We start from the raw sequence: 55,643 nt of genomic DNA, 5'->3' as shown, positions 1-55,643 counted from the left end.
CACCTCCTATACCGCCAAGGCGGTGAAAAACCTACAGGCGCGCACCCTCGGCGAGATGGTTGCCAGCGACCCTTCGGTACGCATCACCAACCCGGCCGGTGGGCGTTTCGAGCAGTTCTCGGTGCGCGGGTTCAGCCTGTTCAACAGCGACGTGTCCTACGGCGGCCTGTATGGCGTGTTGCCGACCTACGCCATCGACATGGAAATGGTCGAGCGCGTCGATATCCTCAAGGGCCCCGGCGCCTTGCTCGGCGGCATCGCGCCTCGGGGCAGCATCGGTGGCGGGATCAATATCGAGCCCAAGCGCGCCGCCGACACACCGCTCAGCGAGTTCACCGGCAGCTATGCCTCGGCCGGGCAGTTCGGCGGTGCGGTGGATATTGGCCGGCGGTTTGGCGATGAGCAGCAGTTTGGCGTGCGCTTCAATGGCGTGAAGCAAGCCGGCGATACCGAGTGGGATCACCAGGAGGTGGACCGCGAAATGACCGTGATCGGCCTCGATTATCGCCAGGAGCGGCTGCGTCTGTCCCTCGACCTTGGGCGCCAGGAGCGCACTGCCGATGCACCCCAGGAGCGCGTGGAAGTCGCCAAGGGCAGCGTGATGCCCAAGGCCCGCGACATCCGCGACAACTTCGCCCAGTCCTGGACCTACTCCCATACCAAGGACACCTTTGGTGCGGTGCGTGGTGAGTTCGATGTCAGCGATTCACTGATGGTCTATGCCGCCGCCGGCGCACGCAAAGGCAACTACGACTTCCTGCGTCATGGCGTGCAGGCAACCCAGAGCAATGGCGACTTCACCGTGGTGCCGCGCAGTTTCCGCCGTGACGAAGACGTCAAGACCGTCACCGTCGGCGCGCGCAGTTGGTTCGAGACCGGCCCCGTAGGGCATACCCTCAATGTCAGCCTCAATCAGTTCAATATGGATTTCGACAATGCCGGCGAACGTTACACCCCCGGCAAGAGCAACCTCTACAACCCGGTAGTCTTGCCCCACCCAGGCCAGGCCGTGCGCTGGGACACCAGCACCCACACCGAAAACCGCTTCACCAGCCTGGCCCTGGCCGACACCCTGGCGTTCTTCGATGAACAGGTGCTGCTGACCCTTGGCGCGCGCCTGCAAAAGGTCCAGGTCACCTCCTGGAGCAATGGCATCAAGGATCAGCCGGAGTACGACGAACAAGCGACCTCGCCAGCCCTGGGCCTGGTGGTGAAAGTCACCGACCAGTTGTCGCTGTACACCAACTACATGGAAGGCCTGAGCCAGGGCGAGACCGCGCCGTCGAGTGGGGTGCGCAATGAAAACGCGATCTTCCCGCCGACCAAGAGCAAGCAGGTGGAAGTCGGCGCCAAGTACGACATGGGCAGTTTTGGCCTGACTGCCAGTGTGTTCCAGATCAAGCAGCCGGCCTATGGCATCGACAGCCAGGGATTCTTCAAACCCAATGGCCAACTGCGCAACCAGGGCGTTGAGCTGAACATGTTTGGCGAGCCGCTGGCCGGCGTGCGCCTGCTGGGCGGGGTGATGCTGCTCGACAGCGAGCAGACCAAGACTGCCCAGGGGCTCACGGATGGCAAGCGCGGCACCGGCGCGCCGATCGCCAATGTCAACCTGGGTGCCGAATGGGATGTGCCACGCCTGCAAGGCCTGACCCTGACCGCCCGCGCGATCCACACCGGCGCGCAGTACCTGGATGCGGCCAACCAGCAGAAAATCGACAACTGGGAACGCTATGACCTGGGCGCGCGCTACACCTTCAAGGTCAAGGAAAACCCGGTGACCCTGCGGGCCACTGTGGAGAACGTGCTGGATACCACGTATTGGGCCTCGGCCGCGACCTCCAGCGACAGTGCGCCAGGCCTGACCCTGTCTACGCCGCGTACGTGGCTGGTATCGGCTACCGTCGGCTTCTGAAAGCTTCCCAGGGCGCCGGCTTACAGCACTGAGGGTGGTATCTGTTGCTGGCTGTCGAGCCAGCGCAGAACCTCGGCGGTGGTTTGAATCAGGTCGGCGGGAATGTACTGGTCGACATGGCCATCCTGATACAACGCCCGAGCCAAGGGGACACGCTGCAACACCGGGATGCCTTCTTCCTCGGCAATACGACGCACTTGCAGGGCCAGGGCCTCGGTGTGTTTCAAGGTGACGACGGGCAAGGGCGTCTCGCCCTTCACGTAGCGAAGGCCAATTGCAATGTGGGTGGGGTTGGCGACAATCACCGAGGAGCGTTTGACGTCTGCGCGCAGGTTGCTTGACTGCAACTCCTGATGAAACTGACGTCGTTTGCTTTTGATCTCTGGGCTGCCTTCCATCTCTTTGTATTCGCGTTTGATTTCGTCCTTGCTCATGCGCAACTGCTTGTTGTGCTCGTAGCGCTCGAAGGCATAGTCGAGCGCCGAGATCACCACAAACCCCACGCCGCAAATCAGCATCAACTGGCCAAGCAATAAACCGATCACCGGTGCAATGCAACTCAGTCCGCAGGCGGGCAGCCTGATCAGGGTGTCCAGGTTGCCGGCCAGGGTTGTCCAGACCAGCACCGACAACAGGGTCACCTTGATGAGCGACTTGAGGAAGTCGACAAGGCTGCGGATCGAGAAGATCTTCTTGGCGCCCTCTATCGGATTGATCTTTTTCAGGTCGGGCATGATCGACTCGCCGCTGAGCAGAAAGCCGTACTGCAACAGGTGGGCGGCGATGACGGCCAATGCGGCAACGACCAAGAATGGCAGGCAGAGGTAGACCATTTCCTGGAACAGGTTTTCCACCATTAACTGCAGGGCCAGCCCGAACGGCAGGTTGAGATACGACTCGGGCATCAGCATCAGTTGCCCGAGGTGCTCCATGTAGTAATCGCTGAAGCTGGCGAGCGTGGCAATCAGAGCCAGAATCAGCACCGTGGACACCACTTCCTTGCTTTTGACCACCTGGCCTTTGGCTCGCGCATCGCGGAGCTTCTTCGGCGTGGGCTGTTCACTTTTTTCGGCGCTCATGGCGTTTCCAGCACTGGGCGTAGATGACGGAGCGGGTCGATGGCGATCAGCAAGCTGTCATAGGCGTGCGCCATCAACACGTTCAGGTAAATCACCAACAACAGACTGGCGACGATACTTTTGATCGGCATGGCGAGGATGAACACATTCAAGGACGGGGCAAAGCGACTGATCAGGGCCAGGCCGAACTCGGCCAGGAACATGGCGATCAGCAGCGGAGCCGCCAACAACAGGCACAGGCGTAGCAGTTGCGAAAACTGGGCGTAGAAAAAGTCCACCCACTGGCTGCCGATATAGGGAAAGAAGGTTGCGACCGGCCAACTGACGTAGCTCTGGAACAGTGCCCCGATCAACGTCAGAAACGCGCCACCGGTAAAAAACAGGGTGATCATGGTTTGTGTCAGCAACAAGCCGGTAGGGCTGGTCTGGCTGCCCAATGTGGGGTTGAGCGTAGAGGCGATGGAGGCGCCGCGCTGGTTGTCAATGATGAACCCGGTGGCCTCGATGGCCCAGAACGGGATCGTGGCGACAAACCCGATCAGCAGGCCGAGCAAGACTTCCTTGCCGATCAGCATGGCCAGGTCTATGCCGTTAAGTGTCATTGGCAGCGTGCCGGCGACTGTCGGGTAGGCAAACAAGGCGAGCGAACAGGCCACGCCGTTACGAACCAGGCCACCCCCGAGCATTTGTTTGCTCAGAATTGGCATGACCACAAAACAACTGATGATTCTGGGCAGCAGTAGGGTGTATGCCAACAGGAGTTGTTGCAGATCCTGAATGCTCATCGCACGAGAGGAATCTTGAGCAGGGTCAATTCGGCAAATGCGTAGAGTTCGTTACCCATCCATCCCGCCGTGGCAAACAGGGTAATGACAACGGCGATCAGCTTGGCGACAAAGCCCAGGGTCTGCTCCTGAATTTGGGTCAGTGCTTGTACCAGTGACACCAGCGTGCCGACGGCGGCCGCCATGAGCACGGTGGGCATGGACAGAATCAGGACCAGCCACAGGCTCTGGCTGGTGAAATGGAGGATTTCGGCGTTATTCACTCTCAGCCTCCGTAACTGATGACAAGGCCGTGGGTCAACCGCGCCCAGCCGTCCAGCAGGACAAACAACAACAGTTTGAACGGCAAGGAAATGGTCATCGGTGAAACCATCATCATCCCCATGGCCAGCAGGATGTTGGAAATGATCAGGTCAATGGCAATGAAGGGCAGGTAAATCAGAAAGCCGATTTCAAAGGCGCGGGTCAGTTCACTGACCGTGAAGGCGGGCAGCAAGATGAGCAAACTGTCGGGTTCGAGTCGATCGGCATACTCGCTGGGCCAGACCTGGCGGGTACTGTCGACGAAGAACGCATGTTCACGGGCCTGGATCTGTCTCTTCAGAAAGGACCGATAAGGCTCCATGCCTTCATCGAGGAACTGTTCCACCGACTGGCTGTTGTTCAGGCTGACATCGTGGGTGCGCAGATAGTCGCGGGTCGCGAAACCGACAGGAGCCATCACGTACAGGCTCAAGATGATTGCCAGGCCATACATGGCCATGTTCGGTGGAATCTGTTGTACGCCCAGCGCGTTGCGAAGCAGTGAGAAGACCACCGTCATCTTGATAAATGAGGTGGCCATGACCGCAATGAAAGGTAGCAATGCCAGCAGCGCCAAGCCAAAGATCAGACTGAGTTCGTCAGGCAATTGAATCATGCGGGCAGATCCTGCAGCAGGCGGTTGACCCGTACACCAAGGCGATCCTGAATACTCACCAGCTCACCCGTTCCCACGCAGCGATGGTTGACCAGGATCCGCACTTCGCCGTCGAGCGGCGAGGCGAGGTCAATCAGTGACCCCGGTTGCAGGGTCGCGAGACTGTGCAGATCGAGCGTCTGACGACCGACTTCGAAGCTGACCTGAACGGGCAGTTGATCAAGGTGGGTCAGCTCATTGGGGGTTTCGAGGGGGGCATCATTGTGCATGGCAAGCAGTTCCAGTTGAGATTCATGGTGGCGAAAGTGCGCCCAGGGGCGATCTTCGACGACACCGAGCAAAGGGCTCGTAGCGTCGTGGCGTGCAGGCAGCAAGAGCAGGTCCCCGGTAGCCAATGAGTGCAGTTGCGCGGGGAGTAGACTGATCGGCCCCCATTGCAACGAAAGCCGCAACAGAACCGCGTTCAGCTCTGCGAGCGGGCGGGCGGGCACGCAGGCAAGTACCGCGCTTGGGTCACTCTCCAGCCATACAACCAGGTGTTGTGTACCGCGTGTCAGGGTTAATGCCAGTGTGGGCGTGCCGAGATCGGGGTCGTCGGTGCACGGCTGTATGCTCTTCCAGGTGAGCCCTGGCAAAACGACGCTTTCCAACTCCAGCAACGCCAATTGCAGTGGCAATGGCAGGCTGCTGAGCGCCGCTTCTTGCAGGTGGGGTTCAAGCCACGCGGCCAGGGGGACGCTATGGCATCGCCAATGCAACAGCAAACCTTGCCAGTGGAGGCTCAGTCGTACATCCAGCGAGTCGGGCGGCACAAGGATCGCCAGGCGGGCCTCCCCCTGCGCGAGTGGATAGCGGCGGCGGCAACGACTGAGTTTTTGTTGCAGGGCCAGTTCCCGGGCGGCGGCCCGAGGAAGCCTCAGGCTGCTCATGAATCCTGCTCCCACTCGTCATACACATGCCGGCGTTGTCGTGAGCCCTGATCACCGCCATGTTGCTGTTGAGCAAAAGTCAACTGGATCGGTTGGCCCGGGTGCAGGCGTTGCAAGCGTTCCATCAGGTCGCCACGGGCAAGTTGGAGTTGCAGCAGGCTACCGGGGCTGGCCTGTATTTCGACATGCAATTGCCCGCGTGAGTGGTTGAGCTGAACATCGACCTGGCCCAGTTGTGCCAGATTTACCTGAAGCCGCGTACTGCTGCCATTACGGGACTCGCCAGCCTGGATGTGCACCTGCAGGGTTTGCGCCAGTTTGTCGAGGTCCCTGCTGAACGACGGTTGCTCAGTGGTCTTCAGCAAGCGTGCCAGCAGTTTGTCGCCCGGGGTCTGGTGGGGGCCTGAGGCGAGCTTGGGGTCTTCGTCCGCCACATCGAAATGCGCCTGTTCATCTTGCTCGCCAGAGGAGTTTTGTTGATCAGCAGGTGCTTGGACGGGGGCTCTAGTGGCAGGAGCGTTTGGTGCTATGGACAGATTTTGCTCCGGGCTCTTTAGAGGCGCTGTGGTGTTGTCACGCTGGTTCGTAGTCGTCAAAGGTCGGTCGGTCGCTGGTACAGGCGCGGTGGTCGCCGCTGTGGGAGACGGCCTGGTAGTTTCTGTGGAAGACGGTGTGGTCGCCGCTGTGGACAACGGTGGGGTAGTCGTCGTGTGAGACGGTTTGGTAGTGACTGTGGAAAACGGTGTGGCAATGGCTATGGGAGACTGCAGCATGCAGGCCTGGTCAGGCTCACGGTGTTCGCCGCTTTCCTCATTCGTGGCCTGCCCGCCCGGCGTGTCGGGTTTCGGTGGCAGATCAGGGATGGTCTCGCGCCCCTTGGGATTGGCCGGTTCAGCTGTTCTGGCGTCCTCATCCTGCGGGCTGCAATTGTCCTGAAGCGTTTTTTCGGGTGCGCGGTTACCGAACTTACGCGATGCGTCGATCAGGCGTCGTTCTATCACATCGGGTCTGCTGCCCAGCGCCCGCTCGAATTCGGCCTGGCAATTTTTGTCCGAGGCTACGAGTGCCGGGAGCGATGACGGTGTAAAGACATCTTGTGGCCTATCTGGTGGGGAAATTCTGCTCATGAGGCGGCCTCGGTGCGACGGAACTCTTCGAGTTCTTGTTCTTCTTTGAACTCAAGCAGCATCAACTCCTCAGCGAGGGCGTGGGCGTTCAGCTCGTTGAATTTTGCGACTTGCTGCTGAGCCTCCTGCAACTGGCGCCTGCTCAGGCGCAGGCGTTCGCGCTCCTGGGCCAGGGTTTGCGCCTGTTCGGCGATGGTCTGTTCCAGTGCTGCTTCCTTTTCTCGCAAGCGGGCAACCTGCTGCTGCCATTGCTCCAGTGTTTTGCGGTTTATGGGTTGTGCCTTGCATTGCTCGAACAAACGGGTTTCTTGCGCCTGGCGCCACTGCCGGTATTGTTTGTGATCAGCCAGTGTCGTTTGATGGAGGCGCTGCGCCTCGCCGACCCGCAACTCCTGGCGCTGCAATGCCTGTTCCGCACGCTCGACGCGCAAGCGCTTGATGCGCAACAAAGTAGGGAGTGTCATCGGGTCAGGCTCGCCAGTTGTTCAAGGCAATCGGGCAGGTCACTGGGTTCATGGGTGCCTTGGCGCAGCCAGGCACGAATGGCGTCCATTTTTTCGATGGCCCGATCGGCGACCGGATCCTGACCTTTCTGGTACTCGCCGATCTTGAGCAACAACTCGACTTCTTCGTATCGGGCCAGCCACTCGCGCAACTGGTTGGCGGCATTGCGATGCTCAGGGGTCACTATCTGGTTCATGACTCGGCTCACCGAGCGCAGTACATCGATGGCCGGGTAATGGTTGGATGCCGCCAGCTTGCGCGACAGGATGATGTGCCCATCGAGAATCGAGCGGGTTTCATCCGCTACCGGCTCAGTCATGTCGTCACCTTCGACCAGCACGGTATACAGCGCAGTGATGGAGCCTTTATCAGATTGGCCGGCGCGCTCCATCAGCCGCGGCAAGGCGGCGAATACCGACGGGGGAAAGCCGCGCCGAGTCGGCGGCTCGCCAGCGGCCAGGCCGATTTCGCGTTGGGCCCTGGCAAACCGGGTGACGGAGTCCATCAGCAGCAGCACACGTTTACCCTGGTCGCGAAAGTACTCGGCAATCGTGGTGGCAACAAAGCCGGCCTTGGCGCGCTCCATTGCCGGTCGGTCAGAGGTGGCGACTACCAGTACCGAGCGTTTGAGGCCTTGCTCGCCCAGATCAGACTCGATGAATTCACGCACCTCACGCCCGCGCTCACCAACCAGCGCCAGCACAATGACGTCGACGTCCGCGCTGCGCATCAAGGTCGCCAGCAGAGTGCTTTTACCGCCGCCGGCCGCGGCGAAAATCCCCATGCGTTGTCCTTCGCCGCAAGTCAGCAGGCCGTCGATGGTGCGAACACCAAGGGAAATGGGGCGCTCGATCAGATTGCGGCTCATGGGGTCGGGCGCATCGCGGTAAACCGGGTACCACGCAGCGGGCTCACCCAGGCTGCTGCCATTGAGCGGCTGGCCCAGGCCATCAAGCACCTGGCCCAGCAAGTGATCGCCGACGCCTACCTGGTGCATGGTGCCGGTCGGGCTGACCTCGGTGTTCGAGGAGACACCAAGCATTTCGCCCAGAGGGGTCAGGAGGGCCTGATGTTGCTGGAAACCAATGACTTCAGCCATCAGTGACAGCGAGTGGTCGGGGTTGCGCAATTGGCAAAGCTCACCGATGCGCGCACCGGGCACCACTGCTTTGAGCAGTGTGCCGGTGACTTGCGTGACCCGGCCGCGGATTTGAATCAGCCGACATTTATCGATGGCCTGCAGCATCTGGCCGGTGATGTGTTCGAGTGAGAGGTGCATGGTCGACTTGGGTATGGGGCTAGCGGCCACTATAGATAAAGGCCCGCTTCGGTAATTTCAGTCCCGGTCGCAAGTTTTTAGAAATTGGTTGGTGTAATGCCTAAAAAAAAGCGACCGATTTTGGCAGAGGCAACCGTAGTCCCATTCCTACAATGCCTGTCATGCGTATGTTGTCGGCAAGTGAGTACCCTGTATGGCCATTATTCAGAGCGTTATCCCCGCAGTGTCAGTGCCGGATCGACAGGCTGAGCCGGTCATTGCACGCGACAGTCGACTGACCGGGAATTTCCAGGGGGAGCGCGTGCAATACATCTCCACCAGTCAGGCGATGGCCGACGCGGCGGAAGAGCTGACCTTCGTATTCTCCGAACGAGTAGAAAAATCTCTGGCCAAGCGCAGCGTCAGTGATGGTCAGGCGCGCCTGAGCGAAATCCTCGAAATGCTTGAGGAGTACCTCAAGAAAGTGCCTGATCTTGAGGCCCGACAAAAGCTCGAAGCGTTGGTTGCGCACCTCGGCAGTGGCCAGTTAAGCAACCTCGCGCAGCTCAAGGCTTATCTCAAGGGATTCTCGCGCGAGGTCAGCCACCAGTTTGTTGCACTGACCTATGCACGCCAGGAACTGGCCGGTAAAACCGCTGCCCGGGCGATGGTCGAGCTTATCGACCAGGCGTTACTGGAAATGGCCCAGGAGCATGGCCAGGCCATCGAGCTGGGCTTGCAGATCGGGCCGTTGGCAAAGGCGGCGGCGGAGCAGGGCGTGGGCGATATCCAGTCACTGCGTGACACCTATCGCGATGCCGTCATGGACTATCGCGGTCTGAGCGCGGCGTGGAACGACATTAATGCGCGGTTCGGCAGTTCGATGCTCGAAGGTGTGGCGGGATTCTTGATGAAAGCCTTGAGTGCCGACCTCGATAGCCAGCAGACCCGGCTCGACCCGGTCAAGCTCGAACGGGTGATGAGCGACATGCACAAGCTGCGGGTGCTGACGAGCATGTCGGATCAGGTCAATGCATTGTGGCAGGCGCTGGTGACGGGGGAGCGAGGTCATGGCATACGGGCCTTCTGATCTGATGGGCGGGCTGATTGGGCTGATCGACAAGCGCTGGGCGAGTGTCCAGGACGTGCAGCGATTGATCGTGCCGCTGGGGATCAAGGACGCTGCGCGACAGATCCATTTCTTTCGTGAGATCAAGCGGCTGGTGCGCCTGATCCCTACGGAAATTTTCACCGATGAGGAGCAGCGTCAGAACCTGCTCAATGCCTGTCAGCTGGCGCTGGATCTGGCTATTGACCAGGAAGAAGACGAATGGCAAGCACAATGAGTGAGCAGCATGCACTGGATTGACCAAGCATTGGCGCAGTTCTGTCAGGACCTGGGTGTGGTCGTACCGACCCCGTTGGGGGCGCTCATCCAGCTGGAGTTCGAGGAAACCGGCACGCTGCAACTGGAGCAGCACAACCGCAAGTTGACCTTGTGGCTGGCTGTTGATCTGGAGTGGCATCAGGTTCATCAGGGCGCGGTGCGTGCCTTGGCGATGGTATTTAGCCGCACCGGGCCTGAGCTGCCACTGCGTTGTGGATGGGCTGGTGACACACGCCTACTGCTATTGATTACCCTGGATGAGCGGCGCGTCAGCGCATTGGTTTTGCATCAGGCGTTGCGCACATTGAGTGCGGCGCGCCAAACGGTGCTTGCGCCGTGAGTCGGATCAGTGCCCCGCACATCGGCATTGAGCACCTGACTGAGGTTGGCGATCAGCATTTCGCATCGGGCTTGCCCGAGCGCTATGTGCTGCCACCTGACGGCCATTGCATTGAGGCCCATCTTGATAATCTGTACCCGGCAGATCTCGCCGGACGTCGTTTGCAGGCGTTTGCCTGCCCCCATGAAGGTTTCCACGCATTACTCCGGCCACAGGCATTTCGCCAGGCCCTGACCGACCTCAAACAGCAGGTCTGTTCATCTGATGCGCCCGAGTTTCAGGCGCTCTCGGCGCTGTTGCAAGCGCGTAGCGAAGATGAGTACTTGCTGCAGATGGCCCTCCATTTGCTGCACAAGGTATGACCCCACCGATGATGTTGAAACCGATACAGCAAAGCCTGTTGCTGTTGCTTGGCTGGCTGCAGCTGCAGTGCGGCCAGCCAGCGCATGCGCGGATATTCCTTGAGGCCCTGTTAGCCGTTGAACCGACTCATCGTCAGGGGCGTCGGGCGCTGGTGATGGCACTGTTGCAACTGGAGGCGGGCGAGCAGGCCGAGCAACAGTGTGATCGGTTGTTGTCTGAAGGCGAGGAAGACTTCGCGCTGTGGGACTGCGTCAGTCGTGCGTGCCATTTGCAGGGGCGTCTTGGTGATGCGCGCGTGGCGCACGAGCGCTTCCTGAGCCTGCGGGAGGCCCATGAACCGGCTCGCTGAATTTTTGAGACTGGCGGGCGAGCGCCAGGACATCATGCTGGCGGTGATGCTGCTGGCGGTGGTGTTCATGATGATCCTGCCGCTGCCGCCGTTTCTGCTGGATATCCTGATTGCAATCAACATCACAGTGTCGGTGGTGTTGATGATGATGTCCGTCTATATCAGTTCACCGTTGCAGTTTTCGGTGTTCCCTGCGGTGCTGTTGATAACCACCTTGTTCCGGCTGGCGTTGTCGGTCAGTACGACGCGCATGATTTTGCTGGAGGCCGACGCGGGCCAGATCGTCTACACGTTCGGCAACTTCGTCGTGGGCGGCAATCTGGTCGTGGGTTGCATCATCTTTCTGATCATCACCATTGTGCAGTTCCTGGTAATCACCAAAGGTGCCGAGCGTGTCGCTGAAGTGAGTGCGCGGTTTTCTCTGGATGCCATGCCCGGCAAGCAGATGAGTATCGACGGCGATATGCGCGCCGGGGTCATCGATGTCAATGAGGCGCGTGACCGGCGTGCGGTGATCGAGAAAGAGAGCCAGATGTTCGGCTCAATGGACGGCGCGATGAAGTTTGTCAAAGGTGATGCGATTGCCGGCCTGATCATTATCTTCATCAATATTCTGGCCGGTATCACCATTGGTGTTACCCAGAAGGGCATGACTGCAGGCGACGCCTTGCAGCTCTATTCGGTGCTGACCATCGGCGATGGCATGGTCAGCCAGGTGCCGGCCCTGTTGATTGCCATTACCGCCGGGATCATCGTGACCCGGGACTCCTCGGACGGTACGTCGGATCTGGGCAGTGACATCGGTGATCAGGTGGTGGCCCAGCCCAAGGCATTACTGATTGGGGGGGTATTGCTGCTGTTGTTCGGGCTGATTCCCGGGTTTCCCACCGTCACTTTCATGCTGCTGGCGGTACTGGTGGGTGGGGGTGGTTACTTTATGTTGTTGCGTCAGCGCGGGATGGCTGCCGAGGGTAATCCAAGAGATTTACCAACCTTGCTGGCGCAAGGTGCGGGAGTGGCCTCATCGGCCAAGCCCAAGGCCAAGCCCGCGGGCAACAAGTCCAAGGGCACACGGCTGGGGGATAAGGAAGAGTTCGCGATGACCGTGCCCTTGCTGATCGATGTGGGGGCTAGCATGCAGCAGGAGTTGGAGGCGTTCGCACTCAATGATGAGCTGGTCAGGGTGCGGCGTGCGCTCTATCTGGATTTTGGTGTGCCGTTTCCGGGTATCCATCTGCGTTTCAATGAAGGCTTGAAAGACGGTGAATACCTGATTCAGCTGCAAGAAGTGCCGGTGGCCCGTGGGCGCTTGCGCAGCGAACGGCTGCTGGTGCAGGAGCGCGCCACTCAACTGGAGCTCATTGGTGTGCCCTTTGAAGAAGGCGAGCCGGTGCTGCCGGGCAAGCCGACTCTGTGGGTGAGTACCGAGCACCAAGGTCGGCTGGAACGATCCGGCTGCGCCTTCCTGAGCATGGATCAGGTGCTGACCTGGCACCTTTCCCATGTGTTGCGCGAGTACGCCGAAGATTTTATTGGCATCCAGGAAACCCGTTATCTGCTGGAACAAATGGAGCACAGCTATTCGGAACTGGTGAAGGAGGCCCAGCGCATCATTCCGCTGCAACGCATGACTGAAATTCTCCAGCGCCTGGTCGGTGAAGACATCTCGATCCGCAACCTGCGCGCGATTCTGGAAGCGATGGTGGAATGGGGGCAGAAAGAGAAGGACGTGGTGCAGTTGACCGAATACATCCGCAGCAGCCTCAAGCGCTACATCTGCTACAAGTATTCGAGCGGCAACAACATCCTGCCGGCCTACCTGCTGGACCAACAGGTCGAAGAGCAGATCCGTGGAGGCATCCGCCAGACCAGTGCCGGCAGCTATCTGGCGCTCGATCCGGCGGTCACCCAAGCCTTTCTCGAACAAGTCCGGCAGACCGTCGGCGACCTCGCGCAAATGCAGAGCAAGCCGGTGCTGATCGTGTCGATGGACATTCGCCGCTACGTGCGCAAGTTGATCGAAGGCGATTATTACGGCTTGCCGGTGCTCTCCTACCAGGAGTTGACCCAGCAAATCAACATTCAGCCACTGGGCCGGGTGACGTTATGACGCGCGACCCTTTGGTGGGCTGGCTACAGGCACACGGGCATGACACCCGGCCACATTTCTTGCGTCACAGCACACTACCGCTGGGCCGCAAGTTTGTGTATGGCGGCTGCGAACTGGCCTGGCGCTGTGAAGGGGGACGGGTCTGGATCGTCATGCTGCGCCGGGTCGACGGGCGCCATGGCCTGGTCAATTCTTTTGCCGCGCTACATGTGTTGGCCGAGGCGGTTCTCGCGGTGTTGGGCGCGCAAGCCAAGCTCTACGGCAAGGTGCAGGCGATGGCGGACAGCCCGCTGGATGGCACGCGGATGGCGCGTTTCTATCGTCGCTGGACTGGCGCAGCCGAACTGCAGAGCGGTTGGTTCGAGCTGGCGGCCGGGCAGGTGTGTTCGCTACGAACCATCAGAAAACGACAAATAATCGACCGTACCTGACAGGAAGCCAGGCGCTCTATCCCTACTATAGGAGCCATGGATATGTACGACGAACCCTACGCAAAAACCCTTCAGGCTGCCGAGCAGGCCATTGAAGATAATGAGCACCGTGAGCGGTTGCTCAGTGAACTGTGGGAAGGCCTGGCGTTGCCTGCCGAGGTCCGTGACCGGGTCTTTCGCTCACCGGACCAGGCACTTGTACAGAGAGCAGAACAAGAGCTGTTGCAGGAAGTGCGGCGGATGCGCATCAGCCGCCCACCGGTTGCCGATGAAGGAAAACGACAACGGCGTCCGGCGTCGATGCGTGGACTTGTGGTGTAAGGAACCTCTTATGGATATCAGGCATTACCAGCAAGACCTGTCGGGGTTCTTGAATACGTTGCAGACGCTTCCAGCCGATCATTTGCGCGGTCGCGCAACGGATGCACTGGCAGAGCTTAGGGCACTGGTCAGTAACCGCAGCGTCAGCTTTACCCATGCCAACCAGACTCTGTCGGATGCCCAGGTAGAAAAGTTGCTGGCCTATTTTCTGCCGCCTGAATCGAACTTGAAGGGCAGCCTGTATGAGTTGCAAATCAAGTCCGGGATCGAGTCGGTCAAGCAACTGATCAACCAGTACGCCGATGCGAAGCCGGGGCAGCCCTGGCCGTTGAAAGAGTTCCTGGCCAAGGCGCATTTCGGCCTGACCAGTGACCGGATCGATGATGACGTGCGGGGCGTTTATGAAGAGGTTCTGTTGATACAGGATGGCAAGCGTACCGCGCTGCGTGATGACCTCAAGGTTCTGACTGCCGAGCTCAACATCTACAGCAAGATCCAGTCGCAGATCAACGCGAATCTGGCCGCTAAAAAAGAGATCACAATCGAGCCGGGACTCAACCTGTTCGATCGCACCTTATACGGCTACCCCGACGACAAGAGCTGGCAGGCCAGTGCGGAATACACGCTGCTGACAGGGCTCGACACCTATCGCACCGGCACGCTGAGCATCAGAAGCTTCCTCAGTGGCGCACCGAAGGACAGTGGGGCGATGAACCCCGATGACTTACTCAAAAAGTACGATTTCAAGGACGAGAACAACCCCATCGCCAACTTCGCCACGACGGTGGGCGACCGCTCCCGCCCGATCAACGACAAAGTCAGTGAGAAGACCACGCTGTTGAACGATGTCAGCTCTCGCTACAACTCGGCCATCGAGGCCCTGAATCGCTTCGTTCAGAAGTACGACAGCATGATGCGCGACATTCTAAATGCCATATAGGAACGGTTGATGAGCCAGCAAGAACACGATGTGTCTGAGGAATACGAGAAAGAACTGGAAGCGTTTTTGCGCGATGGCGGCACACTGGCCATGCTCAGGAACATCTCCAGCGACAGCCTTGAGCAGCTCTACTCCCTGGCGTTCAATCAATACCAGGCTGGCAAGTGGGATGACGCCCACAAGATTTTTCAGGCGCTGTGCATGCTTGATCATTACGACGTTCGGTTCTTTTTGGGATTGGGCGCGTGCAGGCAGGCTATGGGGCAGCTAGAGCTGGCATTGCAGAGCTTCAGTTACGGCGCGCTGATCGATATCAACGAGCCCAGATTTCCATTTCATGCTGGCGAGTGTCACCTGCGGTTGGGTGATCTCGACGGGGCCGAGAGTGGCTTCTACTCGGCTCAGGCCTTGGCCGCAGCACAGCCGGCACACTCGGTTCTGGCCGAACGTGCAGGCGCCATGTTGGAAGCCGTACTAGCGAGAAAGGATCAACCTAATGAATCCGATAACGTTTGATCGCGTTGCGCTTGCCACGGGGAGCGTTGCTGCAAGCGATCCCGTGGGGCGCCCACGCAATGATCGTGGGGGGGAGGCGCTAACGGTCTCCCGGGTCGAGTCGGATGGCCGATCGGCCGTCACGTCTCAAGGGGTGCAATTGACTGCGCCGTCGGCGGCCAGTCAGCAGCGCCTGGAGGTCGGGACTCGGGCGGACATCAACCGCCTGGTGCAGTCCGTGCGCCAGGATACCGGGCTGGCCCAGCGTTTTGTCGCTGAAACGGCTCGGTTAGGCGTGGCGCGGCTCAGCTCGGTGGAGGATTTCGAGATTGAATTGGCCAAACTGACTGGCGAGCTGGAGTCCACGCAAAAAAAGCTCAAGCTTGAAGAAATCAAGATGGCGCGTGAGCAAAACCTGCAAAAGATCGAGGAAAACCAGAAGAAGATTCTGGAGGCGACCGAGGCTGCAAAAGAAGCCCAGAAGTCTGGCTTGATAGGTAAGATTTTTGGCTGGATCAGTGCCATTGCCTCGATCATCGTGGGTGCCATTCTGGTAGCGACGGGTGTCGGCGCGGCCGCCGGAGCACTGATGATCGCCGGGGGCGTAATGGGTGTCGTTTCCCAGGCTGTGCAACAAGCGGCGAAGGACGGATTGATCAGTAAAGAAGTGATGGAAAAGCTCGGACCGGCTCTGATGGGGATCGAAATCGCCATCGCTGTGATGGCTGCGGTAGTCAGTTTCGGGGGGGCTGCCGTCGGGGCGGTCGCCAAGGTGGGTGCAAAAATCGGTGGCAAGGCTGCCGAGCTCACTGCCAGTCTAGCCGGCAAAGTGGCGGATTTGGGGAGCAAGTTTGGCAACGTGGCCAGTCAGTCTCTGTCCCATGGTGCCAAGCTCGGGATGCAGATTTCCGACATGACCCTGGAGGTCGCCAACGGTGCGGCGCAAACCGCCAACTCGGCGTTTCAGGCCAAGGCTGCCGATAAACAGGCCGATGCCCTGGAGACGCGCTCCGAGCTCACGCAGTTTCAGGCCGTCATGGACAAGCTCAAGGAAGAACTCAGTCGCATGGTCGAGTCTTTTTTGCAGGTCATGGAGCAGATTTTCCAGATGATCAATGCAAAGGGCGACACCCTGCATAACCTTTCCAGCCGTCCTGCGGCTATCTGAGGAACACATCATGATGATTGAAACAGGCTATGGCGCTCACGGGCTGGGTCAGATTGGCAATACTCAGTCGCTGGAAAAAACTCAAGCAGGCGTACGAACCGAAACAGTTCACAGCGCGAATACGGCACTGCCCGGCGAATCGAAGAAGAGCTTGGGTGTCGACCTGATAGCGCCGAGGCAAGTGTTCAAGCCCGAGGGGCTGGGCAGGGTCAGCAGTGAACTCAATGGCAGTGTGGAGCTGATGGTGCTGTTGTTTCGCATCGCGCAGAAGGCCCGCGAGCTGGGGATTATCCAGCGCGACAGCGAGAACACCTCGATCATCAATGCGCAGAAGTCCCAAGTGGACGAAATGCGCAGCGGTTCGAAGCTGATGATTGCGATGGCGGTGATCTCCGGTGTGATGGCCCTGGCATCGGCGGTTACCGGTGCCATTGGTGCGGTCAAGAATGGCAAGGCGATCAGCCAGGAAAAGGTCCTGGAGGGCAACATTGGTCGGCGCAACGAGCAGATCGACGCGAAGATGCTGGAACTGGGCAAAACCTCGAAGGCTGATCGCATTGAGGTCGGCCGGGAATGGGCCAAGGAGCAGGCGGCCGATACCCGTGCGCTCAAGCTGGCTGGGCAGGGCGTGGATAACCGCAATGCCAAGCTGCAAAGCATCAATGGCGTGAACCAGGCACTTGGGCAGATGTCCAGCAACTCGGTGCAAGTCGAGCAAACGGCTATTCAGGCCAACGCCAAGGAAGATGAAGTCAGCGCGTCAATTGCCCAGAGCGAAAAGCAGAAGGTCGAAGACCAGGTGAGCTACAACGCCAACTTTATGAAAGAGATGCTGCAACTGCTTGCGCAGTACACCCAGAACCACAATCAGGCCTGGCGGGCCGCCGCTGGCGTGGCTTGATCTGATCTTGATATAGGAAAAAAGCCACAGTGATGTGGCTTTTTTCTTAAAAGAAAAGCCCGTCAGTGACAAAACCCGCTCATGTCAGGGTGCTAGCATTCGCCTAGTTCGAGGGGACGTGCATGGATTTGAGGATCAGGGTCAACCGGCTGCTTGCCGAGTTTGCCAATCGCAGTGGCCTTCCCGCTTTGTCGCTGGATGAAGAGGGAATAGCCAGTCTGCTGTTTGACGATAAGTTGGGCGTGACGCTGGTGTTACTGGCAGGACGCGAGCGCTTGGTTATGGAAGCGGATGTGGCGGGAATCGAAACGTTCGGCGACGCAATCTTCCGGCAGTTGGCGAGTTTCAATCGGTACTGGTATCGCTTCGATCTGCATTTTGGTTTTGATGAGGCAGCAGGCCTGGTGCAGCTATACGCCCAGATACCCGCGGCTGAGTTGACCCTGGAACGTTTCGAGGCCACCTTGGCCAACCTGCTTGATCACGCCGAGTTTTGGCAGCAATTGCTGCCGGGATATGAGGGTGGCGACCAAACAATATCCAAGCCCGCCGGTATGAGGGTTTAAGTGAGTCATGAAGATAGAAAGCACTGGCATTTCACCAGCGGCCACGAGTGACGGTGCGCCAATATCTGGAAGCTTTGCCGGGCGCTCGTTCAGTCAGGTGCCCAGTCGCCAGGAGGGAGGCATCAGCGTTGCGCAGTTGGGTCGCTGGCTGGCGGTACAGGTGGAGGTCGATCAACAGAGTGAGCAACATTTGCAGCGTTTGGTCGATGGCGAGATTGCCCCTCTTTATGAGCGCAAGGTTCGTCAATCATGAGGAAGACGCTGCTATTCAGCGTTTTTCTTGCCTTGGGGGGCTGCGTCAGTGTGCCTTCGCCGCCGGCACCGTTGATTGATGTGAGAGGGCAGGTGCGCACACCTTCACCGATTTCACAACCTGCCTACGTCAGTGTGCGGCTCTACTCGGTGATCCAGCAGCAGCTGCGGCTGGTTGCCCAGGCTCGTTATCGGGTGACGGCGTTGCCGTTGCACTTTGCTTTTCGTCTGATGCCGACGCAGGTGGTCGGTGGCAGCTTGCTGGTGCGCAGTGAGCTGGCCTGGTCAGATGACGGGGCTGTGCAGTCGAGAAGTTGGCAGTCGGTGGTGCCTGGTGAAAATATGAATATGCAGCTTGGGCAACTACCCTGCTATCCGAAGTGCACTATTTCGGTGGCGACGAAATGATCTTGAAATATTTTGTATTTATTTAGCGCCTATTAAAATAGAAGGGTGTTTCGATAGGTGGGTAACTAAATAAATTTATCGGGGCTTCGTCTAGTTAAGAGTAATTACTCTAGTGGCTATGATTAATTGCAAGGACGGTTGTCATTGAGTTAGTCATCCTGACTTCATAGAATCAGTGCAGTGTTTGAGCCAAGAGATAGAGAATCCGCCACTGCTAGATTCCAGGCTCTCGCGTCACAGGATTCAAGCGCAAAATCGTCGCGCAGCAGTATTTAGAAGTTGAGTTTCGTACGATGCCTACTTGGGCACCGTACAAATGGTATGTGCAGGTTCGGGGTCACAATAAAATGCAAGGTGCCAGCACACGTGCTCGGAAACAGATAAAGCTGTGCCGGTGGTCTATTCCGACGTTTGAGTTTGTATCGAACGGTGAGGAGGGGATTTATATCCTTATCGAGGGGCAGGTCACGGTTCAAGATTGTAATGCGACAGTTTGTCTCATGCCTGGCGAGCTATTGTTTGCGCGCAGAGGTAACTATGTCGTGAGTACGGGCGAACACGATTGTGTTTTACTTTGGATCCCATTATCGGTTCAGTTTTTACAAAAGTTTGTTCAGCGTTTTGGTTCTTTATTGAGTGAAGTAGAGCGCTGGGATGGGCCGGGGGTTAGTCTCATTGCGTTTGCCAGTACGCCGTTGATGGCGGACTGCATAAAGGGGCTTGAAGGGCTGATGGTGCATGAGCACCCACCGATGCTGGCGTTGTTGCGCGTCGAAGAGTTGTTGATGCTGTTTGCTTTCAGCCCCCAGGGCCCGGCGCTGATGTCAGTATTGCGTCAGCAGGGAAGTCGGCACGTCGAGCGTTTACAGGTGTTCATGGAGCAGCACTACCTCAAGGAGTGGCGGCTCTGCCAGTTTTCCCGGGAGTTCGGAATGGGCTTGACCACGTTCAAGGAGTTGTTCGGGTCGGTCTATGGCGTTTCTCCCCGAGCGTGGATCAGTGAGCGGCGTATCCTCTACTCCCATCATCTATTGCTTAACAGCGAAATGAGCATTGTGGACATCGCAATGGAAAGCGGTTTTTCCAGCCAGTCTTACTTCACTCAGAGCTATCGTCGTCGTTTCGGGTGTACTCCCAGTCGTTCAAGACAAGGAAAAGAATAGCGGCGGACTAAAAAAAAATGACGTTTTTTGCAAGTTTGGTCCGTTGCTCCTCAGTAAGATTGGTCGCAGTGGAAGACGCTGACGGGTGTGCTACGAAACGAGATAGTCAAGGCAGAAGATGAGCCAGGAAGACCAAAATCAAACCCCTCAAGCTGGTATTTTTGCTGGTCGTCGGGTGTTTGTAGTAGGCCGGGATGCCCGCGGTCGAGGCCGGGCAGCTGGGTGTGTATCAGTCAGTGTGTACCGTGAGTCGGGAATTATTAGTGTGCGACAGTTGATCTTGTTGCAACGCTTGCTGCCGCGTGTACGGCTGGAGCAACTGTTCCAGTCCAATTGGCTGCAACAACGCTTGGCCCGTGGCATGGCGCTCGAACGCGGGGATATTCAATTGGTACTGCGCCAGGCTCGCGCCCAGGGTGAGGACTGGTGCAATTGGTTGGGCGACCGGATCAATCTGGCCTCGACTCAGGCCCTCATCGATTGGGTTCTGCTGCCGGTATACAGCTGGTGGGAAAGCCTTTTTGATGAAGCGGTATCCAATTGGCGCCTGGCATTGATCGAGTACGAAACACAGGCACGCCAGTTACGGATCAAGGCCGAGTTCTGGCGCTTGGTCGGAGAAACCAATGCGCAATTAGCCCAACAGGAACTGGCCAAAATCGCTCAATGTCGGGCAAAGACCGACGCTGAAATTGCCAATATGGTACGCAAGCTGGGCGCGATCTCCGAGCAGGCACAGCTGGCCTGGCCCAATTGGCATCAAGGCATGTCCATGTTGCTGGCTGACGGCAAGCTCGATGGTTTTTCTCCTGTCCCGGTGGTGTTGAGCCCTCTGTGGGAGCCGCTGGCCAGGCTTGACGACGACGCGGGTGCCGCGGATGTCGTTCAGCACTGGCTGTATGAACGTAGCCTGTGCCAGGCGAACGACCACTTTTATTGGCAAGGCTCCTGACTGCCGGATACGCCGAGGAATCATGGAACATTTACTGACTGGATTGGCCGCACGCACGGGCCAAGGGGTTTTTGTGGCCGATCAAACAGGTCGATATCACCTGCGGATCGACGGTCACAGTCTGTTTTTACAACGTCAGGGGGCTGATCTTGTGCTGTCCAGCCCGCTGAACTGGCAAGTTCAGCACTCATCTGCGGCTGAACGTGAAGTGTTGCTGAACCTGTTAGGCCAGGTCACCCGATGGAGTCGACGCTATCCCCAGGCGTTGGCCACCGATGAACAGTCAAACCTGATGCTTGAAGCGCGTCTGGAATTCGCCACCCTGGAACTGGACGACCTGGAGAGAGCGCTATCGGCTCAGGTCGCGATTCTGGAAACGATCAAGCCAGAGCTGTTGATTGCAGGCCTGGAACCGCAGTGGAAACAAACTTTATGGCGTCCCTGAGTGTTTCGCGGTCCTTGAGCCTGGTCTTTGCATTGCTATGGACCGGAACCGCCCAAAGCCAGGATCTGGATTGGCCACAAATCCCCTACAACTATATCGCCCAGGGTGAAAGCCTGCGTGATGTCCTGGCCAATTTCGCGGCTAATTACGACGGCTCGGTGATTGTCAGTGACAAGGTCAATGATCAGGTCAGTGGGCGTTTCGATCTCGATGATCCTCAGTCCTTTGTGCAACTGATGACTTCGCTCTACAACCTGATCTGGTACTACGACGGTGCTGTTCTCTACGTATTCAAGGCCACCGAAATGCAGTCGCGGCTGGTCAAGCTGGAGCAGATCGGCGAAACCGAACTGAGGCAGGCACTGGAAGCTGCAGGTGTCTGGGAGCCGCGATTTGGTTGGCGATCGGACATGCGCGGGCGGTTGGTGTACGTCTCCGGCCCCCCACGGTATCTGGATCTGGTGGAGCAAACGGCCCTGGCTCTTGAGCAGCAGCACGCTCTGCGTATTGAGAAGACCGGAGACCTGGCCGTGGAAATCTTTCCGCTCAAGTATGCGGTCGCCGAGGATCGGCGAATCAAGTATCGCGAAGACGATATTGATGCACCGGGTGTGGCGACCATTCTTGCTCGCGTGCTGAGTGACGCTAACGTGGTGTCGGTGGAAGGCGGACAGGACAGTCCTCGATTACCGACGCAGTCCGGGCGAGCCGTAGTTCAGGCTGAGCCCTCGCTCAATGCCATTATTGTGCGCGATACCAAGGATCGCATGCCGATGTACCGGCGCTTGATCGCGGCGCTGGATCGTCCTTCGGCGCGAATCGAGGTCGGTTTGTCGATTGTCGACATCAACGCGGAAAACCTCGCCGAACTGGGCGTGGACTGGCGCGTCGGTATAGGCGTCGGCCCAAACAAGCTGATCGACATTCGCACCACCAGCCAGAACATTAGCGGTCAGGGCAACGCCAGTCCTGGTACCACGCGCGAGGCCGGTGCCAGCCTTGTGGATAGCCGGGGGCTGGATTACCTGCTTGCCCGCATCACCTTGCTACAGAGTCAGGGGCGCGCTCAGGTCGGCTCGCGGCCGACCGTGCTGACCCAGGAAAACACCCTGGCAGTGATTGATCACAGCGAAACCTATTATGTCAGCCTTCTTGGTGAGCGGGTGGCTGAACTCAAGGCGATCACCTACGGCACCATGCTGAAACTGACGCCGCGGGTCATCCAGTTGGGTGACAAGCCGGAAATCAGCCTCAGCCTGCATATCGAGGACGGTAATCAGAAACCCAACAGCTCAGGGGTGGGTGGGCTTCCCACTATCGCCCGCACCGTGGTCGATACCGTGGCTCGCGTGGGACACGGGCAGAGTCTGTTGATCGGCGGTATCTACCGTGATGAGCTCAGCGAATCCATGCGCAAGGTTCCGCTGCTGGGCGACATTCCGTATCTGGGAGCGTTGTTCCGGTTCAAGTCCAGTTTCACCCGTCGCTCGGTGCGGCTGTTTCTGATCGAGCCGCGCTTGATTGACAACGGGCTAGGCCATTTCGTGGCGTTGGGCAGCAAGCGTGGCTATATGGATCCATTGCTCCAGGTCGATGAGCTGTCGAACCAGAGTCTTTCGTTGCAGAAATTGCTCGGGACTGCGCAGTGCCAGGAACTGGGTCAGGCCCGCGAGCTCCAGCACGTGCTGGCACAGGCAGGCAAGGACTCTTCGCTGATGGCATGCAGCCTGGGCAAGGACACCACGGGCTGGCGTATTGCCGAGGGTGCCTGCATCGAAGGTGTCGAACAGTGCGTCCGCGCACCGAAGAAGCCCTGACATGGGTTGGAAAATTCGTTTCTATAGCGGCCTCAATCAAGGGGTTGAAGTACCGCTGGCTGAAGGGCGGGTAGTGATCGGTTCCGATCCGCTGCAAGCCGATCTGGTGCTGGTCGATGAAGGTATTGCTGCGATCCACTTGGTGCTCGATGTCGACCCGCAAGGTGTACGCCTGTTGGAGTGGGCCGAAGGTCATCAGCCACTTCAGGAGGGGCAGCCGCTGGCGGGTGGCAGCGCGTTGCAGGCACTGGTCCGCCAGGCTTGTGGGCCGCTGCTGTGGGCCTATTGTGCTCAGGAGCGGCAGTTCTGCGAACAGCTGCCTCTGGCTGCCAACCCTCACGAACGGCGCCTGGCGCAGCCGCGAGTGCGTTGGGGTGGGCGATTGCTGCTTGGTATCAGTGCACTGTTGCTGGCAGGTCTCATTGCTTTGCTTGGCGCCCCCTGGTCGTCTGGCAACGCTGGGATGGCCAGCGAGGACCCGGTCGTGGCCTTGCGCAGTTTTTTACGTGATCGCCAGTATCAGTTTGTGCAACTCGGTGAGCCTCAGGGCAATGGCAGTATTGCGCTCACCGGTTATCTGGAAGACAACCGCACGCGGCTGGCATTGCAGCAGTACCTGGAACGTAGCGGCCTGACGTACCGGCTCGACGTACGCACCCTGGAAGAGATTCGCCAGGGGGTGGAGTTCATCTTGCAGAAATTCGGTTATCGCCAGGTACGCACGGCCAATGGGGACCAACCCGGCTGGATTCGCCTCACCGGTGAACTGGCGCTTGAGGATGAGCATTGGCTGCAAATCGACAGTTTGCTCAAGGTCGATGTACCTGGCTTGCTGGGAGTGGAAAACCGTGTGCGGCTTGCCGGATCGCACCTCAAGCGGCTCGATCAGATGCTTGCCGACTCGGGTCTCGACGCGGTGCTGGCTTATCAGGACAAAGGTGAGCGAATTGAAGTGCGCGGGCAACTTGATGAGCCTCAACTCAGCGCGTTCTACACGTTGCAGCGTGATTTTCGCCAGGAGTTCGGCGCACGTCCGGCCCTGGACCTGGTGAGTCGTAACAAACGTGGCAGCACCGATGATCTGGAGTTCGTGGTGCGTTCGGTGTCCTTCGGCAAAGTGCCGTATGTGGTGCTGAGCGATGGTCAGAAATACCCGGTCAATGCCTCTACTGCGCAAGGCGTGAGGGTGCTGGCGATCAATGTCGACACCGTGATCGTCAGCCGTGGCAAACAACAATTCATCATCAATCTAAAGGGGGAACCGCTCAATGATGACGGTTTTGGAGGAGCGTCTGTGCGCCGCTGACACGGACTTTGAACAGCAGATACACGCGCAACTGCAACAGGCCAGGGCCTGCGTCAAACGTCGTTTGATCGGCGGCAGTGATCCTCAACAGTATCGGCAATGGCAGATGGAAGCTCAGGCAGTCGAGGCCGCCATCAGCCTTCTCAACACCCTCAAGGGAGCTTCATGATGGCATCGATCTTTACCAATGACAGTAGCGTCAACACGCTCGACAAAGTCGCGGAAAACCTCAAGGACCAGGCCAACAACGCCAACAAGGAGGTCGGTGATGCGATTGCCGCTCTCAAGGACTCTGCGGATAACCCGGCGCTGCTGGCCGAGTTGCAACACAAACTCAACAAATGGTCGGTGATCTACAACATCAACTCAACCGTCACCCGTTCGATGAGAGACCTGATGCAAGGCATCCTGCAGAAAATCTGATGATGGACAGTTCATTGAAAGGGCTGATGGCAGAACTAGCCCTGGCCGGTAGCGGTCATCACTGCCACGAAGAAGCACAGCACATTGCCAACTGGCTTGAACAGGTCGAGGGGCAGGAGGAGGCCGCGTGCCTTATCCGTCTATCCAGCCTGATGAACCAGGGACATTACCAGCAGGCGCTGGTGCTGGGCGAGGGCAAGCCGTGGCCGGCACTTGCGCCCTGGCTGGCGTTATGTGAATGGCGGCTGGGCTTGGGCACCGCGTTGGATCGGCGCCTGGCCGAGCTGGCGGCGAGCGAAGACCCGCGGCTGCAGCAGTTTGCCCAAGGCATGCGTGACCCGGAGGGGGGATGAACCGGATCGACTCGGCGCCCGGGCAACTGCCGCCTCATGAGGCACGGGACACTCGACCTGCGTTACCCGCCGAGCCCGGTCAGGCACAAGCATTTGACGCGGCAATGAAACCGGCTGCGGTGTCGCCGAGGCCTGTCTCGATTGACGGCCCCTTGCAACTCTGGTTGCACGGTGCGGATCTGACAACGGCACTGACAGGTATGGATGCCCGGCAGCAGCGTGACGCCGTGTGGAAGTGGTATCGCCAGGATCTGCCGGAATCGGCCGAAGGGCGTCGTGGTGAACTGCTCAACTGGCTGATGCAGGGCCTGTCGGATCGCTTGCTCGTGCGCTTTGGGCAACAACAACTGGGGCTTGAACAGGATCGTCTGGCACTCAAGGACATGCTCAAGGAGCAGGCACCGTTCGGCAAGCAACAAGAAACCCTGTTGCTCAACGTACTGAGTGAGGTCAAGGGCGTCGAGGGCAGTGACTACCTGCAGGCGATTGTGCGCCGCGAGTTGCAGATCCTGATCCCTGTGAACGCAATGATCAAAAACATGATGAGCTTCACCCACTCACCCGATTTGGAGTCGTGATGGACGTTAGTCAGATAAGTCAGGTCACTGTCGCCAATCTCGATGATCTCAAGGCACCCCAGGCCAATGCCGGGCAAGTCACCGATTTTGAACGGGAGATGGGCAAGGGCGGTGAGAGCCTGGGAGGTAATTTGCTCAACGAAATCGGGCAGCTCAAGGAACGTTTTTCCCAGGCCAAGCATGAACTTGAGGTCGAGCTTTCGACGCCAGGCGACGACCCGGGCAGCCTTATGCAAATGCAGTGGTCGCTGATGCGTATCAGCATGCAGGAGGAACTGATAGCCAAGACGGTAGGGCGCATGAGTCAGAACGTCGAAACGCTGATGAAAACCCAATAAGGTGCTGTGTGAAGAGACTCAATCGAATTCTGATGGTGCTGGCCGTGTTACTGCTCACCGCTTGCAAAGTCGAACTCTATGCCGGTATCAGCCAGAAAGAAGGCAACGAAATGCTGGCGTTGCTGCGCACCGAAGGAATCTGGGCAGCCAAGCAGCCCGACAAGGACGGCAAGGTCAAGTTGCTGGTCGAGGAGTCCGATATCGCTGAGGCGATTGATGCACTCAAGCGCAAGGGCTATCCGCGCGAGAGTTTTTCCACGCTCAAGGATGTTTTCCCCAAGGAGGGATTGATCTCCTCGCCGGTCGAGGAGCGAGCGCGGCTTAACTACGCCAAGGCCCAGGAAATTTCCCGAACCCTTTCTGAAATCGATGGTGTACTGGTCGCTCGGGTGCATGTAGTGCTGCCTGAAGACCGCGATGGCCTGGGTAAAAAATCGTCGCCTGCCTCGGCGTCGGTATTTATCAAGCATGCGGCGGATATTCAGCTCGACGCCTACATTCCGCAGATCAAGCAATTGGTGAACAACGGCATCGAAGGCTTGAGTTACGACCGCATCAGCGTCGTGCTGGTGCCTTCGGCCGATGTGCGGCAAGTTCCGCTCGCCCCACGTTATGAAACAGTCTTCTCGATTCAGGTGACTGAAGAATCGCGCAGCCGGTTGCTGGGGCTGTTCGGGCTAATGGTGGCACTGCTGTTGGTCAGCAACCTCGGGCAATATGTGTGGCAGCGCAGCAGGCTTTCGTGATGACGTTGCTGTTGACGCCCTACCAGCTACGGTTTTGCCCGGCCCGTTACATTCACCCTGCACGCCTCCCATCTTCGCTGGCGGGCCTGACCGAAACCCTGGACCACTGGCGCCGGCACAGGGGGATCAATGCATGGCTGCTCAATGAGTTTGCGCTGGGCATCGAGTATGAATTGCCACCCATGCTCGGCGGTCTCGCGTTTTTTGAGCAGGCCGCGCTGGAAAAGACTCTCGGTTATCTGGGCGCACTGCTGCATGGTCACGCGATTCGGCAAGTGCTGGACGCGCAAAGCCTGCGGCGGGTTCACGCTGCGATTGGCGAAGCCGGGCATCGTTACTGTCTGGAACAACTGGAACTGATTATTGGCGCCTGGCCGCAAGGCTGGCAGCAACCGTTACCAGCAGGAGAACTGGTTGATTGCCTGCGCCAGCGCGCGCTGGAGTTCTGGCTGCTGGCCTGTGATGACGCATCATCGGGATTTTCCAGGCGCCTGGCTTTACGCCTGGCGCCTGGAAAATCCCAGTTATTGGTGCCCCCTCAGCGTTGGCATGTCAGTAACAGCCAGCGTCCATTGGCCCAGGCGTTGTGTCTGAAAATCGCCCGACAAGTGAGCCCGCAATGCTTCCATTTATTGAAATAAAAGCATCTGAAGTTCGCCTCGCACCGGATCAGGTTCTGCTGCGCAGTGCTGACTATCAAGACTATCTGACGGCAGGCGAGTTGGTTGAAGTCGCCCGCAAACGTGCCGAGGAAATCGAGCGTGCTGCCCATGATGTCTATGAGCAACAGAAGGCGTTGGGCTGGCAGGCCGGCATCGAAGAGGCGAACAAGCGTCAGGCTGTGCTGATTCAGGAAACGCTGTTGCAGTGTCATCAGTATTACCGCGAGGTCGAGCAGCAGATGGGCGGTGTGGTGCTGCAAGCCGTGCGTAAGATCCTTCAGCATTACGACAATATCGAGCTGACGTTACAGGTGACACAACAGGCGTTGTTGCTGGTCAGTAATCAGAAACAGGTCATTTTGCATGTGCATCCGGATCAGGTACTTGAGGTGCGCGAGCAGATTTCCCGAGTGCTCAAGGACTTCCCGGAGGTGGGCTATGTCGAGGTCGTCGCCGATGCCCGACTCGACCAGGGTGGCTGCATCCTTGAGACCGAGATCGGCATCATTGACGCGAGCGTTGGCGGCCAATTGGGGGCACTGGAAGCCGCCTTGCAGCAAACGTGGCAGCATGAAGCGCGAGCGCCTGCCCCTTCGATCGACAGACAAACTGAAGGGCAATCACTGGAAACGCTAAATTGATAAAAAAACGTCTGATACTGAAAAGGCCGGAAAACCCATTCCCTTAGTATTTGCTCCAGTCAACAACTGACTTGCCCCAGGAGCCTTTATGCTAATTCCGTCTTCAGTCAACGCACTTGCCGCTACCGGCCGGCCGCAGGAAATTACGCCGCCCAAGGATCAACCACCGCCCAAGGCCAGGTTGTCTACGGACCCTGTGGGCCAGGGTTTGACGGCGGCACTCAAGAGCAGCATCGGTGTAGCCGTCAGTGCGCAATTGCCGGATATCAGCCGGGCTGCCCTGGTGGCACCGCAACCCGAAGGCGCGTCGCAGTTGATCGCCGAAGGCGCGGGGAAGCGGCAGGTCACGCTGCGCAGTTTCGAGAACGGTGTCACCGAGGTCAAACTGACCCGGCCACCGTTGACCGGTCTGGTTCTCAGTGGCGGTGGTGCCAAAGGCGCAGCGTATCCAGGCGCTATTTCAGCACTCGAAAATAAAGGAGCGTTGGACGGTATCAAGAGCATTTCCGGATCTTCGGCTGGGGCAATCACAGCGGCATTATTGGCGTCCGGGATGAGCGCTGGTTCGTTCAAGAGCCTGTCCGATAGCATGGACTTGATCTCCCTGCTCGACAGCGGCAAAGGCTGGATGAAAAAGCTCCAGCATCTTAACTCTGGCCTAGGCAAGTTGATAACCTTCGGCAACAACGGCGTGGTCGCCAGCATTGTGCGCTTGCTGTACAACATCCTCCCGCGCATGGGGTCAGAAGCAGCGCCACTGGAAAAAGTCCTGCGCACGGAGTCCAGCAAGTCCGTACTGAACCAGATTGCGGCCCATCCTGAGGTCGCTCGGCAGCCCGCCGTCAATGCTATTGTGCAAAAACTGCAAAAGGGCGGCGCAGTCACCTTCAGCGACCTGTCCGTGCTCAGCAGGCAGATCCCGCAGATCAAAGAACTGAACATCACCGGCACGGCAATGTATGAAGGCCGTCCGCAGTTGGTGGTATTCAATGCCGACCTGACTCCCGACATGGACATCGCCCGCGCCGCGCACATCTCCGGTTCGTTCCCGCTGGTGTTCAAGCAAATGGGCGAAACCAACCATCCGTTCCAGGCAGAGAACGAGCGTACCAAGTTCCAGGACGGTGGCGTGATGCTCAACGTTCCGGTAGCGGAAATGATTAACCAACAGTTCTCGAACAGCCCGCTACGTCAAGATGACAACCTCATTCTCAAGTTTCCTGAGGACGCAGTTCCCCAGAAGGGGCCTAGTCAGTACCGCCCCAGTGTTTTCGAGTGGGTTGTAGGGGCTCCGTTGGGCGCACAAGCGGCATTGCAGGCGCGCGGGCTCGCTGTGCTGGAGGACCAGACCGTCGTGGTGCCACTCAAAACAGAGTCGGGGGACTACAGTGGCATGCTCAGCGGAACCCTGAATTTCACAATGCCCGATGGCGTCAAGAACGAACTGCAATCGCTGTTGCACAAAGAGGTCGGCAACCACCTCGATAACCGTTTGCAGGCCCGTGAGGCCCACACGTTTGCAACCATGGAAAGCGCGCTACTGGCGTTGGACGATGAAATGCTTGCCAGCGTTTCGGCGCAAGAGCCGGTTCGTACGGCGGATGTCGTGCAATTTAGGCGGGCGGCGACGCAGGCTTTTTCCGAACTCACAGTGGCCATCCTTTCGGCCAAGGACATGAAACTGTCCGACGGCATAAATTCGGCTTTGGCGCGCCTCGATACGTTGGCGTCGACCCCGGAACGCAAGGCATGGGTAGCCAATACGCTGAACAGTACCGATAACACCGACCATCAGCGCTTGTTGGGGGCCTTGCGCAACACGCCTGTGGAGTCGCCGGTATTGAAAGCTGCGGTCGATGAAATGCGCAGACGTGATGTGGCGGTGATCGCCGACAACATCCGCAAAGAAGTGATTCTGCCGTCCCTCTATCGCGTTGGCCAGCCAGCCTCCAACGTCGCGCTGCTCAATCGTGTCGAGCACAGCCTGATGCGTGCGATAAGCCCGGCCCAGATCAATCAGGCCCTGGACGATCTTATCGATAACTACGGCGCACGAAACAAACCCTGGAGCAAACCGTCGAGCTCCACCACTGTCGAAATGGCCAAGGCCTGGCGAATTGCGGAGTAAGCTTGAATGTCATTGAAAAACTGGTTGGAACAATGGGATCTGGCAATGCCGCCAGAAGATCAGCCTACCTGCCGTCTGCACATTGGCGAGGATCCCGAAGTGCTACTGGAGCGAGTACCGCATGGCTGGCTGATCGCCCTGCGCCTGGGCGCGCTGCCCAAGCGATTGCTGCAAGGTGTGGTGCTTCAGTTATTGCAGGTCAACAGCCCGTTCTCGGTGCTTGCCCCCGTCAGACTGACCGCTGACGCCGCTGGCGATCTGGTGCTGTGGGTCGAGGCGTTGGACGGGCAGAGCGATGTCGAGAGCCTGAACGCCTGGTATGGCAAGTTGCTCCAGGGGCATACCTTGTTCAAATCGTTGACCGAGCCAGGTGCGACGCTGTCTGATGCGCCCTTGTCGGGTGGGGTCTTTGTCTGAATGGGCTGAGTTGGCCGATCGCTTTCAAATGTGAAATAACACCGGGCCCTAATTGGGCCCGGTGTTATTTCGGTGCTTCAAACATTCAGTTCAAGGCTGCGCTGGTGAGACCGCGTTGGCCATGCAGGGGATCTACGTTCAAACCGTAGGCATTTTTGGTATGCAATTACAGAATTCTTAATATGTCAAAAAGGAATAAATAAATAGTTATTTATTCCTTTTGTTGTTGGTGTGGATGGCGCATTTTGAGGGCCTGCGCATTCGTGCGGATTGACCCAACCGTAAAAGGAAACCTCACATGACCATCAAAGCGATCAACGTACGCAACCAGTTCAAGGGCGTGATCAAGGAGATCCTGCTGGGCGAAGTGGTGTCCGAGATTGACGTGCAAACGGCGTCGGGGATTGTCACTTCGGTGATCACCACCCGCTCGGTGCGCGACCTGGAGTTGAAGGTGGGCAGCGAAGTGATTGCCTTCGTCAAATCCACCGAAGTGTCCATCGCCAAGCTCTGAGCCCAGCCCTTGCCGGAGCCGGCAAGGCGGCTCCGGCAGAGCGGTTCAGCGGTTTTGCAGGCTGCGTTCCAGGCGGGAAAGACCTTCTTCGAGCAAGGCCCGTGGGCAGCCGAAGTTCAAGCGCACGAACTGCTGGCTGTCATCGCCAAATTCCACACCCGCACTCAACCCTACCTTGGCCTGTTCCAGGAAAAACCGCTGCGGGTCTTCCAGGCCCAGGGCGCTGCAATCCAGCCAGGCCAGGTAGGTGCCTTGCGGGGCATGCATGACCACTCCCGGCAGGCGCTTTTGCACCGCCTCCAGCAGGTAGTCGCGGTTGTCTTGCAGGTACGCCACCAACGCCTGCAACCATTCCCCACATTGGCTATAGGCCGCCCAGGTGGCTTCCAGGCCCAGGGGGCTGACGCTATCGACCATGCCGCAGCGCGCCTTGTTGAAGCGCTCGCGGATGACCGGGTCCTGGACAATGGCAAAGCAGGTCTTCAGGCCGGCGACGTTGTAGGCCTTGCTGGCCGACATCAGGGTAATGGTGCGGCGGGCGATCTCTGCGCTCAACGAAGCGGTGGGGATATGCCGGCGCCCGTCGAAGCACAGTTCGGCATGGATTTCATCGGAGATGATCAGCGCGCCTGTATCCAGACAGGCGTTGGCCACGGCCAGCAGTTCCTCGCGGGCGAACACCTTGCCCAGGGGGTTGTGAGGGTTGCTCAGCAGCAAGGCGCCGGCGCCTTTCAAGGCCTGGCGCAAGGCGGGCAGGGGGGTCAGGTATTCGCCCTGGTCGCTCAGGGCAAACGGCACTTCGATCTTCGGCAGGTTCCAGTTGCCCGCCGCATGGCGTAGCGGTGCGTAGTTGGGGGTCTGCAACACCACCGGCTGGCCGGGCTGGACAAAGGCGTGCAAGGCCATGTTGAAACCCGGCTCCACGCCCGGCAGGAACAGCAGTTCATCGGGCTGCACACGCCAGGCGTACTTGTCCCACAGGTCGCTGATGATCGCCTCACGCACTTCGGGGCGGGCGACACTGTAGCCGAGCATCTGCTGGTCCAGGCGTGCGTGCAGGGCCTTGAGGATCGCCGGTGGGGCGGCGATGTCCATGTCGGCAATCCACATGGGCAAGACGTCTTCGGGGTAGCGGCTCCACTTGGTGCTGCCGGTGCCGAGGCGAGGGTGGATCGTGTCGAAATCAAAGCTCATGGGCGGCGCTCGTGTCAGGAAGGCGGGCGAAGAATGGCGTCGATTCTAAGTCAGCCAGCCTGATAGGTCATCAATTGCTCCTCGCACAGGATGCGGATGGTGCGGCGTTGCACCTCGATCAGGCCGGCGTCTATCAGCCGGTGCAGAATCCGCGAAAACGTCTCCGGCTGAATCCCAAGCTTGGAGGCCACCAGACGCTTGGGCACCTGCAGCACCACATCGCCGCTGACGGTATCGCGCTCCTGGATCAGAAAGTTGATGACCCGGCGGCTGGCATTGGCCAGGGTCAGGGTGTCGATGTCCTTGAGGCGTTGGTGCAGGTGCAGGCTCATGGTGCCGAGGATCGCCAGGCAGATCTGTGGCTGGTCCTCCAGGGCCTTGCGGTAATGATGGCCCTCGATGCTCACCAAGACGCTGTCCTTGAGCGCCGTGGCACTCACCGGATAGGCCTTGGCCTGGCTGAACAACAGCGCTTCGGCAAAGGTCTGGCCAGGGCGGATGACTTCCACCAGATGCTCCTGGCCTTCGCCGGTGACCCGGTGCAACTTGACCTGGCCACTGATCAGCAGGAAAAACCGATCGGCAGGGTCGCCCTGGTGCATCAGGGTGGCATGCCCGGGCAGGCGCTTGAGATTGGCCAGGGTACAGACGTCCTGGAAAATCTTCTCCGGCAACGGGCTGAATAGATGATGCCGACGCAGGGTCAAGACAATGGATGGATGGGTCAACATGGCGTACCTCCGCTCCCGCCCATGGTAGGGCGTGGCGGTGGCTGGGCCTATGCCTCGTTGGAGGTAGCCCCGTGGAGGCAGTGCCCCTGCAACAGTGCCGAAAACGCATCCCGGGCCGGATGACAACCGACGTTGGCATGCCAGTAAAACAGGTTGTCGATGTGCGCCAGTTCCGCGAACTCATGGCCCTGCCAGTTGGCACCCTGGCGGTATTGCTCGTAGATCCCCCGCGGCACCAGCGCGGCGCCGCTGCCGGCGCTGACACAGCCGATAATCGTGCCGTAGCTGGCGATGCTGACAATGGGGCAGACCTGGTCGTGGCGTGACAACCATTGTTCCAGGGCCAGGCGATACGGGCAGCCTGTGGGCCACATAAACAGGGTCAGGCCGTGCAGGTCTGCGGCACTGCGCACCGGGCCCAGCGATGTGGGGGCAATCAATATCAGGTCTTCGCTATACAGCCGCGTGCTGTGCAGCCCGGGGCGTTGCACATCCACGGCGACAATTGCCGCGTCCAGCCGATGGTGCTGGATATCATCGAGTAACTGCGACCAGGTGCCGGTGCTCAACGCCAGCGACACCTGGGGGTACAGCGCGTGATAGCGCGCCAGCAACTGCGGCAAGCGCCCGGTTGCACTGGACTCGATAGCGCCGATACGCAAATGCCCCTGGGGCGCGCCACCCAGTGCGACGGCACGCCGGGAGGCTTCGGTCAGGTCGAGGATTTTCGTCGCGTACTCGATAAACACTTCGCCGGCGGGGCTGACCCGCAGGCCCCGGCCCTCACGCACCAACAGCGCGACGCCGAGTTCCTGCTCCAGGGCCTTGAGGCGCGCGGTGATATTGGACGGCACGCAATGCAGCTGCTGCGCAGCACGGGCGATGCTGCCCAGCTCGTAGACCGTCTTGAACATACGCAGTTGGGACAGTTCCATGGTTCACCTGGAGTGAAGAGTGGGCTCAGTTTAAGTCACTTTTTTCGAGGCCTGGGGTTTCTCATACTGTTGCCAGGCAGTGCCTGTGTGCTGCCACGTCCCCGAGAACGCCCATGCCCCGCGCAAAAGTTGTCCTGGCAACCGTCTTTGTCATTCTCTGCTGGGCGTATTCGCCTATCGGTATCCATATCGCTTTGCAGGCCTACGCCCCCGACAACCTGGCCTTGCTGCGCTTTTTGATTGCGTCGGTATTGATGGCCGCGGTGGCCTGGGGCAAGGGCATTGCACGGCCCCGGGGCCGGGATTTGCCTTTGTTTGCGGTGCTGGGGTTGTTTGCGGTGACCCTGCACCACATCGCCCTCAATTACGGCCAGCGCGGTGTGAGTGCCGGCGCTGCCAGCGTCCTGGCGCAATCTACACCACTGTTCAGCGCGGTGCTGGCCAGCACCGTGTTCAGGGAACGGCTCGGCGCCTGGCAATGGGGCTGTGTACTCGGCGGCCTGCTCGGTGCCGGGGTGGTGGCGGTGGGGGATCGCGGCTTGGGCGAGCTGGAGGGGCATAGCGTGTTGATCCTGTTGGCGGCGGCGTCCTGGAGCCTGTATTTCGCCCTGCAAAAGCGTTATTCCCAGCGTTATGACGGGCTGACGATGGTGTGCTGCACCCTCTGGTCAGGCACGGCGTTGCTGCTGGTGTATCTGCCGGGGTTGCCGGGGGAGCTGGCCCAGGCTTCGATATCGGTGAACCTGGCCGTGCTGGTGCTGGGCATTTTTCCCAGTGCGCTGGCGTACCTGGCTTGGGCTTATGTACTGGCCCATAGCCAGGTCAGCCGGGCAGCGATTGCGCTGTATCTCATCCCGCCGGTGGCGATGCTGATGGGGTGGGTGATACTGGCGCAGCGGCCTTCGGTGATGGTGATGGTGGGGACGGTTATTGTCCTGGCGAGTGTGGGGGCGTTGACAGTGAAAGGGCGATGAGGACGCAACTAAGCTGTAGGTGCTGGCTTGTCGGGTCGTTCCCACAGGGCAAACCCTACCCAGCCTGACGCAAATGCTCCATCGCCCACACCGCCGCTTCCACCCGCGAGCGCAACCCCAGCTTGTGCAGCAGGTTCTTCACATGCACCTTCACCGTGCCTTCGGTAATCCCCAGCTTATGCCCGATCACCTTGTTGCTATAGCCCCCGGCAATGGTCTTCAACACCTGCCGCTCGCGCTCGGTCAGTTCCACCGCCGTATGGGGCTGGGGCGAGCGCAAGGCCTGGGCCAGCACGCGGGTCAGGCCGGGGCTGATCACCAGGGCGCCGTGCAGGGCATCGCGGATGTACTGGATCAGCAACTCCGGCTCCATGTCCTTGAGCAGATACCCGTTGGCATCCAGGCGCAGGGCATCGCGGATATCGTCTTCGGCATCGGACACGGTAAACAGCAAGACCTTGCCGCCATAAGCCATGGCCCGCAGGCGGCGCAGGGTTTCCAGGCCGTTCATCTGCGGCATGTTGTTGTCCAGCAGCACCAGGTCCGGTTGCAGCGACTCGATCAGGCCCAGGGCCTCCTCGCCATTGCCGGCTTCGCCCACCACATGCAGGTCATCTTCCAGTTCGAGCATCTGGCGCATGCCGTGGCGCATCATCGGGTGGTCGTCGACGAGCAGGATGCGGTGGCGCAGTGAGGTGTTCATGACAAGCTACCTTCTTGGAGAGAGTGCCCGAGAAACTCCGGGCGAAACAGCAAGTGCACCCGCGTGCCCTGGGGCTCGCGGGGGGAAATATCCAACTGGCCGTGCAGGCTGCGAGCGCGTTCGTCCATGATGGTCAGGCCGTGGTGTTCGCGCTGGTCCACCGGCTCGCTGAAGCCGCGGCCATCGTCCTCAATGCTCAGGCTCACGGTTTCGCCATGCTGGCGCAGTTGCAGCCAGGCGTTTTCGGCGTGGGCATGGCGCAGGCAGTTGGACAGCGCTTCGCGGGTTACTTGCAACAGATGGATCTGTTCACTGGCCGACAGCTGGAAGGCCAGGGCATCCACATGCAGGTGCACCTGGAATTCGCCACGGCGCGAGAATTCCTCGGCGGTGTCTTTGAGCTCCTGCACCAGCCCTGCATCGTGGATTTGCAGGCGGAAGGTGGTGAGCAACTCGCGCAGTTGCCGGTAGGCGTTATTCAGGCCTTCGCGCAGTTCGCCGGTGACGGTTTCCAGGGTGGCCTTGGGTTCGTCGCGGCGCAGCAGGGTCTGCATGCGGCTGACTTGCAGCTTCATATAGGACAGGGCCTGGGCCAGGGAGTCATGCAGTTCGCGGGCGATGATGGTGCGTTCGTCCAGCAGCAATAAACGGTGGTCCTGCTCACGCTGGCGCTTGAGGGACAGCGAGGTGCCAATCAGGTTGGCCAGGGCCTGGATCAGTTGCTGCTCCCAGGCCTGGGGCGTATGGCCGTCGACAAAGTGGGCCTTGAGTTCGCCCAGTTCCGCACCCTGGTTGCTGATGCTGAACACCTGGGGCGGGGCGACGTGATGGCGCTCGCAGGTGGCGCAATCGCCGATGGCGCAGACATTGCGGCTGTTCTCGCCATGCAGCGCCAGCATCTGTTTGGCGGGGGCGAGGAAGTGCCCTTGCAGGCACAGCGACAGGCGCAGGCCCGGCAGGCGTTTCTGAAAGCGGCGGATCAACTCGTCGAGGCCCTCGGCATTGGCCAGGCGCGTGGCCAGGCTGCGGCTGCTCTCGTAGAGCAATTCCAGGGCGGCGTTGGCCTGTTGCAGGTTGAGGGTCTTGTGCTGCACCTGGCTTTCCAGGGTGCGATGGGATTGCTCGATGGTTTCGGCCAGGGTGTTGAAGCTCAGGGCCAACTGCCCCAGTTCGTCCTGGGAGCGATGATTGACCCGCGCCGTGTAGTCACCCTCACGAAAGCGCCGGGTGGCGTCCACCAGTTCCTTCAAGGGCGTGACCACACCGTACTGCAATTCATACAGCCCCAGCAGCAGGATGATCAGGGTGCTGAACAGCGCCAGGCCCTGGATCAGTTGTTGCCAGCCTTGTTTGTGCTCGCTCTGTTGCTGCAACAGGCTGACGAACTGGTTCAGTTGCTCGACAAAGGCCGGCGCGCGCTCGCGGAAGAACACACTGTCGCCGCGCTCGATGGCCGGGCGCAGCTCTTGGTTCCAGTGTTGCTGGATCTGCCGGTAGCTTTGTTGCAGGGCGCTGTGGGGGCCGTCTTCCAGCACTGCTTTCAAGGACTGGCTGTCCAGGCGTCGTTGCAGGCTCTGGGTGATGGCCTGGATCTCGTCGGCGGGGGCGTGGTCGGCGAGTTTCCAGCTCAGGTGGTAGGTCTCCATGCGCACTGAGCCGGCGGTGTTGATGGCCGCGCCGTCGCCCTGGCTGAACCAGGCGATCAGCCCGGCGCTCAGGGAACTGGCCAGGGCCAGGATCGCAATCAGGATCACCGCGACACCGGCGCGCGCGGGCAGGGAGCTGCGCAGCCAGTTAAACATCACGGCGTAATCGAAGGGGCAAGAACAGCAGCATGGCGGCACCTGGCAAAGGAAACAGTATTCAATTCTGCATTCCCTGGCGCACTACCTCTAAAGAGTTGCCGGCGCACCCTCCCACGGGAAAAAGCCGGCACAAGAGATCAATCCATTGATAAATAAAGACTTTCTCTTGTTATTTGGCCTACCTCTTAAGAGGTAGATGGGCCCAGCATAGGCCAAGAGCCCCCAGGTGGACGTTGATCTGGGTCAAGTTCCTGGAGGACGTCACCCCTAACCTGCGCTCATGGAATCACTTCTGGGAGCGCAAACCGTGACTCAACCCCGTGTAAGACAGGGCCTGGTGCTGGGCATGAGTACGCTGGCCTTCACCGTGTGCTTTATGGTCTGGATGATGTTCGCCGTGCTCGGCGTACCGATCAAAGAGCTGCTGCAACTCAACGAAACCCAGTTCGGCCTGCTGGCGGCCACCCCGGTCTTGACCGGCTCCCTGGTACGCCTGCCCCTGGGCCTGCTGACTGACCGCTTCGGCGGGCGCATCGTGTTCTTTGTCTTGATGCTCACCTGCGTGCTGCCGCTGTACCTGATCACCTACGCCACGGCCTTTTGGCAGTTCCTGGTGCTGGGGCTGTTTGTCGGCCTGGCCGGTGGCTCGTTCTCGGTAGGCATCGCCTATGTCGCCAAGTGGTTCGACAAAGACAACCAGGGCTTTGCCATGGGCGTGTTCGGTGCCGGCAACGCGGGGGCGGCGGTCACCAAGTTTCTGGCGCCGGCCCTGATTGCCCTGGGCACCTGGCACCTGGTGCCGAAGGTGTTCAGCGCGATCCTGTTTATCACCGCGCTGCTGTTCTGGTTCCTCACCAGCGAAAACAAGGCCCATCGCAGTGCCGGCGGCGCCACCTTGCGCGAACAACTGCTGTGCCTCAAGGACCCGGCCGTGTGGCGCTACTGCCAGTACTACTCGATTGTGTTCGGTGGCTACGTGGCCCTGGCGCTGTGGGCGACCAAGTACTACGTGCAGGAATACGGCTTCAGCCTGCAAAGCGCCGCGCTGTTGGCCGCGTGCTTTTCCCTGCCGGGCGGGGTGTTGCGCGCCGTGGGCGGCTGGATGTCCGACCGCTGGGGCGCCCAGAGCGTGACCTGGTGGGTGCTGTGGGTGAGCTGGATCTGCCTGTTCCTGCTCAGCTATCCGCAGACCCAGTTGCAGGTGCAGACCGTCAACGGTCCGCTGGATTTCCACATCGGCCTCAACGCCACCGTCTTCACCATCCTGCTGTTTGTGATGGGCATCGCCTTCGCCTTCGGCAAGGCCTCGGTGTTCAAGTACATCGCCAATGACTACCCGCAAAACATGGGCGCGGTGTCCGGCATCGTCGGCCTGGCGGGCGGCTTGGGTGGTTTTGTGCTGCCGATCATGTTCGGCGCCCTGGTGGACCTCACCGGCGTGCGCTCCTCCTGCTTCATGTTGATGTACGGCGTGGTCTGGGTATCCCTGACCTGGATGTACTTCAGCGAAATCCGCAAGCAACCGCTGCTTGGTAAAGCGGCGGCCCAGCCTCTCCAAGGAGAATCCGCATGACTATCGCGCAAAAGCCCAACTCGGGCCCGGTGATCCACGACTGGCGCCCTGAAGACCCGGCGTTCTGGGGTGCCAGCGGCAAACAGACCGCAACCCGTAACCTGTGGATCTCGATCCCGGCGCTGCTGTTGGCCTTCGCTGTGTGGATGGTGTGGAGCACGGTGATTGTGCGTCTGAATGCCATCGGCTTCAGCTTCACCACCGACCAGTTGTTCTGGCTGGCGGCGTTGCCGGGTCTGTCTGGCGCCACGTTGCGCGTGTTCTATTCGTTCATGGTGCCGATCTTCGGTGGCCGCCGCTGGACGGCCCTGAGCACCGCGTCGCTGCTGATTCCATCACTGTGGATGGGCTTTGCGGTGCAAGATCCCAGCACCTCCTACAGCGTATTTGTGCTGATCGCGCTGCTGTGCGGCTTCGGCGGCGGCAACTTCGCTTCAAGCATGTCCAACATCAGCTTCTTCTACCCCAAGTCCCAGCAAGGCACGGCCCTGGGCCTGAACGCCGGCCTGGGTAACCTGGGGGTGTCGGTGATGCAGTTCTGCGTGCCGCTGGTGATTACCTTCGGCGTGTTCGGCCTGCTCGGCGGCCAGCCGCAAACCCTGGAAGACGGCAGCCAGTTGTGGTTGCAGAACGCCGGGTTTATCTGGGTACCGTTCATTATCACCGTGACCCTGTTTGCCTGGTTCGGCATGAATGACCTGTCCAGCGCCCGTGCTTCGTTCAGCGAGCAGGCGGTGATCTTCAAGCGCAAGCACAACTGGCTGATGTGCTGGTTGTACCTGGCCACCTTCGGTTCCTTCATTGGCTTTTCGGCCGCCTTCCCGATGCTGATCAAGACCTCGTTCCCGGACGTCAACGCCCTGAAATTTGCCTTCCTCGGCCCGCTGGTAGGTGCCCTGGTGCGCCCTTTGGGCGGCTGGCTGGCCGACAAGCTGGGCGGTGCGCGGGTGACCTTGTGGAACTTCGTGCTGATGATCGCGATGGTGTTCGGCGTCCTGCACTTTTTGCCCCTGAACGGCGAGGGCGGCAGCTTCTACGGCTTCCTCGGCCTGTTCATGCTGCTGTTCATCACCACCGGCATCGGCAATGGCTCCACCTTCCGCATGATCCCGGTGATCTTCCGTACCCAGCATGAAAAAGCCAGCGCCGGCAAACCTGCCGCCGTGCGTGAGCAAGCCCTCAAGGACGCGAGCAAGGAATCGGCCGCCGTGCTGGGCTTCAGCTCGGCCATGGGCGCCTTCGGTGCGTTCTTCATTCCCAAGACCTTTGGCTCGTCCATGGCCTACACCGGCAGCCCGGCCATGGCGTTCTATATGTTTGTCGGCTTCTACCTGAGCTGCATCGTCGTGACCTGGTGGTGGTATGCGCGCAAAGGCGCCGAGACCCCCTGCTGAGTCGACCCCGAATTCAAACCTTGCGTGGGCGGGGCACAGAACCCCGCAGCAAGCCTCTGAGGAAAGCACCATGAGTCATCTACTGGATCAACTGCGGTTCTTCAATCGCAAGCAAGACGAATTCTCCGAAGGTCACGGCGAGACCCGCAAGGAGTCCCGCGACTGGGAGAACGTCTACCGTTCGCGCTGGCAGTACGACAAGATCGTGCGCTCCACCCACGGGGTGAACTGCACCGGCTCGTGCTCGTGGAAGATCTACGTGAAGAACGGCCTGATCACCTGGGAAACCCAGCAGACCGACTACCCGCGTACCCGCAACGACCTGCCCAACCATGAGCCGCGCGGCTGCCCCCGTGGCGCGAGCTACAGCTGGTACATCTACAGCGCCAACCGCCTGAAGTACCCGAAGATCCGCAAGCCCTTGCTCAAACTGTGGCGCGAGGCGCGCCTGACGCTGTCGCCGGTCGAGGCCTGGGCGAGCATTGTCGAGGACAAGGCCAAGGCCGACGCCTATAAAAGCAAGCGCGGCATGGGCGGCTTCATCCGCTCCAACTGGGATGAAGTCAACGAGATCATCGCCGCGTCCAACGTCTACACCATCAAGCAGTACGGCCCGGACCGCATCGTCGGCTTCTCGCCGATCCCGGCCATGTCCATGGTCAGCTACGCGGCAGGTTCGCGTTACCTGTCGTTGATCGGCGGCGTGTGCCTGAGTTTCTACGACTGGTACTGCGACCTGCCGCCAGCCTCGCCGATGGTCTGGGGCGAACAGACCGACGTGCCGGAATCGGCCGACTGGTACAACTCCAACTACATCATTGCCTGGGGTTCCAACGTCCCGCAGACCCGCACCCCGGATGCGCACTTCTTCACCGAGGTGCGCTACAAGGGCACCAAGACCGTGGCCATCACCCCCGATTATTCGGAAGTGGCCAAGCTCACCGACCTGTGGCTCAACCCCAAGCAGGGTACCGACGCCGCACTGGCCCAGGCCTTCAACCATGTGATCTTCAAGGAGTTTCACCTGGATAAACCGAGTGCCTATTTCACCGACTACGCCAAGCGCTACACCGACTTGCCGGTGCTGGTAATGCTCAAGCCCATGACCGGTTTTGCCCCGGGCGCAGGCTTCCAGCCGGACCGCTTCCTGCGTGCGTCGGACCTGGTGGACAACCTGGGCCAGGACAACAACCCGCAATGGAAAACCATCGCCCTCGACGAGAGCGGCGAACTGGTCTCACCACAAGGCGCCATTGGCTATCGCTGGGGCGAGAAGGGCAAGTGGAACATCCTCGCCAAAGAAGGCGGTGAAGGCCGCGAGATCGACCTCAAGCTGAGCCTGATCGGCGATGACGTCGCCGAAGTGGCATTCCCGTATTTTGCCGGTGAGGCCCACGACTACTTCCAGCACGTGGCCGGCGATGCCGTGCAGTTTCGCCGGGTGCCGGTACACAGCGTGACCCTGGCCGATGGCTCGGTGGCCAAAGTGGCGACGGTGTTCGACCTGTCGGCGGCCAACCTGGCCATCGACCGTGGCCTGGGCGGCAGCAACGTGGCCAAGGACTACAACGACGCCAGCGTACCGGGCACGCCAGCCTGGCAGGAGGCAATCACCGGGGTCAGCCGCGAAAAGGCGATCCAGATCGCCCGTGAGTTTGCCGACAACGCCGACAAGACCCGTGGGCGTTCGATGATCATCGTCGGCGCGGCGATGAACCACTGGTACCACATGGACATGAACTACCGCGGGCTGATCAATATGCTCATGCTCTGCGGTTGCGTCGGCCAGACCGGCGGTGGTTGGGCGCACTACGTGGGCCAGGAAAAACTGCGTCCGCAATGCGGCTGGCTGCCTCTGGCATTCGGCCTGGACTGGAACCGTCCGCCACGCCAGATGAACGGCACCAGTTTCTTCTACGGCCACAGCTCGCAATGGCGTCACGAGAAGATGAGCATGCACGACATCCTCTCGCCGCTGGCCGACAAGTCGCAGTTCCCCGAGCACGCCCTGGACTACAACATCCGTGCCGAACGCGCCGGCTGGTTGCCCAGCGCACCCCAGCTCAATACCAACCCGCTGCACATCTGCCGCGACGCGGCGGCAGCCGGCATGGACCCGAAAGACTACGTGGCCAAGTCCTGGCAGGACGGCAGCCTGCGCTTTGCCTGCGAGCAGCCGGACAGCCCGGTGAACTTCCCGCGCAACATGTTTATCTGGCGCTCCAACCTGCTGGGTTCGTCGGGCAAGGGCCACGAGTACATGCTCAAGTACCTGCTCGGCACCAAGAACGGGGTGATGAACGAAGACATCGGCCACAGCACCGAATGCAAGCCGACCGAGGCCGAATGGGTCGAAGACGGCGCCATTGGCAAGCTGGACCTGGTGACCACTCTGGACTTCCGCATGTCCTCGACCTGCGTCTACTCCGACATCGTGTTGCCAACGGCAACGTGGTACGAAAAAGACGACATGAACACCTCGGACATGCACCCGTTCATTCACCCGCTGTCGGCGGCGATTGATCCGGCGTGGGAGTCGCGTTCGGACTGGGAAATCTACAAAGGCATCGCCAAGGCGTTTTCGGCCATGTCGGTCGGCCACCTGGGCGTGGAGCAAGACCTGGTCACCGTGCCGTTGTTGCATGACAGCGTTGGCGAACTGGCCCAGCCGTTTGGCGGCACCGACTGGAAAAGCGCCGGCGTGGCGCCGGTACCGGGCAAGAATGCGCCGAACATGGCGGTGGTGGAACGGGACTACCCGAACATCTACAAGCAGTTTTCGTCCCTGGGCCCGCTGCTGGAAAAACTCGGCAATGGCGGCAAGGGCATCAACTGGAACACCGACGAAGAGGTCGAGTTCCTTGGCGAACTCAACCACCACGAAGGCGACGCGGGCATCAGCCACGGCCGGCCAAAAATCGACACGGCCATCGACGCCGCCGAGGTGATTCTGTCCCTGGCCCCGGAAACCAACGGCAAGGTCGCCTTGAAAGCCTGGGCCGCACTGTCGGAATTCACCGGTATCGACCACAGCCACCTGGCGATTTCCAAGGCCCACGAAGCGATCCGCTTCCGCGATATCCAGGCGCAGCCGCGCAAGATCATCTCCAGCCCCACCTGGTCGGGCCTGGAAGACGAGCACGTGAGCTACAACGCCGGCTATACCAACGTCCATGAAAACATCCCATGGCGCACCATCACCGGCCGCCAGCAGTTCTACCAGGATCACCCGTGGATGCAGGCGTTTGGCGAGCAGTTGATGAGCTACCGGCCACCGGTCAACACCCGCACCATCGAAGGGGTGAAGGGCAAGCGCAGCAATGGCCAGACCGAAATCGTCCTGAACTGGATCACCCCGCACCAGAAGTGGGGGATCCACAGCACCTACAGCGACAACCTGCTGATGCTCACCTTAAGCCGTGGCGGCCCGATTGTGTGGCTCTCGGAAATCGACGCCAAGCGCGCCGGGATCGAGGACAACGACTGGATCGAGTGCTTCAACGTCAACGGCGCCCTGACCGCCCGTGCGGTGGTCAGCCAGCGGGTCAAGGAAGGCATGGTGATGATGTACCACGCCCAGGAACGCATCGTGAACGTACCCGGTTCGGAAACCACCAAGACCCGTGGCGGCCACCACAACTCGGTGACCCGCGTGGTGCTCAAGCCGACCCATATGATCGGCGGCTATGCCCAGCAGGCCTACGGTTTCAACTATTACGGCACAGTCGGCTGCAACCGCGATGAATTCGTGGTGGTGCGCAAGATGGTCAAGGTCGATTGGCTCGATGGTTCCAGCGGTGATGATCTGCCGCGCCCATTGCCGACCGATATCGAGGAGAACTGAGATGAAGATCCGCTCACAAATCGGCATGGTCCTGAACCTGGACAAATGCATCGGCTGCCACACCTGCTCGATCACCTGCAAAAACGTGTGGACCAGCCGCGAAGGCATGGAGTACGCGTGGTTCAACAACGTCGAATCCAAGCCCGGTATCGGCTACCCCAAGGAGTGGGAAAACCAGGACAAGTGGAAGGGCGGCTGGATCCGCAACGCCAACGGCTCGATCAACCCACGCATCGGTGGCAAGTTCCGCGTGCTGGCGAACATCTTCGCCAACCCCGACCTGCCGAGCCTGGACGACTACTACGAGCCGTTCGACTTTGATTACCAGCACCTGCACACCGCGCCTTTGGGCGAGCATCAACCCACTGCGCGCCCGCGCTCGGTGGTGTCGGGCAAACGTATGGAAAAGATCGAGTGGGGCCCCAACTGGGAGGAAATCCTCGGCACCGAGTTCGCCAAGCGCCGCAAGGACAAGAACTTCGACCAGATCCAGGCCGATATTTATGGCGAGTACGAAAACACCTTCATGATGTACCTGCCGCGCCTGTGCGAGCACTGCCTGAACCCGGCGTGCGCGGCGTCGTGCCCCAGCGGCGCGATCTACAAGCGTGAAGAAGACGGCATCGTGCTGATCGACCAGGAAAAATGCCGCGGCTGGCGCATGTGCATCAGCGGCTGCCCGTACAAGAAAATCTACTTCAACTGGAAGAGCGGCAAGTCCGAGAAGTGCATCTTCTGCTATCCACGGATCGAAGCCGGCATGCCCACCGTTTGCGCGGAAACCTGCGTCGGACGTATCCGCTACCTCGGCGTGCTGCTGTATGACGCCGACCGCATCAGCGAAGTGGCCAGCACCGCCAACGAGCACGACCTGTACGAGAAACAGCTGGAAATCTTCCTCGACCCGAATGACCCGGCGGTGATCCGCCAGGCCCTGGCCGATGGTGTACCGCAGTCGGTGATCGACTCGGCCCAGCGTTCGCCGGTGTACAAAATGGCCGTGGACTGGAAGCTCGCCCTGCCGCTGCACCCGGAATACCGCACCTTGCCGATGGTCTGGTACGTGCCGCCCCTCTCGCCGATCCAGAACGCGGCCGCCGCTGGCACCGTGGGCATGAACGGGGTGATCCCGGATGTCGACAGCCTGCGTATCCCCCTGCGTTACCTGGCCAATATGCTCACCGCCGGTGACGAAAAGCCGGTCAAGCGTGCCCTGAAACGCCTGCTGGCCATGCGCGCCTTCAAGCGCTCGCAGCAAGTGGATGGCGTCGAGGACCTGCAAGTATTGGCCGACGTGGACCTGAATGTGGCCCAGGTGGAAGAGATGTACCGCTACCTGGCGATTGCCAACTACGAAGACCGCTTTGTGGTGCCCAGCGCCCACCGTGAAGATGCGATGAGCGATGCGTTTGCCGAGCGTTCCGGCTGTGGTTTCAGCTTCGGCAGCGGCTGCAGTGGCAGCTCCGACACCAATATGTTCGGGGCGAAAAAGGCCAACCGCCGCGACGTGCTAAAAACCGTCCAGATCTGGGAGGATTGAGCCATGCGCATTCTTAAAGTGATCTCGTTGCTGCTGGACTACCCCACCCAAACCCTGGTCGACGGCCACGATGAACTGGAGCAGGCGATTATCGAAGCGCGGGAAATCAGCCCCAAGCAACGCGGTGCGCTGTTCGAGTTGCTGGAACTGATCTGCAGCAATGACCTGATGGATGGCCAGGAGCATTACGGCGCACTGTTTGGCCGCGGCCGCTCGCTGTCGTTGCTGCTGTTCGAGCACGTGCATGGCGAGTCGCGGGACCGCGGCCAGGCCATGGTCGACATGATGGCCCAGTACCAGGAAGCCGGGTTTGCCATCGGCGTCAAGGAGCTGCCGGACTATATCCCGCTGTACCTGGAGTTTCTGTCCACCCGCGAAGACATCGAGGCCCGCGAGGGCCTGGCGGATGTGGCGCACCTGCTGGCCCTGCTGGCGGCGCGCCTGGATGAGCGTGAAAGCGCCTACGCCAGCTGCTTCCGTGCGCTGTTGCAGATCAGCGGCGCCGAGCCGCACCAGGCCATTGCCGAGTTGCGCGCCCAGGTCGCCGCCGAAGTGCGCGACGACTCCCTCGAAGCCCTGGACAAGGTCTGGGAAGAGGAGGCCGTGGACTTTATGCAGGCCGAGCAGCAGGACCGTTGCAGCTCGATGCCCAGCGCACCGGGCAAGGCCCGCGAAGAAAGTGCGGTGCCGTTGCACTGGGTGGATTTTCAGCACGAAGGGCTGGCCGCCGTGCCAGCCAAGGAGGTGGGTAATGTCTAAGTGGAATTTGCTGGTATTTGGCGTGTATCCGTATGTCGCCCTGGCCATTTGCCTGTTGGGCAGCTGGGCGCGGTTTGACCTGTCCCAGTACACCTGGAAGGCCGGTTCCAGCCAGATGCTCAATAACCGTGGCATGCGCGTGGCGAGCAACTTCTTCCATATCGGCGTGCTGTTCGTGCTGGCCGGGCATTTTGTCGGCCTGCTGACCCCGGCGTCGATCTACCACCATGTGATCAGCACCGAGCACAAGCAACTGCTGGCGATGGTCTCCGGTGGTTTCTTCGGCCTGCTGTGCCTGGTGGGTCTGCTGATGCTGGTCAAGCGACGCCTCACCGACCCACGGGTTCGGGCTACGTCGAGCCCCTCGGACATCCTGATCCTGCTGGTGTTACTGGCGCAGCTGGTGCTGGGCTTGCTGACCATTGTCGCCTCCACCGGGCATATGGACGGTTCGGTGATGGTGATGCTCGCGGACTGGGCACAGAACGTGGTGTTGCTGCGGCCCGTGGAAGCTGCGGCGGCGATTGCCCCGGTCAGCCTGATCTACAAGGCCCACGTGGCGTTGGGCCTGACCCTGTTTGTGCTGTTCCCGTTTACCCGGCTGGTGCATATGGTCAGCGCGCCGATCTGGTACTTGGGGCGTCGTTATCAAATCGTGCGGCAGAAGTGAGGAGAACGTCATGACGACAGGATGCGGATGTGGTGGCGGTGGCGGTTGCAGTTCTTCGGCCAAGGCGGTGGAAATCGTGGTGCCTGAGGTCGAGGTGGCGGTTGAGCCGCAACTGATCGCCAGCAGCGAGCAGGAATGGCCGATTGTCAGCGTCAACGGGGTGCTGATCAGCCCCGAGACGATGGCCCAGGAGCTGCAATATCACCCGGCGCAAAGCCGCGAGGAGGCGGTGTTCCTCGCCGCCCGCGCGCTGGTGATCCGTGAGCTGTTGCAGCAGCGGATTCGCGAGTTGGATGTGCAGCTGGAAGTGGGCGCCGGCGAGAACGAAGAGGAGGCGGCGACCCGTCTGTTGCTGGAGCGCGAAGTCAAGGTGCCGGACTGTGACGAGGCCACCTGTGTGCGCTACTTCGAGAGCAATCGCGGGCGCTTTCACAGCGCGCCGTTGCTGGCGGTGCGGCACATCCTGCTGGAGTGCGCGCCGGATGACGCCGAGGCGCGGCATGTGGCGCACTCCCAGGCCGAGGTGCTGTTGCTGAGCCTGGAGGAGACGCCCGACGCGTTTGCCGAACTGGCGCTGAAGTATTCGGCGTGCCCCTCCAAGGCCCAGGGCGGCTCGCTCGGGCAGGTCAGCAAGGGCCAGACCGTGCCGGAGCTGGAGCGCCAGTTGTTCACCCTGGCGCCAGGGCTGGCCAGTAAACCCCTGGAAAGCCGTTATGGCTGGCATGTCATCAGCGTCGATCAACGCATCGAAGGCCAGGCGCTGCCATACGAGGCGGTGGCTACGGCGATCCGCACCCAGTTGCAGCAAGGGGTGTGGCAGAAGGCCCTGGTGCAATACCTGCAAACCCTGATTGGCGCGGCCGATGTGCGTGGCATCGCGTTGCAGGGCGCCGACTCGCCGTTGGTGCAGTGACATGAGCCTGGTGGATGGTGTGGGCCGTTCCATTGACTACCTGCGGTTGTCGGTGACCGATCGTTGTGATTTTCGTTGTGTGTATTGCATGGCGAAAAACATGACCTTCCTGCCGCGCCAGCAGGTGCTGACCTTGGAGGAGCTGCAACGGCTGGCGACGGTGTTCGTCAGCCAGGGTGTGCGCAAGATCCGCCTGACCGGGGGCGAACCGCTGATCCGTCCGGGCATTGTCGAGCTGTGCCGCCATATCGCCGCGTTGCCTGGCCTGCGCGAACTGGTGATGACCAGCAACGGCTCGCAACTGGGGCGCCTGGCGCGGCCGCTGGTGGAGGCTGGGGTCAAACGCATGAACATCAGCCTCGACAGCCTCGACCCCGAACGCTTTCGCGCGATTACCCGCAACGGCGACCTGCGCCAGGTACTGGACGGCATCGAGGCGGCACGGGATGCCGGGTTCGAGCGGGTCAAGCTCAACTGCGTGGTGATGCAGGGGCGCAACTTCGATGAAGTCCCGGCGCTGGTGCAGTACGCCATCGACCAGGGCATCGATATCAGCTTTATCGAAGAGATGCCGCTGGGGGATGTGGGGCGCTCGCGGGGCGAATCCTTCTGCTCCAGCGAACAGGTGCGGGCGTTGATTGCTGAACATCACCCGCTGCTCGACAGCCCCGAAAACAGCGGCGGCCCGGCGCGCTATGTACGCCTGGCCCGGCATCCGCAGACGCGCATCGGCTTTATCTCGCCCAACTCCCATAACTTCTGCGCCAGCTGCAACCGGGTGCGGATGACGGTGGAAGGGCAGTTGCTGTTGTGCCTGGGGCAGGACAATGCGGTGGATTTTCGGGCGTTGGTACGCCGCTATCCACTGGATGACCAGCCGTTGGTGGAAGCGCTGCACAAGGCGTTGCGGGGCAAGCCATTGCGCCATGATTTCACCGGGCAGGGCGAGGTGCAGGTGGTGCGGTTTATGAATATGAGTGGGGGGTGAGGAGGTGCTGGAACCCTGTTGCATAGTAGTTCCCGTCATTTTGTATCAAGGGCATTCCGCTGGCCCGCGTGGCTTTTTTCCGTCGTTACCATTGCTGGTTTCTACAACGTGCAATATCGACAAGGAACTCGGAATGAATCGATCAGATGATGGCCTCACTACACCACCTGAGGGATATGGCGACTGGTTGAAGGAATTGAAAAAACGCATCCACTCTGCCCAGATTCGTGCATCCCTGGCGGTAAACCGCGAGCTTGTGCTGCTGTACTGGCAGATTGGCCAGGACATATTGACCCGACAGGCGCAGCAGGGGTGGGGAGCCAAAGTCATTGAGCGTCTGGCGCGGGATTTGCGTTCGGCTTTTCCTGATATGAAAGGTTTTTCGCCGCGTAACCTCAAGTATATGCGCGCATTTGCCGAGGCTTGGCCTGATGTTCAATTTGTGCAACAGGCTGCTGCACAATTGCCGTGGGGTCATAATTTGGTCCTGCTGGATAAACTGCCCGGCCCCGAAACCCGCCGCTGGTACGCCGCCCAAGCCATTGAACACAACTGGTCACGCAATATTCTGGTCATGCAAATCGAGACCCGTTTGCTGGAGCGTAGTGGCAATGCTGTCAGCAACTTTGAAAACCTGCTGCCCAAGCCCCAATCGGACTTGGCCCGCGAGTCGCTGAAAGATCCCTATCGTTTCGACTTTCTGGGGCTGACCCTGGACGCGCAGGAGCGTGAGATCGAAAGCGCACTGATCAAGCATGTCACCGACTTTCTACTGGAGTTGGGGGCAGGCTTTGCCTTCGTCGGCAAGCAGGTACTGCTGGATGTGGGCGGCGAGGAGTTCTTTATTGACCTGCTGTTTTACCACCTGAAATTGCGCTGTTACGTCGCTATTGAGCTCAAGGCCGGCAAGTTCAAGCCAGAGCATCTGGGGCAGTTGGGTTTTTACCTCGCCGCGGTGGACGCCCAACTCAAGCACCCACAAGACAGCCCCACCATTGGTTTGCTGCTGTGCAAAAGCAAAAACAAGATCGTGGCTGAATATGCCTTGCGCGACAGCGCTCGACCCATCGGGGTGGCGGAGTACCAGTTGGTCGGCTCCCTCCCGGCAGAACTGCAAACCAGCTTGCCCAGCATCGAACAGATTGAACGTGAACTGGCCTGTGACGATACCTCTGCGCAAACTTGACCCTGATCAATTGCAACCCACCTTTCACTGCGTACCATCACTGCATATTGTGTTTATACAAATTATTAAATCTATATGTAGTGTTTGGAGCCCTCAATGCAGATCACCTCAAGCCCGCTGGCCAGTACCCGCCTACACAAGCGCGATGGCACCCTTGTTGCCTTTGACGCCGAGAAAATCCGCCAGGCGATGATCGCCGCGGGCAACGCCACCGGTGAGTATCAGGATGCCGAGGTCGATCTGTTGTTGGGGGCGGTGCTTGCCCGGTTGCGCGGGATTGTTCGTCTGGATGTGGAGCAGATCCAGGACAGTGTTGAGCGGGTGCTGATGGATGCCGGGTACTTTCTGGCGATGCGCGCCTATATCGTCTACCGCGAGCAGCATGGGCGCCTGCGTCGGGATCGCAAGACCCTGGTGGAGGTCGCCACCTCGATGAACGAGTACCTCGACCGTGAAGACTGGCGCGTGCAGGCCAACGCCAACCAGGGCTATTCCCTGGGCGGGCTGGTGCTCAATGTGTCGGGCAAGGTTACCGCCAATTACTGGCTGGACGAGGTCTACAGCCAGGAGATCGGCCAGGCCCACCGCGAGGCGGATTTGCATATCCATGACCTGGACATGCTCGCCGGCTATTGCGCCGGCTGGTCCCTGCGCACGCTGCTGCACGAAGGCCTCAATGGCGTGCCGGGCCGCGTTGAAGCCGGGCCGCCCAAGCATCTGGGCAGCGCCCTGGGGCAGATGGTCAATTTCCTCGGCACCCTGCAGAACGAGTGGGCCGGCGCCCAGGCGTTCAGCTCGTTCGACACCTACCTGGCGCCCTTTGTGCGCAAGGACCAACTGACGTTCCCCGAGATCCGCCAGGCGGTGCAGGAGTTCATCTACAACCTCAACGTGCCATCGCGCTGGGGCACCCAGACGCCGTTTACCAACCTCACATTCGACTGGGTCTGCCCGGAGGACTTGCGCGAGCAGATCCCGATTATTGGCGGCGAAGAAATGCCGTTTGCCTACGGCGACCTGCAAGCGGAAATGGAGCTGATCAACCGTGCCTACATCGAAGTGATGCAGGCGGGCGACGCCAAGGGCCGGGTATTTACCTTCCCGATCCCCACCTACAACATCACCCATGACTTCCCGTGGGACAGCGAAAACGCCGACCGCCTGTTCGAGATGACGGCGCGCTACGGCCTGCCGTACTTCCAGAACTTCCTCAACTCCGATATGCAGCCCAACCAGGTGCGCTCGATGTGCTGCCGCTTGCAACTGGACGTACGCGAGTTGCTCAAGCGTGGCGGCGGGTTGTTCGGCTCGGCGGAGCAGACCGGTTCCTTGGGCGTGGTGACGATCAACTGCGCACGCCTGGGCTATCTGTTCAAGGGCGACACCAGTGGCCTGCTGCAACGCCTGGACCACTTGATGGAACTGGCGATGGAAAGCCTGGAGGTCAAGCGCAAAGTGATCCAGCACCACATGGATGCCGGCTTGTACCCCTACACCAAGCGCTACCTGGGCACCTTGCGCAATCACTTCTCCACCATTGGCCTTAACGGCATGCACGAAATGCTGCGCAACTTCACCGGGGACGAGGAGGGCACGCACACCGCCCGTGGCCGCGAGTTTGCGCTGCAGGTGCTGGACCATGTGCGCGCCACGTTGCTGCGCTTCCAGGAGGAAACCGGCCACCTGTACAACCTGGAAGCCACGCCGGCCGAAGGCACCACCTACCGGTTTGCCAAGGAAGACCTCAAGCGCTTCCCCGCCATCCTCCAGGCCGGCAGCCTTGACGCGCCGTACTACACCAACTCCTCGCAGCTGCCGGTGGGCTATACCGAGGACCCCTTCGAGGCCCTGGAGCTGCAAGACGAACTGCAATGCAAATACACCGGCGGCACCGTGCTGCACCTGTATATGGCCGAGCAGATCTCCTCGGCCCAGGCCTGCAAGCAACTGGTGCGCAAGGCCCTGGGGCGCTTCCGCCTGCCGTACCTGACGGTGACGCCGACGTTCTCCATCTGCCCAGTGCATGGCTACCTGGCGGGCGAACATGAGTTCTGCCCCAAGTGTGACGAAGCCCTGGGCATCGCCCTGTAGACGCCAACCCTATTCCAACCCCAAGGAGATTCACCATGCAAACCTCCCAGCCCCAACGCCAACGCTGTGAAGTCTGGACCCGTGTCATGGGCTACCACCGACCGGTTTCGGCCTTCAACCCCGGCAAACAATCGGAGCACCGTGAGCGCGCGCACTTTACCGAAAGTGCCGCTGCGGCCGGGCGCCAATGAGTCGAGCGCTACGGGTTGGGGGCCTGGTGCCCCTGACCACCCTCGACTACCCCGGCATGCTCGCCTGCGTGCTGTTTTGCCAGGGCTGTGCCTGGCGGTGTCGGTACTGCCATAACCCGGACCTGATCCCCCCTCGCGGCAGCGATGAGGTGGATTGGCGCCGGGTTTTGCTGTTTCTGCAACGGCGCCAGGACCTGTTGGACGCCGTGGTGTTCAGCGGTGGCGAACCGACCTTGCAGGAAGGCCTGCCCGCGGCCATGGACGAAGTACGCCAGATGGGTTTTCGCATCGGCCTGCACAGCGCCGGGATCAAGCCCACGGCGTTTGCCCATGCCCTGGCCCATGCCGATTGGGTCGGTTTCGACGTCAAGGCCCTGGCCGAGGACTGCCAGTTGATCACCCAGGTCAAGGGCAGCGGCGCCGCCAATTGGCGCAGCCTCGACCTGTTGCTGCACAGCGGTGTGGACTATGAGTGCCGCACCACCGTGCACTGGCACCTGATCGACCCACAGCGCCTCTTGCTGCTGGCCCAGCGTTTGCAGGAACGGGGCGTCAAGCGCTTCGCCGTACAACTGGTGCGTACTGCGCGCATGCTCGATGAGCAGTTGCCGAGCGTTTCGGCACAGGCCTTGCTGCCTGAACTATGGGAGAAAATGCGGGCACTGTTCCCGGCATTTGTTTTACGGGGCTGATCCCTTCGCGGACCCCTTTCAAGCGTGGCGATTGAACTCCCACCGGATTTTCAAAGATGCTGCCCCCTGGGGGCAGGTATTCATCAGGGAGCTTATGACATGACTCGATTAACCACCGCCCGCCGCATCGCGATCGGCTTTGCTATCGCACCCCTGGCCCTGGCCGGCATGGCGCTCTACGCCTTGCATGACCTGGGCACCCTCAAGCAACAATCGGAACTGATCGTGCAGCAGGACTGGCCGAAAATCGCCCCGATCATGGTGATTGCCACCGGCGTGCGCGACAACGGCCGTAATACCCGCGACTTGCTGATCGACCAGGACAACCAGGCCGCCCAGCAGGCGATTGGCGCCACGCGGCAACGCATCACCGAGGCCTTCACCCAGTTGGAACCGCTGTTCGTCACGCCCGCTGGCCAGGCCGCCTATGCCGACCTGAAGCAGCATCGCGAGTCCTATGTCGCCGCCTTTACCCAGGTGCAGGCGCTGATCCGCCAGGGCGCCCATGCCGAGGGCGTGACCCGGCTCAAGCAAAACGTGCAACCCGCCGAGCAGGCCGTATTCAAGAGCCTGGAGGCGATGATGGCCTTGCAGGGGCAGATCTTTACCCAGCGCGAACACGCGGCGCAGACCCTGTACAGCGAGGCGCGGCGCAATATGCTGGGGCTGTTCCTGCTGTGCGTGGCCCTGGTGGTGGCGGCAGCGGTGATCGTCACCCGCAGCGTGACCCGGCCCCTGGGCGGTGAGCCCGACGAGGCCGCCCGTGTGTTGAGCCAGATCGCCCAGGGCGACCTGACCACCGTGGTGCCAACGGCGGGCAGCGCCGATGGCAGTGTGATGAAAAACATGCAGCAGATGCAGCACAACCTCAACGAAATGGTGCGCCAGATCGCCGCGTCGGTGGACCGCGTGGCCAGTTCGTCCGAGGAGTTGAGCGCGGTCAGCAGCCAAACCAGCAGCAGCCTGCAGTCGCAAGGCATGGAGATCGAGCAGGCCGCCACGGCGGTCAATGAGATGACGGCAGCCGTGGATGAGGTGGCGCGCAATGCCGTGAGCACCAGCGAAGCCTCGCGTGTGTCGGCACAGACCGCCCAGCTTGGCCATGATCAGGTGCAGGAAACGGTCGCCTCGATCAGCACCCTGGCCGACGGGGTCAGCGGCACTTCGGTGCGTATCCAGCAACTGGCCGGGCGGGTGCAGGACATCAGCGGCGTGTTGGAGGTGATCCGCAGCATTGCCGACCAGACCAACCTGCTAGCGCTCAACGCCGCCATCGAAGCGGCACGGGCCGGGGACGCCGGGCGCGGGTTTGCGGTGGTGGCCGATGAGGTCCGGGCCCTGGCCCATCGCACCCAGGCCTCGACCCAGGAGATCGAGCAGATGATCGGCAATATCCGCCTGGACACCGAACAGGCCGTGACCGCGATGCAGGACAGCAGCGATCTGGTACGGACCACCTTGAGCGTGGCCCAGCGCTCGGGCCAGGCGCTGGAAGCGATTACCCAATCGATCTCGCAGATCAACGAACGCAACCTGATGATCGCCAGCGCCACCGAAGAGCAGGCGCTGGTGGCACGGGAGGTGGATCGTAACCTGGTGGGCATTCGCACCCTGTCCGAGCAGGTCTTGCTCGGGGCCCGGCATACCGATACGGCAGGGCATGAACTGGCACAGATGGCCGGGGAGCTGCACTTGATGGTTGCCAGGTTCCGCGTCTAGCGCTGGGCCTGTGGGAGCGGGCTTGCTCGCGATGGCGATGTGTCAGGTTAGGAATACTTGACTGACACACCGCCATCGCGGCATAGGTATCTACACAACTCTCTTCTGGATATGAGTACATATCCATTGCTGCGGTAACGGCCACTTAGGGTTCCGCCCTGACGGCGGGTCACTTTGGAAAAGCCGGAGTGCCGGCCCAGCCCAAAGTAACCAAAGGGCTCTTGCCCCACCACTCGGTGCCTCGCCTAGGCTCGGCATGCCCGCAGTCAGGCATTGCTCCGTGGGCCCGCCGCGATCGGCCATCCATGGCCGTGTCGCGGCTACCCCGGCATCCATGCCGGGGTGCCCACTACGCAATACCTGCCTGCGGCCATCGTGGTTTAACGGGGCGCCTAAGATCAAAAGCCAGATCAAAAGCAACAGCAGAGCCAGAGCCAGAGCCAGAGCGCGAAGCTACATTCCCTGTGGGAGCGGGCTTGCCCGCGATGGCGGTGTATCAGTCGATAAATACGTTGGCTGGCTGGCCGCCATCGCAACAATGGATATGTACACAGACCGAGAAGAGAGTTGCGTAGATACCTATGGCCATCGCGGGCAAGCCCTAATGCCAGTCAGTTAAGAAATTGACTTCTCCGCCAAGCAATAATAGAAACGGGCTCTGTTTTTATGAGTTCGTTTCATGCCCCTCCAAAACGATCTTCAAGAAGTTAC

At 60.1% G+C, this 55,643-nt stretch carries 59 protein-coding genes (1 of these 59 running past the window's edge); 46 read left to right on the top strand and 13 right to left on the bottom strand.

Going from position 1 to position 55,643, the window contains the following annotated elements; all coding sequences use genetic code 11:
- Positions 1–1,915 carry the 3' portion of a TonB-dependent receptor gene (locus BLL38_RS15105; protein ID WP_076963267.1) on the top strand. Its footprint begins 476 nt before the window's first position, so 1,915 of the gene's 2,391 nt are visible here — the last part of the coding sequence; its start codon lies beyond the left edge, outside the window; it ends in the stop codon at positions 1,913–1,915.
- A gap of 20 nt (positions 1,916–1,935) precedes the next feature.
- On the opposite strand, the gene sctU is transcribed toward BLL38_RS15105, so the two are convergent.
- The 8 genes from sctU to sctN form a co-directional block, all read right to left on the bottom strand.
- Entirely contained in the window at positions 1,936–2,994 is a 1,059-nt protein-coding gene (sctU, locus tag BLL38_RS15100; RefSeq protein WP_076963266.1) for a type III secretion system export apparatus subunit SctU, read from the bottom strand.
- The gene (gene sctT / locus BLL38_RS15095; RefSeq protein ID WP_076963265.1) at positions 2,991–3,779 is read right to left on the bottom strand and encodes a type III secretion system export apparatus subunit SctT; all 789 of its coding nucleotides are present in this window, start codon (positions 3,777–3,779) and stop codon (positions 2,991–2,993) included. The genes sctU and sctT overlap by 4 nt, the downstream gene beginning before the upstream one ends.
- Positions 3,776–4,042, bottom strand: coding sequence for a type III secretion system export apparatus subunit SctS (gene sctS, locus BLL38_RS15090; protein ID WP_076963264.1), 267 nt, complete (start codon positions 4,040–4,042; stop codon positions 3,776–3,778). Before sctS ends, sctT begins: the two co-directional genes overlap by 4 nt.
- 2 nt (positions 4,043–4,044) lie before the next feature.
- Entirely contained in the window at positions 4,045–4,698 is a 654-nt protein-coding gene (sctR, locus tag BLL38_RS15085) for a type III secretion system export apparatus subunit SctR (RefSeq protein WP_076963263.1), read from the bottom strand.
- A complete protein-coding gene (gene sctQ, locus BLL38_RS15080) occupies positions 4,695–5,627 on the bottom strand; it encodes a type III secretion system cytoplasmic ring protein SctQ (RefSeq protein WP_076963262.1) in 933 nt (310 codons plus the stop codon). The genes sctR and sctQ overlap by 4 nt, the downstream gene beginning before the upstream one ends.
- A complete protein-coding gene (locus BLL38_RS31115) occupies positions 5,624–6,061 on the bottom strand; it encodes a type III secretion system needle length determinant (protein WP_076963261.1) in 438 nt (145 codons plus the stop codon). Before BLL38_RS31115 ends, sctQ begins: the two co-directional genes overlap by 4 nt.
- A 689-nt stretch (positions 6,062–6,750) precedes the next feature.
- Complete coding sequence (gene sctO, locus BLL38_RS15060; protein WP_076963258.1) at positions 6,751–7,218, bottom strand: type III secretion system stalk subunit SctO; 468 nt, start codon at positions 7,216–7,218, stop codon at positions 6,751–6,753.
- Entirely contained in the window at positions 7,215–8,537 is a 1,323-nt protein-coding gene (gene sctN, locus BLL38_RS15055; protein WP_076963257.1) for a type III secretion system ATPase SctN, read from the bottom strand. The genes sctO and sctN overlap by 4 nt, the downstream gene beginning before the upstream one ends.
- Before the next feature lie 193 nt (positions 8,538–8,730).
- On the opposite strand from sctN, the gene sctW reads away from it, so the two are divergent.
- From sctW to BLL38_RS14900, 31 genes are all read left to right on the top strand, one after another.
- Positions 8,731–9,606: a type III secretion system gatekeeper subunit SctW gene (gene sctW, locus BLL38_RS15050; protein WP_076963256.1), complete on the top strand. Its 876-nt coding sequence runs from the start codon at positions 8,731–8,733 to the stop codon at positions 9,604–9,606.
- Positions 9,587–9,862, top strand: a complete 276-nt coding sequence (locus BLL38_RS15045; RefSeq protein WP_076963255.1) for a TyeA family type III secretion system gatekeeper subunit — start codon at positions 9,587–9,589, stop codon at positions 9,860–9,862. The genes sctW and BLL38_RS15045 overlap by 20 nt, the downstream gene beginning before the upstream one ends.
- Positions 9,863–9,871: 9 nt before the next feature.
- Complete coding sequence (gene sycN / locus BLL38_RS15040) at positions 9,872–10,243, top strand: type III secretion chaperone SycN (protein WP_076963254.1); 372 nt, start codon at positions 9,872–9,874, stop codon at positions 10,241–10,243.
- Complete coding sequence (sctX, locus tag BLL38_RS15035) at positions 10,240–10,605, top strand: type III secretion apparatus assembly protein SctX (RefSeq protein WP_076963253.1); 366 nt, start codon at positions 10,240–10,242, stop codon at positions 10,603–10,605. The genes sycN and sctX overlap by 4 nt, the downstream gene beginning before the upstream one ends.
- 8 nt (positions 10,606–10,613) lie before the next feature.
- Positions 10,614–10,955, top strand: a complete 342-nt coding sequence (gene sctY / locus BLL38_RS15030; RefSeq protein ID WP_076963252.1) for a type III secretion apparatus assembly chaperone SctY — start codon at positions 10,614–10,616, stop codon at positions 10,953–10,955.
- A complete protein-coding gene (sctV, locus tag BLL38_RS15025) occupies positions 10,939–13,065 on the top strand; it encodes a type III secretion system export apparatus subunit SctV (protein ID WP_076963251.1) in 2,127 nt (708 codons plus the stop codon). Before sctY ends, sctV begins: the two co-directional genes overlap by 17 nt.
- The gene (locus BLL38_RS15020) at positions 13,062–13,496 is read left to right on the top strand and encodes an LcrR family type III secretion system chaperone (RefSeq protein WP_076963250.1); all 435 of its coding nucleotides are present in this window, start codon (positions 13,062–13,064) and stop codon (positions 13,494–13,496) included. The genes sctV and BLL38_RS15020 overlap by 4 nt, the downstream gene beginning before the upstream one ends.
- A 42-nt stretch (positions 13,497–13,538) precedes the next feature.
- Positions 13,539–13,817 (top strand): LcrG family type III secretion system chaperone, encoded by a 279-nt coding sequence (locus BLL38_RS15015; RefSeq protein ID WP_076963318.1) that lies wholly within the window; start codon positions 13,539–13,541, stop codon positions 13,815–13,817.
- 10 nt (positions 13,818–13,827) lie between these two features.
- On the top strand, positions 13,828–14,757 hold the full coding sequence (locus BLL38_RS15010; protein ID WP_076963249.1) for a virulence-associated V antigen: 930 nt from the start codon (positions 13,828–13,830) through the stop codon (positions 14,755–14,757).
- Positions 14,758–14,766: 9 nt separating this feature from the next.
- On the top strand, positions 14,767–15,273 hold the full coding sequence (locus BLL38_RS15005; RefSeq protein ID WP_076963248.1) for a SycD/LcrH family type III secretion system chaperone: 507 nt from the start codon (positions 14,767–14,769) through the stop codon (positions 15,271–15,273).
- The gene (gene sctE / locus BLL38_RS15000) at positions 15,254–16,420 is read left to right on the top strand and encodes a type III secretion system translocon subunit SseC family protein (protein ID WP_076963247.1); all 1,167 of its coding nucleotides are present in this window, start codon (positions 15,254–15,256) and stop codon (positions 16,418–16,420) included. Before BLL38_RS15005 ends, sctE begins: the two co-directional genes overlap by 20 nt.
- Before the next feature lie 10 nt (positions 16,421–16,430).
- Positions 16,431–17,321: a YopD family type III secretion system translocon subunit gene (locus tag BLL38_RS14995; RefSeq protein WP_275942353.1), complete on the top strand. Its 891-nt coding sequence runs from the start codon at positions 16,431–16,433 to the stop codon at positions 17,319–17,321.
- Positions 17,322–17,443: 122 nt separating this feature from the next.
- Complete coding sequence (locus tag BLL38_RS14990; RefSeq protein ID WP_076963246.1) at positions 17,444–17,887, top strand: type III secretion system chaperone; 444 nt, start codon at positions 17,444–17,446, stop codon at positions 17,885–17,887.
- A 7-nt stretch (positions 17,888–17,894) separates the two neighbouring features.
- Positions 17,895–18,140 carry a T3SS regulon translocated regulator ExsE family protein gene (locus tag BLL38_RS14985; RefSeq protein ID WP_076963245.1) on the top strand — a complete coding sequence of 82 codons (246 nt, stop codon included), beginning with the start codon at positions 17,895–17,897 and terminating at the stop codon, positions 18,138–18,140.
- The gene (locus tag BLL38_RS14980; RefSeq protein WP_076963244.1) at positions 18,137–18,547 is read left to right on the top strand and encodes a YscW family type III secretion system pilotin; all 411 of its coding nucleotides are present in this window, start codon (positions 18,137–18,139) and stop codon (positions 18,545–18,547) included. Before BLL38_RS14985 ends, BLL38_RS14980 begins: the two co-directional genes overlap by 4 nt.
- Before the next feature lie 347 nt (positions 18,548–18,894).
- Positions 18,895–19,710, top strand: coding sequence for a helix-turn-helix transcriptional regulator (locus tag BLL38_RS14975; protein WP_076963316.1), 816 nt, complete (start codon positions 18,895–18,897; stop codon positions 19,708–19,710).
- A 118-nt stretch (positions 19,711–19,828) separates the two neighbouring features.
- Positions 19,829–20,662, top strand: coding sequence for a T3SS regulon anti-activator ExsD domain-containing protein (locus tag BLL38_RS14970; RefSeq protein WP_076963243.1), 834 nt, complete (start codon positions 19,829–19,831; stop codon positions 20,660–20,662).
- Between the two features lie 22 nt (positions 20,663–20,684).
- Positions 20,685–21,107: a YscB family type III secretion system chaperone gene (locus BLL38_RS14965; RefSeq protein WP_076963242.1), complete on the top strand. Its 423-nt coding sequence runs from the start codon at positions 20,685–20,687 to the stop codon at positions 21,105–21,107.
- Entirely contained in the window at positions 21,095–22,924 is a 1,830-nt protein-coding gene (gene sctC, locus BLL38_RS14960) for a type III secretion system outer membrane ring subunit SctC (protein ID WP_076963241.1), read from the top strand. Before BLL38_RS14965 ends, sctC begins: the two co-directional genes overlap by 13 nt.
- A 1-nt stretch (position 22,925) precedes the next feature.
- On the top strand, positions 22,926–24,230 hold the full coding sequence (gene sctD / locus BLL38_RS14955) for a type III secretion system inner membrane ring subunit SctD (RefSeq protein WP_076963240.1): 1,305 nt from the start codon (positions 22,926–22,928) through the stop codon (positions 24,228–24,230).
- Positions 24,193–24,399, top strand: a complete 207-nt coding sequence (locus BLL38_RS14950; RefSeq protein ID WP_076963239.1) for an EscE/YscE/SsaE family type III secretion system needle protein co-chaperone — start codon at positions 24,193–24,195, stop codon at positions 24,397–24,399. The genes sctD and BLL38_RS14950 overlap by 38 nt, the downstream gene beginning before the upstream one ends.
- The gene (sctF, locus tag BLL38_RS14945) at positions 24,399–24,653 is read left to right on the top strand and encodes a type III secretion system needle filament subunit SctF (RefSeq protein ID WP_076963238.1); all 255 of its coding nucleotides are present in this window, start codon (positions 24,399–24,401) and stop codon (positions 24,651–24,653) included. Before BLL38_RS14950 ends, sctF begins: the two co-directional genes overlap by 1 nt.
- Entirely contained in the window at positions 24,653–25,006 is a 354-nt protein-coding gene (locus BLL38_RS14940) for a YscG family type III secretion system chaperone (RefSeq protein ID WP_076963237.1), read from the top strand. The genes sctF and BLL38_RS14940 overlap by 1 nt, the downstream gene beginning before the upstream one ends.
- A complete protein-coding gene (locus BLL38_RS14935) occupies positions 25,003–25,584 on the top strand; it encodes a YopR/YscH family type III secretion effector (protein WP_083743066.1) in 582 nt (193 codons plus the stop codon). The genes BLL38_RS14940 and BLL38_RS14935 overlap by 4 nt, the downstream gene beginning before the upstream one ends.
- Positions 25,584–25,922, top strand: coding sequence for a type III secretion system inner rod subunit SctI (sctI, locus tag BLL38_RS14930; RefSeq protein ID WP_076963235.1), 339 nt, complete (start codon positions 25,584–25,586; stop codon positions 25,920–25,922). The genes BLL38_RS14935 and sctI overlap by 1 nt, the downstream gene beginning before the upstream one ends.
- Positions 25,919–26,668, top strand: coding sequence for a type III secretion system inner membrane ring lipoprotein SctJ (gene sctJ, locus BLL38_RS14925; RefSeq protein WP_090413028.1), 750 nt, complete (start codon positions 25,919–25,921; stop codon positions 26,666–26,668). Before sctI ends, sctJ begins: the two co-directional genes overlap by 4 nt.
- Positions 26,668–27,309: a Yop proteins translocation protein K gene (locus tag BLL38_RS14920; RefSeq protein ID WP_076963234.1), complete on the top strand. Its 642-nt coding sequence runs from the start codon at positions 26,668–26,670 to the stop codon at positions 27,307–27,309. Before sctJ ends, BLL38_RS14920 begins: the two co-directional genes overlap by 1 nt.
- Positions 27,288–27,971: an HrpE/YscL family type III secretion apparatus protein gene (locus BLL38_RS14915; RefSeq protein WP_076963233.1), complete on the top strand. Its 684-nt coding sequence runs from the start codon at positions 27,288–27,290 to the stop codon at positions 27,969–27,971. Before BLL38_RS14920 ends, BLL38_RS14915 begins: the two co-directional genes overlap by 22 nt.
- A 208-nt stretch (positions 27,972–28,179) precedes the next feature.
- The gene (locus BLL38_RS14910; protein ID WP_278045912.1) at positions 28,180–30,099 is read left to right on the top strand and encodes a patatin-like phospholipase family protein; all 1,920 of its coding nucleotides are present in this window, start codon (positions 28,180–28,182) and stop codon (positions 30,097–30,099) included.
- Positions 30,100–30,105: 6 nt separating this feature from the next.
- Positions 30,106–30,516: a CesT family type III secretion system chaperone gene (locus BLL38_RS14905; protein WP_076963232.1), complete on the top strand. Its 411-nt coding sequence runs from the start codon at positions 30,106–30,108 to the stop codon at positions 30,514–30,516.
- A gap of 298 nt (positions 30,517–30,814) precedes the next feature.
- Positions 30,815–31,030 (top strand): TOBE domain-containing protein, encoded by a 216-nt coding sequence (locus BLL38_RS14900; protein ID WP_003173733.1) that lies wholly within the window; start codon positions 30,815–30,817, stop codon positions 31,028–31,030.
- Between the two features lie 45 nt (positions 31,031–31,075).
- Here the strand turns inward: BLL38_RS14900 and BLL38_RS14895 are convergent, their stop codons facing one another.
- The 3 genes from BLL38_RS14895 to BLL38_RS14885 are packed head-to-tail and all read right to left on the bottom strand — an operon-like array spanning position 31,076 to position 33,890.
- Entirely contained in the window at positions 31,076–32,224 is a 1,149-nt protein-coding gene (locus BLL38_RS14895; protein WP_076963231.1) for a MalY/PatB family protein, read from the bottom strand.
- Positions 32,225–32,274: 50 nt separating this feature from the next.
- Entirely contained in the window at positions 32,275–32,955 is a 681-nt protein-coding gene (locus BLL38_RS14890) for a Crp/Fnr family transcriptional regulator (protein ID WP_076963230.1), read from the bottom strand.
- A gap of 47 nt (positions 32,956–33,002) precedes the next feature.
- On the bottom strand, positions 33,003–33,890 hold the full coding sequence (locus BLL38_RS14885) for a LysR family transcriptional regulator (RefSeq protein WP_076963229.1): 888 nt from the start codon (positions 33,888–33,890) through the stop codon (positions 33,003–33,005).
- A gap of 113 nt (positions 33,891–34,003) precedes the next feature.
- Between BLL38_RS14885 and BLL38_RS14880 the strand changes: the two genes are divergently transcribed.
- On the top strand, positions 34,004–34,864 hold the full coding sequence (locus BLL38_RS14880) for a DMT family transporter (protein ID WP_076963228.1): 861 nt from the start codon (positions 34,004–34,006) through the stop codon (positions 34,862–34,864).
- A 55-nt stretch (positions 34,865–34,919) separates the two neighbouring features.
- Here BLL38_RS14880 and narL read toward each other — a convergent pair whose 3' ends face one another.
- Complete coding sequence (gene narL / locus BLL38_RS14875; protein ID WP_076963227.1) at positions 34,920–35,567, bottom strand: two-component system response regulator NarL; 648 nt, start codon at positions 35,565–35,567, stop codon at positions 34,920–34,922.
- On the bottom strand, positions 35,564–37,369 hold the full coding sequence (locus tag BLL38_RS14870; protein WP_076963226.1) for a HAMP domain-containing protein: 1,806 nt from the start codon (positions 37,367–37,369) through the stop codon (positions 35,564–35,566). Before BLL38_RS14870 ends, narL begins: the two co-directional genes overlap by 4 nt.
- A gap of 310 nt (positions 37,370–37,679) precedes the next feature.
- Between BLL38_RS14870 and BLL38_RS14865 the strand changes: the two genes are divergently transcribed.
- The 13 genes from BLL38_RS14865 to BLL38_RS14805 all read left to right on the top strand — a co-directional run bounded on the left by BLL38_RS14865 (position 37,680) and on the right by BLL38_RS14805 (position 54,932).
- Positions 37,680–38,945 (top strand): MFS transporter, encoded by a 1,266-nt coding sequence (locus tag BLL38_RS14865; protein WP_076963313.1) that lies wholly within the window; start codon positions 37,680–37,682, stop codon positions 38,943–38,945.
- Positions 38,942–40,339 carry a NarK family nitrate/nitrite MFS transporter gene (locus BLL38_RS14860; protein ID WP_076963225.1) on the top strand — a complete coding sequence of 466 codons (1,398 nt, stop codon included), beginning with the start codon at positions 38,942–38,944 and terminating at the stop codon, positions 40,337–40,339. The genes BLL38_RS14865 and BLL38_RS14860 overlap by 4 nt, the downstream gene beginning before the upstream one ends.
- A gap of 70 nt (positions 40,340–40,409) precedes the next feature.
- Positions 40,410–44,183: a nitrate reductase subunit alpha gene (locus BLL38_RS14855; RefSeq protein ID WP_076963224.1), complete on the top strand. Its 3,774-nt coding sequence runs from the start codon at positions 40,410–40,412 to the stop codon at positions 44,181–44,183.
- 1 nt (position 44,184) lies between these two features.
- Entirely contained in the window at positions 44,185–45,723 is a 1,539-nt protein-coding gene (gene narH, locus BLL38_RS14850; protein ID WP_076963223.1) for a nitrate reductase subunit beta, read from the top strand.
- 3 nt (positions 45,724–45,726) lie between these two features.
- Complete coding sequence (gene narJ / locus BLL38_RS14845) at positions 45,727–46,482, top strand: nitrate reductase molybdenum cofactor assembly chaperone (protein ID WP_076963222.1); 756 nt, start codon at positions 45,727–45,729, stop codon at positions 46,480–46,482.
- Positions 46,475–47,152: a respiratory nitrate reductase subunit gamma gene (narI, locus tag BLL38_RS14840; protein WP_076963221.1), complete on the top strand. Its 678-nt coding sequence runs from the start codon at positions 46,475–46,477 to the stop codon at positions 47,150–47,152. Before narJ ends, narI begins: the two co-directional genes overlap by 8 nt.
- Positions 47,153–47,162: 10 nt before the next feature.
- Complete coding sequence (locus BLL38_RS14835; protein WP_076963220.1) at positions 47,163–48,065, top strand: peptidylprolyl isomerase; 903 nt, start codon at positions 47,163–47,165, stop codon at positions 48,063–48,065.
- A 1-nt stretch (position 48,066) separates the two neighbouring features.
- Entirely contained in the window at positions 48,067–49,053 is a 987-nt protein-coding gene (moaA, locus tag BLL38_RS14830) for a GTP 3',8-cyclase MoaA (RefSeq protein WP_076963219.1), read from the top strand.
- 133 nt (positions 49,054–49,186) lie between these two features.
- Positions 49,187–50,239, top strand: a complete 1,053-nt coding sequence (locus BLL38_RS14825; RefSeq protein ID WP_076963218.1) for a PDDEXK nuclease domain-containing protein — start codon at positions 49,187–49,189, stop codon at positions 50,237–50,239.
- Between the two features lie 96 nt (positions 50,240–50,335).
- Positions 50,336–52,330, top strand: coding sequence for a ribonucleoside triphosphate reductase (locus BLL38_RS14820; RefSeq protein WP_076963217.1), 1,995 nt, complete (start codon positions 50,336–50,338; stop codon positions 52,328–52,330).
- 35 nt (positions 52,331–52,365) lie between these two features.
- Positions 52,366–52,521, top strand: coding sequence for an anaerobic ribonucleoside-triphosphate reductase (nrdD, locus tag BLL38_RS31675; protein ID WP_038441552.1), 156 nt, complete (start codon positions 52,366–52,368; stop codon positions 52,519–52,521).
- Complete coding sequence (locus BLL38_RS14810; RefSeq protein ID WP_076963216.1) at positions 52,518–53,213, top strand: anaerobic ribonucleoside-triphosphate reductase activating protein; 696 nt, start codon at positions 52,518–52,520, stop codon at positions 53,211–53,213. The genes nrdD and BLL38_RS14810 overlap by 4 nt, the downstream gene beginning before the upstream one ends.
- A gap of 99 nt (positions 53,214–53,312) precedes the next feature.
- A complete protein-coding gene (locus BLL38_RS14805; protein ID WP_076963215.1) occupies positions 53,313–54,932 on the top strand; it encodes a methyl-accepting chemotaxis protein in 1,620 nt (539 codons plus the stop codon).
- The last annotated feature ends 711 nt before the right edge of the window (positions 54,933–55,643 follow it).

It is taken from the genome of Pseudomonas gessardii (assembly GCF_001983165.1).
Classification (GTDB): domain Bacteria; phylum Pseudomonadota; class Gammaproteobacteria; order Pseudomonadales; family Pseudomonadaceae; genus Aquipseudomonas; species Aquipseudomonas gessardii.
Note: the sequence above shows the minus strand (reverse complement) of the source record. Positions and strands in the feature narration are given on the sequence as shown.

What these genes read in the sequence shown, in the direction of transcription:
- sctU (WP_076963266.1), bottom strand. Translation starts at nt 2,994, where the DNA reads ATGAGCGCCGAAAAAAGTGAACAGCCCACGCCGAAGAAGCTCCGCGAT.
- sctT (WP_076963265.1), bottom strand. Translation starts at nt 3,779, where the DNA reads ATGAGCATTCAGGATCTGCAACAACTCCTGTTGGCATACACCCTACTG.
- sctR (WP_076963263.1), bottom strand. Translation starts at nt 4,698, where the DNA reads ATGATTCAATTGCCTGACGAACTCAGTCTGATCTTTGGCTTGGCGCTG.
- sctQ (WP_076963262.1), bottom strand. Translation starts at nt 5,627, where the DNA reads ATGAGCAGCCTGAGGCTTCCTCGGGCCGCCGCCCGGGAACTGGCCCTG.
- sctO (WP_076963258.1), bottom strand. Translation starts at nt 7,218, where the DNA reads ATGACACTCCCTACTTTGTTGCGCATCAAGCGCTTGCGCGTCGAGCGT.
- sctN (WP_076963257.1), bottom strand. Translation starts at nt 8,537, where the DNA reads ATGCACCTCTCACTCGAACACATCACCGGCCAGATGCTGCAGGCCATC.
- sctW (WP_076963256.1), top strand. Translation starts at nt 8,731, where the DNA reads ATGGCCATTATTCAGAGCGTTATCCCCGCAGTGTCAGTGCCGGATCGA.
- BLL38_RS15045 (WP_076963255.1), top strand. Translation starts at nt 9,587, where the DNA reads ATGGCATACGGGCCTTCTGATCTGATGGGCGGGCTGATTGGGCTGATC.
- sycN (WP_076963254.1), top strand. Translation starts at nt 9,872, where the DNA reads ATGCACTGGATTGACCAAGCATTGGCGCAGTTCTGTCAGGACCTGGGT.
- sctY (WP_076963252.1), top strand. Translation starts at nt 10,614, where the DNA reads ATGATGTTGAAACCGATACAGCAAAGCCTGTTGCTGTTGCTTGGCTGG.
- sctV (WP_076963251.1), top strand. Translation starts at nt 10,939, where the DNA reads ATGAACCGGCTCGCTGAATTTTTGAGACTGGCGGGCGAGCGCCAGGAC.
- BLL38_RS15020 (WP_076963250.1), top strand. Translation starts at nt 13,062, where the DNA reads ATGACGCGCGACCCTTTGGTGGGCTGGCTACAGGCACACGGGCATGAC.
- BLL38_RS15015 (WP_076963318.1), top strand. Translation starts at nt 13,539, where the DNA reads ATGTACGACGAACCCTACGCAAAAACCCTTCAGGCTGCCGAGCAGGCC.
- BLL38_RS15010 (WP_076963249.1), top strand. Translation starts at nt 13,828, where the DNA reads ATGGATATCAGGCATTACCAGCAAGACCTGTCGGGGTTCTTGAATACG.
- BLL38_RS15005 (WP_076963248.1), top strand. Translation starts at nt 14,767, where the DNA reads ATGAGCCAGCAAGAACACGATGTGTCTGAGGAATACGAGAAAGAACTG.
- sctE (WP_076963247.1), top strand. Translation starts at nt 15,254, where the DNA reads ATGAATCCGATAACGTTTGATCGCGTTGCGCTTGCCACGGGGAGCGTT.
- BLL38_RS14995 (WP_275942353.1), top strand. Translation starts at nt 16,431, where the DNA reads ATGATGATTGAAACAGGCTATGGCGCTCACGGGCTGGGTCAGATTGGC.
- BLL38_RS14990 (WP_076963246.1), top strand. Translation starts at nt 17,444, where the DNA reads ATGGATTTGAGGATCAGGGTCAACCGGCTGCTTGCCGAGTTTGCCAAT.
- BLL38_RS14985 (WP_076963245.1), top strand. Translation starts at nt 17,895, where the DNA reads ATGAAGATAGAAAGCACTGGCATTTCACCAGCGGCCACGAGTGACGGT.
- BLL38_RS14980 (WP_076963244.1), top strand. Translation starts at nt 18,137, where the DNA reads ATGAGGAAGACGCTGCTATTCAGCGTTTTTCTTGCCTTGGGGGGCTGC.
- BLL38_RS14975 (WP_076963316.1), top strand. Translation starts at nt 18,895, where the DNA reads ATGCAAGGTGCCAGCACACGTGCTCGGAAACAGATAAAGCTGTGCCGG.
- BLL38_RS14970 (WP_076963243.1), top strand. Translation starts at nt 19,829, where the DNA reads ATGAGCCAGGAAGACCAAAATCAAACCCCTCAAGCTGGTATTTTTGCT.
- BLL38_RS14965 (WP_076963242.1), top strand. Translation starts at nt 20,685, where the DNA reads ATGGAACATTTACTGACTGGATTGGCCGCACGCACGGGCCAAGGGGTT.
- sctC (WP_076963241.1), top strand. Translation starts at nt 21,095, where the DNA reads ATGGCGTCCCTGAGTGTTTCGCGGTCCTTGAGCCTGGTCTTTGCATTG.
- sctD (WP_076963240.1), top strand. Translation starts at nt 22,926, where the DNA reads ATGGGTTGGAAAATTCGTTTCTATAGCGGCCTCAATCAAGGGGTTGAA.
- BLL38_RS14950 (WP_076963239.1), top strand. Translation starts at nt 24,193, where the DNA reads ATGATGACGGTTTTGGAGGAGCGTCTGTGCGCCGCTGACACGGACTTT.
- sctF (WP_076963238.1), top strand. Translation starts at nt 24,399, where the DNA reads ATGGCATCGATCTTTACCAATGACAGTAGCGTCAACACGCTCGACAAA.
- BLL38_RS14940 (WP_076963237.1), top strand. Translation starts at nt 24,653, where the DNA reads ATGATGGACAGTTCATTGAAAGGGCTGATGGCAGAACTAGCCCTGGCC.
- BLL38_RS14935 (WP_083743066.1), top strand. Translation starts at nt 25,003, where the DNA reads ATGAACCGGATCGACTCGGCGCCCGGGCAACTGCCGCCTCATGAGGCA.
- sctI (WP_076963235.1), top strand. Translation starts at nt 25,584, where the DNA reads ATGGACGTTAGTCAGATAAGTCAGGTCACTGTCGCCAATCTCGATGAT.
- BLL38_RS14920 (WP_076963234.1), top strand. Translation starts at nt 26,668, where the DNA reads ATGACGTTGCTGTTGACGCCCTACCAGCTACGGTTTTGCCCGGCCCGT.
- BLL38_RS14915 (WP_076963233.1), top strand. Translation starts at nt 27,288, where the DNA reads ATGCTTCCATTTATTGAAATAAAAGCATCTGAAGTTCGCCTCGCACCG.
- BLL38_RS14905 (WP_076963232.1), top strand. Translation starts at nt 30,106, where the DNA reads ATGTCATTGAAAAACTGGTTGGAACAATGGGATCTGGCAATGCCGCCA.
- BLL38_RS14900 (WP_003173733.1), top strand. Translation starts at nt 30,815, where the DNA reads ATGACCATCAAAGCGATCAACGTACGCAACCAGTTCAAGGGCGTGATC.
- BLL38_RS14895 (WP_076963231.1), bottom strand. Translation starts at nt 32,224, where the DNA reads ATGAGCTTTGATTTCGACACGATCCACCCTCGCCTCGGCACCGGCAGC.
- BLL38_RS14890 (WP_076963230.1), bottom strand. Translation starts at nt 32,955, where the DNA reads ATGTTGACCCATCCATCCATTGTCTTGACCCTGCGTCGGCATCATCTA.
- BLL38_RS14885 (WP_076963229.1), bottom strand. Translation starts at nt 33,890, where the DNA reads ATGGAACTGTCCCAACTGCGTATGTTCAAGACGGTCTACGAGCTGGGC.
- BLL38_RS14880 (WP_076963228.1), top strand. Translation starts at nt 34,004, where the DNA reads ATGCCCCGCGCAAAAGTTGTCCTGGCAACCGTCTTTGTCATTCTCTGC.
- narL (WP_076963227.1), bottom strand. Translation starts at nt 35,567, where the DNA reads ATGAACACCTCACTGCGCCACCGCATCCTGCTCGTCGACGACCACCCG.
- BLL38_RS14870 (WP_076963226.1), bottom strand. Translation starts at nt 37,369, where the DNA reads ATGTTTAACTGGCTGCGCAGCTCCCTGCCCGCGCGCGCCGGTGTCGCG.
- BLL38_RS14860 (WP_076963225.1), top strand. Translation starts at nt 38,942, where the DNA reads ATGACTATCGCGCAAAAGCCCAACTCGGGCCCGGTGATCCACGACTGG.
- BLL38_RS14855 (WP_076963224.1), top strand. Translation starts at nt 40,410, where the DNA reads ATGAGTCATCTACTGGATCAACTGCGGTTCTTCAATCGCAAGCAAGAC.
- narH (WP_076963223.1), top strand. Translation starts at nt 44,185, where the DNA reads ATGAAGATCCGCTCACAAATCGGCATGGTCCTGAACCTGGACAAATGC.
- narJ (WP_076963222.1), top strand. Translation starts at nt 45,727, where the DNA reads ATGCGCATTCTTAAAGTGATCTCGTTGCTGCTGGACTACCCCACCCAA.
- narI (WP_076963221.1), top strand. Translation starts at nt 46,475, where the DNA reads ATGTCTAAGTGGAATTTGCTGGTATTTGGCGTGTATCCGTATGTCGCC.
- BLL38_RS14835 (WP_076963220.1), top strand. Translation starts at nt 47,163, where the DNA reads ATGACGACAGGATGCGGATGTGGTGGCGGTGGCGGTTGCAGTTCTTCG.
- moaA (WP_076963219.1), top strand. Translation starts at nt 48,067, where the DNA reads ATGAGCCTGGTGGATGGTGTGGGCCGTTCCATTGACTACCTGCGGTTG.
- BLL38_RS14825 (WP_076963218.1), top strand. Translation starts at nt 49,187, where the DNA reads ATGAATCGATCAGATGATGGCCTCACTACACCACCTGAGGGATATGGC.
- BLL38_RS14820 (WP_076963217.1), top strand. Translation starts at nt 50,336, where the DNA reads ATGCAGATCACCTCAAGCCCGCTGGCCAGTACCCGCCTACACAAGCGC.
- nrdD (WP_038441552.1), top strand. Translation starts at nt 52,366, where the DNA reads ATGCAAACCTCCCAGCCCCAACGCCAACGCTGTGAAGTCTGGACCCGT.
- BLL38_RS14810 (WP_076963216.1), top strand. Translation starts at nt 52,518, where the DNA reads ATGAGTCGAGCGCTACGGGTTGGGGGCCTGGTGCCCCTGACCACCCTC.
- BLL38_RS14805 (WP_076963215.1), top strand. Translation starts at nt 53,313, where the DNA reads ATGACTCGATTAACCACCGCCCGCCGCATCGCGATCGGCTTTGCTATC.